General features: G+C 73.1%; 52 protein-coding genes (2 of these 52 cut by a window edge). 22 read left to right on the top strand and 30 right to left on the bottom strand.

The annotated features are described in order from the left end of the window. Positions 1–512: the 3' portion of a CARDB domain-containing protein gene (locus tag ACWDRB_RS44860; protein ID WP_449904756.1), read on the top strand. It extends 2,521 nt beyond the left edge of the window; only the last 512 of its 3,033 coding nucleotides appear in the window; the start codon falls outside the window, past its left edge; it ends in the stop codon at positions 510–512. A 5-nt stretch (positions 513–517) separates the two neighbouring features. Next, a complete protein-coding gene (locus tag ACWDRB_RS44855; RefSeq protein ID WP_449904754.1) occupies positions 518–1,120 on the top strand; it encodes a nitroreductase family protein in 603 nt (200 codons plus the stop codon). Between the two features lie 23 nt (positions 1,121–1,143). On the opposite strand, the gene ACWDRB_RS44850 is transcribed toward ACWDRB_RS44855, so the two are convergent. After that, a complete protein-coding gene (locus tag ACWDRB_RS44850; RefSeq protein WP_449904752.1) occupies positions 1,144–1,860 on the bottom strand; it encodes a hypothetical protein in 717 nt (238 codons plus the stop codon). A 146-nt stretch (positions 1,861–2,006) separates the two neighbouring features. Next, positions 2,007–2,462: a MarR family winged helix-turn-helix transcriptional regulator gene (locus ACWDRB_RS44845; protein WP_449904750.1), complete on the bottom strand. Its 456-nt coding sequence runs from the start codon at positions 2,460–2,462 to the stop codon at positions 2,007–2,009. A gap of 111 nt (positions 2,463–2,573) precedes the next feature. On the opposite strand from ACWDRB_RS44845, the gene ACWDRB_RS44840 reads away from it, so the two are divergent. Further along, positions 2,574–3,428, top strand: coding sequence for an NAD(P)H-binding protein (locus tag ACWDRB_RS44840; RefSeq protein WP_449904748.1), 855 nt, complete (start codon positions 2,574–2,576; stop codon positions 3,426–3,428). Positions 3,429–3,608: 180 nt separating this feature from the next. Here ACWDRB_RS44840 and ACWDRB_RS44835 read toward each other — a convergent pair whose 3' ends face one another. The 4 genes from ACWDRB_RS44835 to ACWDRB_RS44820 form a co-directional block, all read right to left on the bottom strand. Next, positions 3,609–3,995 (bottom strand): VOC family protein, encoded by a 387-nt coding sequence (locus tag ACWDRB_RS44835; protein ID WP_449904746.1) that lies wholly within the window; start codon positions 3,993–3,995, stop codon positions 3,609–3,611. Beyond that, positions 3,992–4,279 carry an ArsR/SmtB family transcription factor gene (locus tag ACWDRB_RS44830; protein WP_397373524.1) on the bottom strand — a complete coding sequence of 96 codons (288 nt, stop codon included), beginning with the start codon at positions 4,277–4,279 and terminating at the stop codon, positions 3,992–3,994. Before ACWDRB_RS44830 ends, ACWDRB_RS44835 begins: the two co-directional genes overlap by 4 nt. A gap of 208 nt (positions 4,280–4,487) precedes the next feature. After that, positions 4,488–5,444: a TIGR04222 domain-containing membrane protein gene (locus ACWDRB_RS44825; RefSeq protein WP_449904743.1), complete on the bottom strand. Its 957-nt coding sequence runs from the start codon at positions 5,442–5,444 to the stop codon at positions 4,488–4,490. A 156-nt stretch (positions 5,445–5,600) separates the two neighbouring features. Continuing rightward, positions 5,601–5,981, bottom strand: coding sequence for a peptidase inhibitor family I36 protein (locus ACWDRB_RS44820; RefSeq protein WP_355202498.1), 381 nt, complete (start codon positions 5,979–5,981; stop codon positions 5,601–5,603). Between the two features lie 311 nt (positions 5,982–6,292). On the opposite strand from ACWDRB_RS44820, the gene ACWDRB_RS44815 reads away from it, so the two are divergent. The 6 genes from ACWDRB_RS44815 to ACWDRB_RS44790 all read left to right on the top strand — a co-directional run bounded on the left by ACWDRB_RS44815 (position 6,293) and on the right by ACWDRB_RS44790 (position 11,779). Further along, positions 6,293–7,213 (top strand): DUF6282 family protein, encoded by a 921-nt coding sequence (locus ACWDRB_RS44815; protein ID WP_449904741.1) that lies wholly within the window; start codon positions 6,293–6,295, stop codon positions 7,211–7,213. Positions 7,214–7,218: 5 nt separating this feature from the next. Next, a complete protein-coding gene (locus ACWDRB_RS44810) occupies positions 7,219–8,028 on the top strand; it encodes an ABC transporter ATP-binding protein (protein WP_449904739.1) in 810 nt (269 codons plus the stop codon). Continuing rightward, the gene (locus ACWDRB_RS44805) at positions 8,025–8,840 is read left to right on the top strand and encodes an ABC transporter permease (RefSeq protein ID WP_449904737.1); all 816 of its coding nucleotides are present in this window, start codon (positions 8,025–8,027) and stop codon (positions 8,838–8,840) included. Before ACWDRB_RS44810 ends, ACWDRB_RS44805 begins: the two co-directional genes overlap by 4 nt. After that, positions 8,837–9,850 (top strand): ABC transporter substrate-binding protein, encoded by a 1,014-nt coding sequence (locus tag ACWDRB_RS44800; protein ID WP_449904735.1) that lies wholly within the window; start codon positions 8,837–8,839, stop codon positions 9,848–9,850. The genes ACWDRB_RS44805 and ACWDRB_RS44800 overlap by 4 nt, the downstream gene beginning before the upstream one ends. A gap of 118 nt (positions 9,851–9,968) precedes the next feature. After that, positions 9,969–11,438 (top strand): hypothetical protein, encoded by a 1,470-nt coding sequence (locus tag ACWDRB_RS44795; RefSeq protein WP_449904733.1) that lies wholly within the window; start codon positions 9,969–9,971, stop codon positions 11,436–11,438. Positions 11,439–11,494: 56 nt separating this feature from the next. Further along, positions 11,495–11,779 (top strand): protealysin inhibitor emfourin, encoded by a 285-nt coding sequence (locus ACWDRB_RS44790; protein WP_319719532.1) that lies wholly within the window; start codon positions 11,495–11,497, stop codon positions 11,777–11,779. On the opposite strand, the gene ACWDRB_RS44785 is transcribed toward ACWDRB_RS44790, so the two are convergent. Then, positions 11,707–14,061, bottom strand: a complete 2,355-nt coding sequence (locus ACWDRB_RS44785) for a LuxR C-terminal-related transcriptional regulator (RefSeq protein ID WP_449904730.1) — start codon at positions 14,059–14,061, stop codon at positions 11,707–11,709. The two genes, ACWDRB_RS44790 and ACWDRB_RS44785, sit on opposite strands and share 73 nt — an antisense overlap. Positions 14,062–14,196: 135 nt before the next feature. Between ACWDRB_RS44785 and ACWDRB_RS44780 the strand changes: the two genes are divergently transcribed. The 3 genes from ACWDRB_RS44780 to ACWDRB_RS44770 are packed head-to-tail and all read left to right on the top strand — an operon-like array spanning position 14,197 to position 17,611. Further along, positions 14,197–15,186 (top strand): NAD(P)-dependent alcohol dehydrogenase, encoded by a 990-nt coding sequence (locus ACWDRB_RS44780; protein ID WP_449904728.1) that lies wholly within the window; start codon positions 14,197–14,199, stop codon positions 15,184–15,186. A gap of 35 nt (positions 15,187–15,221) precedes the next feature. Next, positions 15,222–15,809 (top strand): TetR/AcrR family transcriptional regulator, encoded by a 588-nt coding sequence (locus ACWDRB_RS44775; RefSeq protein ID WP_449904726.1) that lies wholly within the window; start codon positions 15,222–15,224, stop codon positions 15,807–15,809. Further along, entirely contained in the window at positions 15,806–17,611 is a 1,806-nt protein-coding gene (locus ACWDRB_RS44770) for an alpha/beta fold hydrolase (protein ID WP_449904724.1), read from the top strand. Before ACWDRB_RS44775 ends, ACWDRB_RS44770 begins: the two co-directional genes overlap by 4 nt. 56 nt (positions 17,612–17,667) lie before the next feature. Here the strand turns inward: ACWDRB_RS44770 and ACWDRB_RS44765 are convergent, their stop codons facing one another. The 5 genes from ACWDRB_RS44765 to ACWDRB_RS44745 all read right to left on the bottom strand — a co-directional run bounded on the left by ACWDRB_RS44765 (position 17,668) and on the right by ACWDRB_RS44745 (position 30,082). Continuing rightward, entirely contained in the window at positions 17,668–19,644 is a 1,977-nt protein-coding gene (locus ACWDRB_RS44765) for an SWIM zinc finger family protein (protein ID WP_449904722.1), read from the bottom strand. Beyond that, on the bottom strand, positions 19,641–23,195 hold the full coding sequence (locus ACWDRB_RS44760; RefSeq protein WP_449904720.1) for a vWA domain-containing protein: 3,555 nt from the start codon (positions 23,193–23,195) through the stop codon (positions 19,641–19,643). Before ACWDRB_RS44760 ends, ACWDRB_RS44765 begins: the two co-directional genes overlap by 4 nt. Further along, a complete protein-coding gene (locus ACWDRB_RS44755) occupies positions 23,192–24,322 on the bottom strand; it encodes an ATP-binding protein (RefSeq protein WP_350732152.1) in 1,131 nt (376 codons plus the stop codon). The genes ACWDRB_RS44760 and ACWDRB_RS44755 overlap by 4 nt, the downstream gene beginning before the upstream one ends. 73 nt (positions 24,323–24,395) lie before the next feature. Beyond that, positions 24,396–29,219, bottom strand: coding sequence for a DNA-binding protein (locus ACWDRB_RS44750; RefSeq protein WP_449904718.1), 4,824 nt, complete (start codon positions 29,217–29,219; stop codon positions 24,396–24,398). Further along, on the bottom strand, positions 29,216–30,082 hold the full coding sequence (locus ACWDRB_RS44745) for a DUF4132 domain-containing protein (RefSeq protein ID WP_449904716.1): 867 nt from the start codon (positions 30,080–30,082) through the stop codon (positions 29,216–29,218). Before ACWDRB_RS44745 ends, ACWDRB_RS44750 begins: the two co-directional genes overlap by 4 nt. A gap of 209 nt (positions 30,083–30,291) precedes the next feature. Between ACWDRB_RS44745 and ACWDRB_RS44740 the strand changes: the two genes are divergently transcribed. After that, entirely contained in the window at positions 30,292–31,149 is an 858-nt protein-coding gene (locus ACWDRB_RS44740) for a hypothetical protein (protein WP_449904714.1), read from the top strand. Positions 31,150–31,168: 19 nt separating this feature from the next. Further along, entirely contained in the window at positions 31,169–32,005 is an 837-nt protein-coding gene (locus ACWDRB_RS44735; RefSeq protein WP_449904712.1) for an NmrA family NAD(P)-binding protein, read from the top strand. Here ACWDRB_RS44735 and ACWDRB_RS44730 read toward each other — a convergent pair. The 4 genes from ACWDRB_RS44730 to ACWDRB_RS44715 are packed head-to-tail and all read right to left on the bottom strand — an operon-like array spanning position 32,002 to position 36,158. Then, positions 32,002–33,693 carry a thiamine pyrophosphate-binding protein gene (locus ACWDRB_RS44730; RefSeq protein ID WP_449904710.1) on the bottom strand — a complete coding sequence of 564 codons (1,692 nt, stop codon included), beginning with the start codon at positions 33,691–33,693 and terminating at the stop codon, positions 32,002–32,004. The genes ACWDRB_RS44735 and ACWDRB_RS44730 overlap by 4 nt on opposite strands. 16 nt (positions 33,694–33,709) lie before the next feature. Further along, positions 33,710–34,471: an amino acid ABC transporter ATP-binding protein gene (locus tag ACWDRB_RS44725; protein WP_449904708.1), complete on the bottom strand. Its 762-nt coding sequence runs from the start codon at positions 34,469–34,471 to the stop codon at positions 33,710–33,712. Beyond that, the gene (locus ACWDRB_RS44720) at positions 34,468–35,307 is read right to left on the bottom strand and encodes an amino acid ABC transporter permease (RefSeq protein WP_449904706.1); all 840 of its coding nucleotides are present in this window, start codon (positions 35,305–35,307) and stop codon (positions 34,468–34,470) included. Before ACWDRB_RS44720 ends, ACWDRB_RS44725 begins: the two co-directional genes overlap by 4 nt. Continuing rightward, positions 35,304–36,158 (bottom strand): ABC transporter substrate-binding protein, encoded by an 855-nt coding sequence (locus ACWDRB_RS44715; RefSeq protein WP_449904704.1) that lies wholly within the window; start codon positions 36,156–36,158, stop codon positions 35,304–35,306. Before ACWDRB_RS44715 ends, ACWDRB_RS44720 begins: the two co-directional genes overlap by 4 nt. Positions 36,159–36,315: 157 nt before the next feature. Between ACWDRB_RS44715 and ACWDRB_RS44710 the strand changes: the two genes are divergently transcribed. Beyond that, entirely contained in the window at positions 36,316–37,770 is a 1,455-nt protein-coding gene (locus ACWDRB_RS44710) for a PucR family transcriptional regulator (protein ID WP_449904702.1), read from the top strand. A 62-nt stretch (positions 37,771–37,832) separates the two neighbouring features. Here ACWDRB_RS44710 and ACWDRB_RS44705 read toward each other — a convergent pair whose 3' ends face one another. Next, entirely contained in the window at positions 37,833–38,033 is a 201-nt protein-coding gene (locus ACWDRB_RS44705; RefSeq protein WP_449904700.1) for a ferredoxin, read from the bottom strand. Positions 38,034–38,046: 13 nt separating this feature from the next. Continuing rightward, on the bottom strand, positions 38,047–39,261 hold the full coding sequence (locus ACWDRB_RS44700; RefSeq protein WP_449904698.1) for a cytochrome P450: 1,215 nt from the start codon (positions 39,259–39,261) through the stop codon (positions 38,047–38,049). 86 nt (positions 39,262–39,347) lie between these two features. On the opposite strand from ACWDRB_RS44700, the gene ACWDRB_RS44695 reads away from it, so the two are divergent. Beyond that, positions 39,348–39,896 carry a helix-turn-helix domain-containing protein gene (locus tag ACWDRB_RS44695; protein ID WP_350732174.1) on the top strand — a complete coding sequence of 183 codons (549 nt, stop codon included), beginning with the start codon at positions 39,348–39,350 and terminating at the stop codon, positions 39,894–39,896. A gap of 52 nt (positions 39,897–39,948) precedes the next feature. Here ACWDRB_RS44695 and ACWDRB_RS44690 read toward each other — a convergent pair whose 3' ends face one another. The 3 genes from ACWDRB_RS44690 to ACWDRB_RS44680 form a co-directional block, all read right to left on the bottom strand. Continuing rightward, a complete protein-coding gene (locus ACWDRB_RS44690; protein WP_449904696.1) occupies positions 39,949–41,112 on the bottom strand; it encodes an NAD-dependent formate dehydrogenase in 1,164 nt (387 codons plus the stop codon). Between the two features lie 96 nt (positions 41,113–41,208). Next, positions 41,209–42,129, bottom strand: coding sequence for a LysR family transcriptional regulator (locus tag ACWDRB_RS44685; protein ID WP_449904694.1), 921 nt, complete (start codon positions 42,127–42,129; stop codon positions 41,209–41,211). Between the two features lie 48 nt (positions 42,130–42,177). Beyond that, the gene (locus tag ACWDRB_RS44680) at positions 42,178–42,744 is read right to left on the bottom strand and encodes a TetR/AcrR family transcriptional regulator (RefSeq protein WP_449904692.1); all 567 of its coding nucleotides are present in this window, start codon (positions 42,742–42,744) and stop codon (positions 42,178–42,180) included. Positions 42,745–42,848: 104 nt separating this feature from the next. Between ACWDRB_RS44680 and ACWDRB_RS44675 the strand changes: the two genes are divergently transcribed. Beyond that, on the top strand, positions 42,849–43,703 hold the full coding sequence (locus ACWDRB_RS44675; protein WP_449904690.1) for a nuclear transport factor 2 family protein: 855 nt from the start codon (positions 42,849–42,851) through the stop codon (positions 43,701–43,703). A gap of 9 nt (positions 43,704–43,712) precedes the next feature. On the opposite strand, the gene ACWDRB_RS44670 is transcribed toward ACWDRB_RS44675, so the two are convergent. The 3 genes from ACWDRB_RS44670 to ACWDRB_RS44660 all read right to left on the bottom strand — a co-directional run bounded on the left by ACWDRB_RS44670 (position 43,713) and on the right by ACWDRB_RS44660 (position 45,442). Beyond that, entirely contained in the window at positions 43,713–44,528 is an 816-nt protein-coding gene (locus ACWDRB_RS44670) for an alpha/beta fold hydrolase (protein WP_449904688.1), read from the bottom strand. Between the two features lie 108 nt (positions 44,529–44,636). Then, a complete protein-coding gene (locus tag ACWDRB_RS44665; protein ID WP_449904686.1) occupies positions 44,637–45,119 on the bottom strand; it encodes an NUDIX domain-containing protein in 483 nt (160 codons plus the stop codon). Between the two features lie 53 nt (positions 45,120–45,172). Further along, positions 45,173–45,442, bottom strand: a complete 270-nt coding sequence (locus ACWDRB_RS44660; protein ID WP_449904684.1) for a hypothetical protein — start codon at positions 45,440–45,442, stop codon at positions 45,173–45,175. Between the two features lie 62 nt (positions 45,443–45,504). Here ACWDRB_RS44660 and ACWDRB_RS44655 point away from each other — a divergent pair, with 62 nt between their 5' ends. The 4 genes from ACWDRB_RS44655 to ACWDRB_RS44640 all read left to right on the top strand — a co-directional run bounded on the left by ACWDRB_RS44655 (position 45,505) and on the right by ACWDRB_RS44640 (position 49,713). Next, positions 45,505–45,654 carry a hypothetical protein gene (locus tag ACWDRB_RS44655; protein WP_449904682.1) on the top strand — a complete coding sequence of 50 codons (150 nt, stop codon included), beginning with the start codon at positions 45,505–45,507 and terminating at the stop codon, positions 45,652–45,654. A gap of 412 nt (positions 45,655–46,066) precedes the next feature. Further along, positions 46,067–46,570 (top strand): fasciclin domain-containing protein, encoded by a 504-nt coding sequence (locus ACWDRB_RS44650; RefSeq protein WP_449904680.1) that lies wholly within the window; start codon positions 46,067–46,069, stop codon positions 46,568–46,570. Between the two features lie 163 nt (positions 46,571–46,733). Further along, positions 46,734–48,002, top strand: a complete 1,269-nt coding sequence (locus ACWDRB_RS44645) for an FAD-dependent monooxygenase (protein ID WP_449904678.1) — start codon at positions 46,734–46,736, stop codon at positions 48,000–48,002. Further along, complete coding sequence (locus ACWDRB_RS44640) at positions 47,995–49,713, top strand: hypothetical protein (protein ID WP_449904676.1); 1,719 nt, start codon at positions 47,995–47,997, stop codon at positions 49,711–49,713. Before ACWDRB_RS44645 ends, ACWDRB_RS44640 begins: the two co-directional genes overlap by 8 nt. 13 nt (positions 49,714–49,726) lie before the next feature. Here ACWDRB_RS44640 and ACWDRB_RS44635 read toward each other — a convergent pair whose 3' ends face one another. Beyond that, on the bottom strand, positions 49,727–50,095 hold the full coding sequence (locus ACWDRB_RS44635; protein WP_449904674.1) for a barstar family protein: 369 nt from the start codon (positions 50,093–50,095) through the stop codon (positions 49,727–49,729). Positions 50,096–50,107: 12 nt separating this feature from the next. Further along, on the bottom strand, positions 50,108–50,521 hold the full coding sequence (locus tag ACWDRB_RS44630; RefSeq protein WP_355202410.1) for a ribonuclease domain-containing protein: 414 nt from the start codon (positions 50,519–50,521) through the stop codon (positions 50,108–50,110). A 166-nt stretch (positions 50,522–50,687) separates the two neighbouring features. Between ACWDRB_RS44630 and ACWDRB_RS44625 the strand changes: the two genes are divergently transcribed. After that, the gene (locus tag ACWDRB_RS44625; RefSeq protein ID WP_449904672.1) at positions 50,688–51,074 is read left to right on the top strand and encodes a cupin domain-containing protein; all 387 of its coding nucleotides are present in this window, start codon (positions 50,688–50,690) and stop codon (positions 51,072–51,074) included. Positions 51,075–51,079: 5 nt separating this feature from the next. Here the strand turns inward: ACWDRB_RS44625 and ACWDRB_RS44620 are convergent, their stop codons facing one another. The 4 genes from ACWDRB_RS44620 to ACWDRB_RS44605 form a co-directional block, all read right to left on the bottom strand. Further along, positions 51,080–52,084, bottom strand: a complete 1,005-nt coding sequence (locus tag ACWDRB_RS44620; RefSeq protein ID WP_449904671.1) for an ABC transporter permease — start codon at positions 52,082–52,084, stop codon at positions 51,080–51,082. A gap of 152 nt (positions 52,085–52,236) precedes the next feature. Beyond that, the gene (locus ACWDRB_RS44615; RefSeq protein WP_350732201.1) at positions 52,237–53,181 is read right to left on the bottom strand and encodes a hypothetical protein; all 945 of its coding nucleotides are present in this window, start codon (positions 53,179–53,181) and stop codon (positions 52,237–52,239) included. Next, positions 53,178–55,604 (bottom strand): AAA family ATPase, encoded by a 2,427-nt coding sequence (locus ACWDRB_RS44610; protein WP_449904669.1) that lies wholly within the window; start codon positions 55,602–55,604, stop codon positions 53,178–53,180. The genes ACWDRB_RS44615 and ACWDRB_RS44610 overlap by 4 nt, the downstream gene beginning before the upstream one ends. Further along, positions 55,604–56,043, bottom strand: the 3' portion of a protein-coding gene (locus ACWDRB_RS44605) for an exonuclease SbcCD subunit D (RefSeq protein ID WP_449904667.1). It continues 700 nt past the right edge of the window; 440 of the gene's 1,140 nt are visible here — the last part of the coding sequence; its start codon lies beyond the right edge, outside the window — the gene reads right to left on this strand; the stop codon is at positions 55,604–55,606. The genes ACWDRB_RS44610 and ACWDRB_RS44605 overlap by 1 nt, the downstream gene beginning before the upstream one ends.

The raw sequence follows: 56,043 nt of genomic DNA, 5'->3' as shown, positions 1-56,043 counted from the left end.
CCGTCCTGACCGGGCAGTCGCAGGTCTCCTACGGCAACGCCAAGGGCTGCTCCTACACCCCGGCCACGGCGACCTCCACCAGCACCGTGACCGAGACCGCGCCGAGCAGGGACCCGCGCCCGCAGGGCATCTGGCTGGCCTTCCCCTCGATGCGGACATCGGAGCTGCTGGCCAGGGTCCAGGCCACCGACACCCGCTTCGACGGGATCGACGGCTCGACGCCCGACGGCCAGCTGTCCCAGCACGAGGTGGCGGCCGCGTTCACGCTGCCGCTGCTGCCGCCGCGCAACCTCCGCGCCGAGCTGCTGACCACGTACTTCAACGTGGGCAGCAGGCGGATCAACGCGGCGACGGCCGTCCGCACGATCACGATCGAGCGGCTGCACCTGCACACGGTCGGCGAGGCCGCCAAGCACGCGCAGCAGACCCTCGCCGACCCCGACCTCATCGGCGTCACGGACGCGATGGTGGCCCTCGTCGAGATCAACACGGGGATCGCCGAGCGATACTGACTCCTATGGAGTTTCAAGAGGTGGTACGGCGGCGCCGCATGGTCCGGAACTACGACCCGGACCGTGCGGTGCCCGCCGCCGTGGTCGACCGGATCCTCGGCAACGCGCTGCACGCGCCCTCCGCCGGGTTCAGCCAGGGCTGGGCGTTCCTGGTGCTGGAGGATCCGGCCGACCGCGAGCGGTTCTGGGAGGCGTCCACCGACGACTCCGAGTGGGGGATGGGGCTGCGGCGGGCGCCGCTGCTGATCGTCGCCCTGTCGCACAAGCAGGCCTACCTCGACCGGTACGCCGAGGGCGACAAGGGCTGGGAGGACAGGGACGAGGCCCGCTGGCCGGTGCCGTACTGGGACATCGACACCGGGTTCGCCTCGCTGCTGATGCTGCTGACCGCCGTCGACGAGGGGCTGGGCGCCTGCTTCTTCGGGATCCCGCCGGGCGAGCGGACGAAGGCGTTCAAGGAGGTCTTCGGGGTGCCCGAGGCGTACACGCCGATCGGGGTGATCAGCGTGGGATACCGGGCGCAGGACAAGCGCTCGCCCTCGCTGAAGCGCGGCCGGAGGCCGCTGGAGGAGGTCGTGCACCGCGGCTCGTGGAGCGATCGACGCTAGATTCGGGTCGGCACGTCAACGGTTCATGAGTCTGCCCGCCGGGCGGCGAGCTCATCCTTGGCCGCCGCCTCGATGCCGGTCATGCGAGCCTGAACGTCCTCGAACTGTTCGTTCAGGTACTCGCGCAGCTGCACCAGCGTGGTGCTGACGTCGGGGGCCGGGTGGACCTGCACCGTCGGGCGGCGGCGGCCGACGCCGCGGAAGGCGAACACCGACAGCACGCCCCAGTACAGGACGGCGATGCCCGCGGCGAGCAACTGCCCATTGGCCGGGCTGGCGCTGTAGACCATCGCGACCGTGCCGGCGCCGTACAGGACCCAGGCCAGGCGGGCTCCCCAGGACCGCAGCAGCCAGCAGAGCAGCCACAGGACCGGCCCGGTCAGCGCCCAGGCCGACCAGATCGCTTCGGCTCCGGAGGGCAGGCCGGCGGCGTGGGCGGTGATGTAGTCATGGACCGGCTTGGTGACGACCTCGGTGAGGTGCCAGTCGGCCACCCGTTCCAGCGCCCACGTCAGGCTGGTGGCAAGGCCATGGGCCACGCCGTTGACCAGGCCGCCCAGCACCATGACGGCCAGCCACAACAGCGTGACCGAGACGAGGGCCACGACCGAGACGCACACCACGATGACCGCGTACTTCGCGATCTCCGCCTCGCGGGGGTTGTCGGCGAACCGCTCGCTCGCCCACCTCTGGAGGCTTTGATACCGGTCAGCGATCCCATCGGCCACTTTCGCCAGCATGCGAGGCTCCTTCGCCGGGACGGGGGTTCCAGGTACCCCTCGATGTTCTCCCGAATGTGCAGGCGCCGCCACTCAGGGTGACCGCTTTGGCCTTTACGGCCGAGGCGTAAGCAGTTCGGCCGGTGCGTCGCCTCGCTGGCCCAGGGTCAGGTGGTGGTCGGGTCGTGGTGCTCGATGGGGGCCTCCAGCAGGGCGTTCGCCGATCGGTGGATCTTCCTGAGTGCGCTGAGGAGATGTTCGCGTTCGGTCTCGGTGAGGTCGGCGGTGACCTTCTCCTCGAGCAACCGCCGTTCCTTCTCGATGGGTGCCTGCAGGGTGCGCCCGGCGTCGGTGAGCCACAGCCGGACCAGGCGGTTGTCCCGGTCGTCGCGGCGTCGGGTGAGCAGGCCCGCCGCGGCCATCCGGTTGGCCGCCTTGACCACGTTGGGGGTGGTGACGTTCAGCGCGGCGGCGACCTCGCCTGGGGTGCGGCCGTCCTGTTGCCACAGCACCGCGAGGAGGTGATCTTGCCCCAGGTGCAGCCCGTGGCGTCGCACGGCCGCCTCGGCCGCCGCCCGCAGCGCCTTCGACGTCTTGCTGTGCACGTCCAGGAATTCAGGCACGTCGAGGACCTCCGGTGATGCCGCGAGTGCGGCATGGGGCGATTGACAGCAGATCGTGTACCGGTTAACGTTCTCCTCGATCATTAACCGGTACACGATTTAGGGGTTCTCATGATACTGGTCACCGGTGCCACCGGAAACGTCGGCCGCGAGCTCGTCCGCGAGCTGGACGAGACCGGCGTGCCGTTCCGCGTCCTGGTCCGCGACCCGGCCCGCGCCGCCGCCTTGCCCGAGCAGGTCGAACGGGTCGTGGCGGACCTGAACGACCCGGCGACGCTGCCGCCCGCCTTCGCCGGAGCGGACCGGCTGTTCCTGCTCACCCCGGGCATCGGCCTCGACCACACCCGGCACGCCGTCGCCGCCGCCCGGTCCGCCGGGGTGCGCCACATCGTGCACCTGTCCTCGTTCAACGTGCTCGGCGACCCCATGCCCGCCATGGGCCGCTGGCACCACGAACGCGAGCAGGCCATCCGGGCGTCCGGCATCCCGGCCACCTTCCTGCGGCCCGGCGGCTTCATGACCAACGCCTTCGACTGGCTGCCCACCGTCCGTGAGGCGGGGTACGTCCTCGATCCGGTCGGCCCCGGCCGGTACGCGCCGATCGACCCCGCCGACATCGCCGCCGTCGCGGCCCTGGCCCTGACCGGTGACGGCCACCAGGGCCAGGAGTACGTCCTCACCGGTGAGGAGCTGTTCACCATCACCGAGCAGGTCAAGATCCTCGCTGCGGCGGCCGGCCGGGAGATCGCGATCCGGGCGGTGACCACGGCGGAGGAGGCCGTCGCCTCCCGATTCCCCGACGGGGCCCCTCCGGCGCTGGCCGAGGCCGTCATCGAGGGGTTCCACCTCATGCGCGCCGACACCGCCGGCTTCCGCACCGACACCGTGGAACGCCTGCTTCTGCGCAAGCCCCGCACCTTCGCCGCCTGGTGCGCACGCAACGCCGGCGCGTTCAGAACCCCCTGATCCGCGTCTCGCCCCCTGCCGGCTCGGCGGACACGTCCACTTCGGTGGTCGTCATGCCGTCATCGTGACCTATCTCAAGCCCTTGGCCCAGTTCGGCGGTCGCCGCACGAGATCCGTGCCTGGCGATCATCCTCGGCCACCGCCCCTCGCACCGGCAGCCCCGATCATGGCAAAGCACCGCTAGGCCGGGGCCACGATCTGGATCAGGTTCCCGCAGGTGTCGTCGAAGACCGCCATGGTCACCGGTCCTGCCGCCAACGGCTCCTGCGTGAACGTCACCCCCAGCCCGCGCAGCCGCTCGTACTCCGCCTGCACGTCCGTGACCTGGAACGAGGCGGCCGGAATGCCGTCGGCGACCAGCGCCTTCTTGTACGGCCCGACTGCGGGGTGCCCGTCCGGCTCCAGCAGCAGCTCCGTGCCCTCGGGGTCCTCCGGCGAGACGACCGTCAGCCACTGGGCCCCGCCCAGCGGGATGTCATGCTTCTTGATGAAGCCGAGCACGTCGGTGTAGAAGGCGAGGGCCTTCTGCTGGTCGTCCACGAACACGCTGGTGATGTAGATCTTCATGGTGCCTGTCCCTTCCTGGTGATCGGCCACCGTTCGAAGATGGCGGCCAGGGGAGTGGTGTCGAGGTGGTGGAATTTGTACCGCCCCTGCTTGCGCGTGGTGATCAGCCCGGCCTCCTCCAGCACCGCCAGATGCTGGGACACGGCCTGCCTGGTCAGGCTCAGCTGATGTCGGCTCGTCAGGCGGACACAGATCTCGAACAGGGTCTGGCCGTCGTGTTCGGTCAGTTCGTCGAGGATGGTCCGCCGGGTGGGGTCGGCCAGGGCCTTGAAGACGTCGCCCATGCGGCGATGATAGGCAAGCCGTCACTTGCCTGTCAATGCGGAGATGTCGCGCTCCGTGCAGCCCGGCAGCGCGCCGCATGGCTGGCCGTTGCGCAGGTCAACCTCGTGATCGGGCCCGGATGCGTGGCGTCGCGGTGGGGCGGGCAGGTGAACGATCAAGCCTCTGCTCAGGACGACGCCCACCATCGCCTTGAGTAGGTCGGGCAGGTCAGCTGCCGCCGCCCCCGCAACCGCCGCCCCCGCAGCCGGACCCGCCGCCGCAGCCTGAGGAGCCGCTGCCGCAGCCCGAGGACGAGGACCCGGTGCCGCAGCTCGACCCGCTGTGGGTCGATCCGCCGCAACCACCGGAATAGGTGCCGCTGCTGCTTCCGGACGTCGACCGCGGCCTGCGCCGAGGTGCGGTCCGGGGGATGTAGGTGTCCAGCGCCCTGCTCAGGTCCGTGTCGCGCAGTGCCCAGTGACCGTACAGCGCGACGTACACCGGTCCGTTTCCCGAGCCCGCGGGGTGCGCCTTGCGTACCCGGCCCAGCTCCGCCGCGCCGTCGGCCGTGAGCCTGCCCCGCCTGGACTTCCTGTCGCCGGCGAGCACGACCACCGCGCCGATCCCGGTGGCCAGCAGGACGAGTACGGTGACCAGCGGTAACGGCGTCGGGCCTGCGGCGAGCACGACCGCCCCCGCGACGACCCCGGCGACCGCCAGGACGGAGATCACCCGCAGCCCGCGGGCCAGCCGCGTGAGCCGTGCGAGACGGGCATCGGCCAGGATCAGGCCCAGCTCGGCGACGCGGTGCTCCAGCTCCCTCATGGCCGGGCCACCGCCCACGGCCCGGCTCACCAGGAACCTTGACGGGCCGTCGTTCGCCGCGACGGCGGCCAGAGTCTCCCGCTCGACAGGCTCGTCCGTGGCGGATCTCTTGGAGACGGTGAAGAAGCGCGGCCCCCGTGACACGCGCAGCTCTCCGCTTTCGGCCAGGAGTGTGATGGCCGTGTCGACCACTTTCCCGGAACCGCCCGCCAGATAGGCGAGTTCGTAATGATCGAGGTCGCGCGCGCGGGATCCGGCGGCGGCCGCCCGGGTGGCGGCGTGCTCGCGTTTGATCGCGAAGGCGATGGTGACGGCGATCGCCGCCAGGGCCACCGAGAGAATCAGCAGGACAAGGTCCATTACGGCCTCCCTCCGTGCAGCCGATGAGGCTGGTTATCTGAGAGACGCGTAAGGACCTGGAAGAGGTTTCGTTTTGCTCATTTAGTTTCCCGGCGCGCGCGGGCCCCTTCGCGCCGCGTGCGCCGGGGGCCCGCGTGTCCAGGTCGGCTCAGGTGCTCAGCAGCGGGGCGCCACGGCGTCGATCTTGCCGCCGAAGTCGTCCTTGTAAACCCTGCGGTAGTCGCCGTCCCGGACGACGCGTGTCTCCTTGCGGTCGGGGACGTGGATCCAGTTGATGAAACATCCGTCGGCGTGCGCCATGAAGGAGCCCACGTTGTCGTGCAGGGCCGGGGGAACGTCCACGTAGCCGTTCCCCGGGTTCCAGCACCACGACGAGCCGGTGTAGTCCCGCCCGCTGTACAGGCAGATGTCTCCGGCCCGGGCGGAGCCGGAGACGGGTGGGGCCGCCGCCGTGGCGGGGGCGGCGCAAGCCAGGATGGCGAGGGCGACGGTGCCGGTAATCGATGCGATGCGCATGCCGCGTGTGCTCGACTTCATTACGGTTTCTCCTCGTGTCGGTGCAGCCTGGAGGGCTTCCAGGGCAGCTCCATCACAGGGTGTAACAGATCCGATACGCAGCGCGTCTACCTGGCGGATACAAGATCCGGGCCTGCGGTCGGCAAGAAGTGGCGGCCGCGTCATAGCGGGACGTCGAGCGCGGTGTAGTCGCGCGATTCTCGCCACAAAATTGTTGACAATCCAAGCGGCGTTATATGATCAAGGTGTTGCGAGGCAACCCCTTGACGGTTGTCGCCGATATTGTAAACAATCTGTTTCCCAAGATGACCAACGACATTGGGGGACCACGTATGGCGGACCATCCCAAGCCTTCCGCCCGAGCCCGTGAGCTCGTCGCGGGCGCCTACGACATCCACATCCACGTGGCACCCGATGTGATGCGCAGGCGGATAGACGACCTCACCCTGGCGGGGCGCTTCGCGGAGGTGGGGCTGGCCGGGTTCGTGCTCAAGTCGCACTACGTCCCCACGACGGAGCGGGCCGCGGTGGTGCGGGCGGCGGTGCCCGGGTTCGGCGCGGTCGGCGCGATCACCCTGAACGCGTCCGTGGGCGGCATGAACCCCGTCGCCGTCGAGATCGCCGCCCGCGGCGGCGCGCAGGTCGTGTGGCTGCCCACCGTCGACAGCGCCAACCAGCGGGCCTGCACGGCCGGCGACCCCGAGGGGGCCACGCCGCCCATGTGGGCCCGGTTGCAGGACGAGCTGCGGGAGGCGGGGATGGCGGCCGATCCGGTGGAAGTCGTGGGGCCCGGCGGAGCCGTGCTGGAGCGGACCCGGCAGGTGCTGCGGGTGATCGCAGGACACGACATGACGCTCGCCACCGGCCACCTCAGCGCGGACGAGATCGACGCGGTGGTGGACGCGGCCGGGGAGGAGGGCGTCCGCCGCATCGTGATCACCCATCCGGAGTTCACCTCCCAGCGGGTCGCGATCGACCGGCAGCGGGCGCTCGCGGCCAAGGGCGCGCTGCTCGAACGCTGCTTCACCACGCCGCACTCCGGCAAGGTCACCTGGGAGACGTGGTACGAGCACATCGACGCCGTGGGGCCGGAGCACTCGGTGCTCTCCAGCGACCTCGGCCAGCCGTTCAACCCGCCCGTGGAGGACGGTCTCGCCCTGCTGGCCGACCGGCTGCTCGCCGAGGGCTTCACCGAGGAGGACGTCCGGACCATGGCCGTCGGCAACTCCCGTCGGCTGGCGGGTGCGGAATGAGCGGCGTGGGCGCTGAGCGTGCAACGAGCCCGGACGGCGGGCGCGGGACGGGCGGCCCGGTGATCAAGGTGAGCGGGCTGGCCAAGCAGTTCGTCAAGGGCGACGTCGGCATCGTGGCGCTGCGCGACTTCGACCTGGAGATCGCGGAGGGCGGCTTCGTCAGCGTGCTCGGCCGCAGCGGCTGCGGCAAGTCGACGATGCTCAACCTGATGGCCGGTCTCACCACGCCGACCGCGGGCTCGGTCGCGTACCGGGGCGAGCCGGTCTCCGGCCCGCGTACGCAACTGGGCTACCTCACCCAGTCCGACACGCTCATGCCGTGGCGGGACGTCCGCCGCAACGTCGAGCTCCCCCTGGAAATCGGCGGCGTGCCCGCGCGGCTGCGCAGGGAACGCGCGGCCGAGCTCATCAAGAAGGTCGGCCTGGAGGGGTTCGAGCGGCACTACCCGCGCGAGCTGTCCGGCGGGATGCGCCGCCGGGTCAGCCTGGCCAGGATGCTGGCCGGCGACCCCGAGACGCTGCTCATGGACGAGCCGTTCGGCGCGCTGGACGCCCAGCTGCGCGGCGACCTGCAGGCGGAGCTGCTGCGGCTGTGGGAGGAGAGCGGGCAGACGGTGGTGTTCGTGACCCATGACATCGAGGAGGCGCTGTTGCTCGGTGACAGGGTCGTCGTGCTCGGCCGGGCCGGCCGCATCGTGCTCGACCGGCCGATCGACCTGCCCAGACCCAGGGACGCCGACGAGCTGCGCGTTGACCCGGACTTCGTCGCCCTGCACCGCGAGCTGACCGGCGCCCTGCGGGAGGGAGCGCGATGACCGCCGTCCACACCGTGAACCTCGACCGGAGCTGGTGGAGCAGGCACGGCGGCACCGTGACCGTCTGGTCGCTGCGGACGCTGCTGGTGGCGGCGCTGCTGGTCGTGTGGGAGCTGACCGCCGAGCGGTGGTTCGACATCACCTTCACCAGCAGGCCGAGCGACATCTGGACCCGCCTCGTCCAATGGCACCAGGACGGGACGCTGTGGTCCAACACCTGGATCACCGTCCAGGAGATCGTGTACGGCTTCGTGGTCGGCGCGGCCGCCGGCGCGTTGACCGGCTTCCTGCTCGCCTCGGCGCCCGCCGTCTACCGGGTGCTCGATCCGTTCGTCATGGCCCTGTACGCGATCCCCAAGGTCGCGCTGGCCCCGCTGTTCATCGTCTGGTTCGGCATCGGCATGCACATGAAGGTGCTGCTGGCCGCGGCGACGGTGTTCTTCCTCGTCTTCCTCAACACGGCCGCGGGCGTGCGCGAGGTGGACCGCGGCCTGATCGACGCCGTGCGCCTGATGGGCGGCGGCCGGAGAGAGATCATGATCAAGGTGGTCGTGCCGTCGTCCATGACCGGGCTGCTCACCGGGCTCAAGGTGGCCATCCCGTACGCCCTCATCGGCGCCGTGATCGGTGAGCTGGTGGCCTCCAACCGCGGGCTCGGCTATCTGATCAACGACGCGGCCGCGCAGTTCGACACCGCAGGGGTGTTCGCCACGCTGGCGGTCCTGAGCGTGATCGCGGCCCTGCTCAACCTCCTGGTCGGGCTGCTCGACCGCCGGGCCGGCCGCTGGAAGCCGATGGGGGCCGACCGGTGAGGCGGGCCGTCCTGCCGATCCTGGCGGCCCTCGTCCTGGCCGTGACCGGCTGCGCGCAACGCAGCTCGACGACGCCGCCCGGCGTGCTGAACGTCGGCCAGATCAGCAACTCGATCGCGTTCTTCCCGCTCTTCGTGGCCGAACAGAAGGGATATTTCACCCAGGCCGGGGTCACGCTCGGCGAGCGGCCCAGGCTCGGCACCGGTGCCAAGGTCGCGGCAGCGCTCAAATCCGGCAGCATCGACCTGGGCGCGGGCGTGCTGACCGACGCACTCAACCTCGCCAGGATCGACGACAAAGGCAGGCTGGTGGCCAACCTGGTCGACCGCTATTACGTCGACGTCGTGGTCGGCTCCTCCTTCGCCGGCGCCGCCGCCACCGACCCGCTCGACCGGCGCATCCGCGCCCTGCGCGGCAAGAAGATCGGCATCACCGGGCCGGGCAGCGGGACCGAGGCGCTGGTCACCTACCTGTTCGCCAAGGTCGGCATGGACTCCGCCACCGACTGCGAGCTGGTCAACCTCGGCAGCACCGCCGCCGCGGCGCTCGGCGCGCTCAAGGCCGGACGGGTGGACGCGCTCGCCTTCTTCCAGCCGATCGCCCAGCAGGCGGCCGCCGCCGGCATCGGCACCCGCTTCATCTCGCCCGCCGCCGGAGACGTGCCCGGCCTGGAACGGACCGCGCACGGCGTCGTGTTCACCACCCAGCGGATCATCGACAAGAAGCCCAAGGAGGTGGCCGCCTTCCAGGGCGCGCTGGAGCGCGCCCAGCGCTTCATCCACGAGGCCGACCCCGCCGAGATCACGCGGCTGCTGACCGTCTACCTCAAGGGCATCGACCCGAAGGCGCTGACCGAGCTGCCGGGTCTCATGCGTACGGAGATGCCGGAGAGCATCGGCTTCACGCGGGCCTCCTTCGACACGGCCATCGCCTTCCACCGCGCGACCGGCCTGGTCAAGCACCTCCCCACGTACGAGAAGATCGTGCCACCCCCACTGCGGACGCCCTAGCAGAATGTCCGATCGAACCTTTTATTTCCCATGTGCACCTGATTATCCAAGTCCGGGCACGACTCGATAGGCGCGTCCAAATTGTCGCTGCGCCCGAGTTACGGGGAGTGGAGATCAGATGATCATTCAGGAAGTGCGGGAGAAGAGCGTCCCTGAGGGCCGCGCGGTCACCGGGACGGCCGTGGCCGACACGACGAAGCTGCTGCTGCAGCCGCCGTTCACCATCGAACCGGCGCCCGTTCAGCGTGCGGCCCCGGCTCCGGTCCCCATCCCGGTCCCGCCGATCGTCGGGCCCCGGATCCTCATCTACAAGCAGGACCCCACCGTAGCCGAACTGGGCGTCAGGCCGATCTTCATCCCCAACCCGGTGCTCAACGGGCCCACCGACGCCCGGGTCATCACCCAGCTGCCCGGCACCACGCCCGTGGCGCGCAGCGTCAACGGCGACTTCATCTTCGTCCCCAACTCGCCGGAGTTCGACTGCTCGCACACGTACGCGGTCGTCCGGGAGACGCTGACGATGTACGAGCGCCACAACGGCGGCACGCCCATCCCGTTCGCCTGGAACACCGGCGGGAACCTCGACCGGCTCACCGTCTTCCCGCGCGCCGCGGTCGGGGCCAACGCCTTCTACAGCAGGACGGCCAAGGCGCTGAAGTTCCTCTTCTTCACCCCGACCGGCACCACGCAGCAGGTCTTCACCTGCCGCTCGCTGGACATCGTCGCGCACGAGACCGGCCACGCGATCCTCGACGGGCTCAAGCCGGGCTGGCTCGCCGCGGACAACCCGCCGCAGACCGGCGGCCTGCACGAGTCGTTCGGCGACCTCACCGCGGTCTTCCTGACGCTGGCGCAGCCGGACCAGGCCGAGGCGCTCGTCGCGCTCACCAAGGCCAACCTGCACGCCAAGTCGTTCCTGTCGGCCCTGGCCGAGCAGTTCGGGCAGGCGCTCGGCCGGCCGTTCGGCCTGCGCAACGCCGACAACGACCTCAAGCTGAGCGAGGTCAGCAACGAGGTGCACGCGATCTCGCAGGTGTTCACCGGCGGCATCTACGACGTGCTGGCCGACATCTACGCGTTCGAACGCACCCGGCAGGGCGCGCTCAAGAGCCCCACCGTGATCCTCATGGAGGTCGCGAACCAGCTGTGCGAGCTGCTGTTCAAGGCGATCGTGAAGGCGCCCGCGACCAAGGCCACCTACACGGACGTCGTCAACCAGATGCTGCAGATCTCGGCCGCCCAGGGCGATCCCAACATCTACCGGACCTTCATCCGCAACCGGTTCGCCTTCCGCGAGGTGGTGACGTCGCCCACGCCGTTCTCCGAGATGCTCTCCGGCGAGATGGACTTCAGGAACGCCGACTACACCGGCGACGGCAAGACCGCGAAGGACATCACCAACGTCAAGCCCGCCGACGCGTCGTCGGCCAGCCTGCGCGCGGTTCAGGACCGTTCGAGCTGCTGCGGCACCATGCAGCTGCCGGAGTTCCAGGTGATCGGCGCCGACAAGCTGACGACCAAGGGCCAGCTGCACGACGACGACATCCTCGCGTCGGAACTGAGCGCGCTGAAGAAGGCGTTCAAGTAACCACGAGCCCGGCGAACACCTCGCCGTATCGTGCGGTGCGGCAGGGGGAGTCAGACATGCGTGTGAAGATCGAGAGAACCGGCGGCTTCGCCGGCATCGAGGAGGCCGTCGGTGAGTACGACACCGACGACCTCCCCGAGCCTCAGGCCGCCAGGGTGTACGAGGCGCTGTCCGCCATCGACGCCGCCACGGCCGAGGGCGGGTCCGGGGAGGTGGGCGCCGACCTGATGACCTACCGGATCACCGTCGGCAACGGCGCGGGACGGGTCTACACGGTCTCCGACGACCCTTCGTCGAAGGCGGCCGACCCGCTGGCCGTGCTGCTGCGCCCGTCCGCCTGACCGGACGCCGCCATCCAGGCCGCGATCTGCGCCCGCGAGTTGACGCCGAGCTTGTTCAGGATGTTGCGGACGTGGCTGTCGACAGTGTGCTCGGAGATGAACAGGCGGGCCGCGATCCGCTTGTTGCTCAGCCCGTCGGCGACCAGCCGGGCGACCTCCGCCTCCCGCTTCCCGAGCGGCCCCGCGTCGGCGGGGGCGCTCCGGGCGGCGGGAGCCGGCTCGCCGAGCGCCAGCCTGATCGCGGCGTCGCGGCTCAGGCGTGCGCCGGCCTCGTACTCGGCCCTGAACCCGGGCTCGCCGAGCGCCGCCGTCGCCGACTCCTCGGCCCGGGCGACCAGCCGGGTCAGGTACGGCTGGAGGCTCGCGCCGGCGCCCGTGCGCACCGTCTCCGCCGCTCCGAGCAGCCGCGCCGCGACCTTCGCCTGTCCGGAGGCCGCGGCGTGGCAGCCCAGGGCGTCGAGCAGGCAGTACTGCGCCACCCGGTCGTCGATCCGGTGGGCGATCGGCAGGGCCTCCGCGAGCAGCGGCTTCGACTCGTCGAGCGCGCCGGCCATCAGCATGGCCGAGCCGAGGTTCAGCAGCATCATGCCGAGGCTGTAGAGGTCGCCGATCTCCCGGCTGATCCGCACGCCCTGCGACGCCGCGGCCCTGACGTCGTCGAGGTCGCCGTCGGCCAGGCCGTTCAGCGCTCGCGACTGCAGCGCCATGAGCGTGGCCGGGAGGTCGTCGAGGGCCGCCGCGACAGAGTGGGCCTCCTCGGACAGGCGCCTGGTGGACAGGCGATCGCCGGCCATGTTCGCGGCGATCGCGGCGAGGGAGAGCGACTGTGACAGCAGGCTGCGCAGGTCCGCCTCCCGAGCCGCCGTCACCGCCCGTTCGAGCGCCGGGCGGGCGGCGGCCGGATCCGACTGCAGCACGGCCAGGAAGCCGCGCATGAAGTACCCATGAGCCCGCGTCGGCGGGTCGCCGAGGCCGGAGGCGAGCAGTTCGTCCAGCCAACGGACGCCCTCGCTCGTGGCCCGCGTCATCCAGTACCAGCCGAGGAAGTAGACGAGGGCGACCCCTTCCTGGGCCGGGCAGCGCCTGAGGACCGACCGGATGTTGTCGATCTCCAGGTCCATCCACGCGAGCCACTCGACGAGCCGGACCCGGGCCTCGGCCGCGGACCGGCGGCACCTCGACCGGTAGTAGCCGGAGCAGCGCCGTTCGACGGCCTCCTCCTCGCCGGCCGCGCGCAGCTTGAGCCCGGCGTACTCGCGCATCGTCTCGTGCAGCCGGTAGCAGGCCAGGCTGCCGGCGTCCTCCTTCATCACCAGGGACTTGTCGACGAGCGACGACAGCAGGTCCAGCGCCCGCTCCGCCGGCACGTCGTCCCACGCGCAGACCGACTCGACGTCTTCCAGGGTGAACCTGCCGGAGAACACGGACAGCCGTCTCAGCAGCGCCTGCTCGCCCGCCGCCAGCAGGTCGTGGCTCCAGTCGATGGCGGTACGCAGGGTCTGATGGCGGGGCAGCGCGCCCCGTACCCCGCCGGTGAGCAGGCCGAACCGGTCGGACAGCCGGTCGAGGATCTGCTCGGCGGTGAGGACCCGTGTCCTGACGGCCGCCAGTTCGATCGCCAGCGGCAGGCCGTCGAGCCGGCGGCACAGCTCGGCCACGGCCGCCTGGTTCGCGGCGGTCAGCTCGAAGGCGCCCGAACCGGCCGCGGCCCGTTCCACGAAGAGCGTGACCGCCTCGTTCTGCCGGACCCGCGCGAGGGGCCCGGCCACGGGCAGCTGGAGCGGCGGCACCGGCACCACGTGCTCACCCGGCGCCGACAACGGCTCCCGGCTGGTGGCCAGCACGCTCACGCCCGGCGCGGCTTTCATGATCTCCGTCACGAGCCGGGAGGCCGCTTCGAGCAGATGCTCGCAGTTGTCCAGCACGATCAGCAGCCGCTTGTCGCGCAGGTGGGCCGGCAGCCGGGCCAGGGGATCGGCCGCCGCCTGGTCCCGCAGGTCCAGGGTCGCCAGCACGGTGTCGCCGACCCGCGCCGGATCCCGCACCTCGGCCAGCTCGACCAGCCACGCGCCGCCGGGGAACCCGCGTCCGAGGTCGGACGCCATCCGCAGCGCGAGGCGGGTCTTGCCCACGCCGCCCGGCCCGACGAGGCTGACCAGCCGGGCCTCGGTGAGCTTCTTCCTGACTTCTGCCAGCTCGTGGCGGCGGCCGATGAAGCTGGTCGCTTCGGCCGGCAGGTTGCCCGAGCGGCGCGGCGGTCTGGCCATCGTTGCCCTGGACACTACTCCCGGCGGCGGATCGATTGGCCCCCAAAATCACGAATTTCCGTGATATCGGCGCTCGGAGGCGGCTGCCTACGCTGACCAGCGACGCGGCCGCGCGGCGCGTCCTGCCGGCAACTCGTCCAAGGGGGCACCATGAAGGCAATCCGCTATGACCGGTACGGCTCGCCCGACGTCCTCGAGCTCCACGACGTCGACCCACCCGCCGTGGGCGACGACGACGTCCTGGTCAGCGTGAAGGCGGCCGCCGTCAACCCGCTCGACTACCACTTCATGAGGGGCACGCCGTACGTGGTCCGCTCGATGAGCGGCCTGTCACGGCCCAAGGCCATCGGCATGGGCGCCGACCTGGCGGGGTGCGTCGAAGCGGTGGGCAGGAACGTCACCAGGCTCCGGCCGGGGGACGAGGTGTTCGGCGGCCGGGCGAAGCCGGAGGCGCGCAGCGCGGCGTTCGCCGAGTACGCCTGCTTCCACCAGGACGCGATGCTCCTGAAGAAGCCGGTCAACCTGACCTTCGAGGAGGCCGCCGCCATACCGGTGGCCGCGCTCAGCGCCCTGCAGGCGCTGCGGGACAAGGCACGCGTCCGGGCCGGGCAGCGGGTCCTCGTCAACGGCGCCGGGGGAGGCGTGGGCACGTTCGCGGTCCAGCTCGCCAAGGCGTACGGGGCCGAGGTCACCGGCGTGTGCAGCACCGGGAACGTGGAGATGGTCCGCTCGATCGGCGCCGACCACGTCGTGGACTACACCCGGGACGACGTCACCCGGGCCGGGCGGCACTACGACGCGATGATCGACATGGTCGGAAACCACTCGCTGTCCGCGATCAGGCGCGTGCTGGCCCCGAAGGGGGTGCTGGTGGCCGTCGGAGGGCCGGTCAAAGGGCTGTGGCTGGGGCCCTTCACCGGTCCGCTCAAGCTGATGGCGCTCTCCGTGGTCATGAGCCGGCGGCTGGCGCCCATGCTGTCGCGGACGAGCAGCGAGGATCTCGAACTCCTGCGGGACTTCGCCGAAGCCGGGAAGATCACGCCGGTCATCGACCGGACGTATCCGCTCAAGGAGCTGCCCGAAGCCGTCCGCTACCTCGAGAAGGGCCACGCCCGGGGGAAGGTCATCATCATCATATAGTTGGAAAAATAGGTAGACCGGTCTATATTTTTCGCATGATAGGAACCAAAGGCGCGCAAACCAGCGCCCGGCTGGTGGAATCGATGCTCGAACTGATCCAGGCCCGCGGCTACAGCGGCACGGGCCTCAACACCGTGGTCGAGCACGCCCGCGCTCCCAAGGGATCGCTGTACTTCCACTTCCCCGAGGGGAAGGAGGCGCTCGGCGAGAAGGCCGTCGCGCTCGCGGCCGAGCGCTTCCGCGCCCTCGTGGTCGAGTCGGCGCTGGAGCCGGGGAGCCCGGGCGACGTGGTCCGGCGCGTGATCGACGTGCTGGCCGGGATGCTCACCGACAGCGACTTCCAGCTCGGCTGCCCGGTCTCGGTGGTCACGCTGGAGATGGGCGCGCAGAGCGAGCGGCTGCGGGAGGCCTGCGCGGACGCGTTCGGCTCCTGGATCGACCCCATGGCCGAGTACCTCGTAGCCCAGGGCCGCCCGGCCGCCGCGGCGCGGACGCTGGCGACGGCCGTGGTCAGCACGGTCGAGGGGGCGATGATCATGTCACGCGCCCGGCGGTCGGTGGAGCCGCTGCGTTGCGCCGCCGACGTCATCGCCGCGCTCCTGGCCGGGGAGACGCTGTCATGAGCCGGCACGCCCTGGTGTTCGGGGCGACGGGGCTCATCGGACGCCACCTGATCCTCGCTCTTGGCCAGGCCGGCGTCCGGGTGAGCGCGGCCACCCGGAGCCCCGAGTCGTACCGGCGGCTCGTCCGCTGGCTGGAGGAGCACGGGCACGGCGAGGCCCCGGCCGATCTCCGGGTCGACTTCGGGACGCCGTCGCTGATCCGCGGCGACGCGGCGGACGTCACCGAGATCTACAACTGCGCCGGCGCCTACCGGTTCGGGATGCCGGCGGAGGAGGCCCGCCGCGCCAACGTCGACAGCGTCCGCGCCGTCGTCGCCTTCGCGGCGGGGCTGCCCCGGCTGCGCCGCCTCGTGCACGTCTCCGGCTACCGGGTGGGCGGGCAGGACCCCGAGCCCTGGAGCGACGAGCGACGGCGGGAGACGTACGAGGCGCTGGGAGCGTACGAGGCGTCCAAGGTCGAGTCGGATGCCGTGCTCCAGGCCACCGCGGACCGGCTCGGCGTCCCCTGGTCCGTCGTCAACCCCTCCAGCGTGATCGGCGACAGCGTCACCGGCGAGTCGGACCAGCAACTGGGCCTCGCATCGAGCGTGAAGGAGATCTGGCAGGGCAGCATGGCGGCGCTGCCGGGAGACGCCACGACGTTCGTGCCGGTGGTCACGGTCGACCATCTGGCCCGGTTCATGACCCTGCTCCCGCTGGACAAGGCCGCCGGGCGGAGCGCGTACTGGGTGCTCGACGACGACACGCCCGCGTTGCCCGATCTGCTCGCCCGCGTCGCGGAGCACTACCAGGTCAGGGCCCCGCGTACGCGGATCCCGGTGTCCCTCCTGAAGCGCCTGCCCCGAGCGCTCACCAAGGCCGACCCGGAGACGCTGACGTTCCTCTCGGACGACCGCTACCCCACAGGCCCGGCGGACGCCTTCGCCAACCGGCACGGCCTCGCCATGCCGGACGTCACCACGTCCGTCCTGCGCTGGGCCGACCACCTGGCGGCGCACCGGTTCGGAGCCGTCCCCGCAGGTCGGCGGCGGTTCACCGTGATCGGCGGGGTCCGCACCTTCGAACTCGGCGAACCGGACGCGCCCACCGTGGTCCTGCCGGGCCTGCCGGTGAACGCCGACACCTGGGCCCCGGTCGCCGCCGCGCTGGACCACGCCCGCGTCGTGGACCTGCCCGGGCTGGGGCTGAGCGCGGGACGGCTCGGGGACTGGCCGCGCTGGCTGACCGCGCTCGTGGGCGAGACCGGGGCCCGTCACCTGGTGGGTCACTCCGTGGGGGCGGCGGCCGCCCTGGAGGCGGCACTCGCGCGTCCCGATCTGGTGGACCGGCTCACGTTCGTGTCGCCGTTCTTCCTCCAGGCGCGCGCCGGTCTCGCCGCGCGGTCGGCGTTCCTGAGCCGCCGGTATCTGGGCCGGGTACGCCCTGAGGCGCTGGCGCAGCGGCTCACCGGGGACGTGGCGTACGCGAAGGCGCTGGAGTCCAGCGTCGCCGACCTGCGCCGGGGCCGCGTGGCCGCCGACGTCGCCCGGCTCCTGGCCGGCGTCGGCCGGGAGGACCGGCGCGCGGACCTCCGGGCCAAGCTACGGCGGTACGCCGGGAGCGTGCACGTCATCGTGGGAGCCGGCGACCCGCTCACCGCCGAGGGACGCATGCTGCTGGACACGCTCCCCCGGGCCACGGTGACGGTCGTCCCCGGCGCCGGCCATCACCCCCAGCTGACACACCCGGACGAGCTCGCCCACGCCATCCGGATCCCCTCGGCGGAGGTGCGGGAGCCCAGCTCTCCCGCCGTGCCGTCGTAGGGGGCCGCGACGACGCGCCCCCCCCGCGACGTTCGACCGGGTGACGGCCGGGTTGGTCAGAGGGCCTCCTCGGGCTGCCAGGAGGCGTGGATCATGGCCCGTTCCGTGGCGGCGAGGTGGGTGGCGGCGGCCACCCACGCCCACGCGTACCGGTCCGGCCCCGTGTCCGTCAACCGCCCGAACACGTCACGGCTGCGGCGGTCCGCCTCGGCGGTCAGCCCCGTGACCAGGTCGGCGGCGGCCTGGAACCCGGCGTTGCGCAGCTGGGCGTACGACTCGCCGTTGCGGGCCGACTCGGCCACCGCCCGCCTCCCGCCGGACACGGCCAGCTCGACCAGCCTGCGCACCCGCCAGAGCGGCGCGCCGGCCACCGGGTCCACCTCGTCGCCGTCCGGGGGCGGCGGGCAGGCGTCCTGGGGCGGGAGGTGGGCTCCCTGGAGCCGGTCGTACCCGAGGTCGGCGTGCCCCTGCCATTCGGGGGGCAGGCGCAGCGTCGCCTCGGTGCCGGGAACCGGACCGACCGCCAGCGGGAGCAGCGTCGCCACCCGGTCCGGCTCCACCCGGCCCACCACCCGTACGAGCAGGCCCGGACGGGAGGCGAGGCGCCGCAGGTTGTCGACGTGGGCCAGCTCGGGATGGTGGGCGGCGGGGACGAGCCGGATCAGCGGACCGTGGCCCCGCACGTCACCCCCGGAATCGGGCGGCACCGCGCGGGCCAGTACGTGGTCGCCTGCCGCGCCGACGATGACCAGGTCGCAGCCGACCGGTTCGCGGGCCTGTTCCGCCGTGTCCGACTCGCTCCAGGCGTGGCCGGAGAGCCGGGCGCCCGCCGCCTCCGCCAGCGGCCGGGCGAACAGGGCCGCCATCGGCCCCTCCGTCCACGGCATGCCGGAGACGGGGGTGGCCCGTACGCCCTTGCCCGCCCCGAGGCGCCCGTCCGGGGAGACGGTGGCGCCGACGATCAGCAGCCCGGCACGGGAGAGCTGGGAGTGGTTCAGCATGGCGGGGCCGATGGCGACGGGCGCGGTGGCGGCCCCACGGGCACGGGCCGATCCGCCCGGCTTGACGTCGGCCACCGAATACCAGCGGCCGTCCTCCGCGACCACGTGCGTCACCACGCCGCCGTACCCGGTGGCGCTGATCACCGGCTCCCTGAAGACCCCGTACACCTTCAGGCTCCCGCCCGGCTGGTAGTTGCGCCGTACGGTGCCTGCCAGCGCCGGGTCGGGGTCCGCCCCGGCCAGCCGGCCTGCGGTGAGCAGCAGCTCGCGCAGGGCGGAGACCAGGTCGGCGAGGCGGTGGCCGGCGTGGCGGGCGCGGGCGGCGCGCAGCCCCCGCACCACCCGCAGCGCGGCGGCCTCCGCTCCCGGCAACCCCGCGAGGCGGGCGGTGTGCGCGGCCCTCAGCAACTCGGCCTGGGGCACCGCGCCGGCGGCGGGCACCCCGGCGGACAGCACGGCGGCGGCAGCGGCCCACAGCCCGGTCGCGGCGGCCACCTGGTCCGCCGTGGGCCCCGTCGCCTCGGGCGCTTCGACGGATTCAGCCCTGTCGGATTCAGCCCTGTCGGATTCAGCCCTGTCGGCCCCCTCGGCCGTCTGCGCGCCGTCGGATCCGGCGAGCGCGGGTTCGGCGTCGGAGGAGTCGCGGGAGGCGGCCCCCTCTCCGCCGGTGAGCGCGTCCCCGATCGGGCAGGCACTCAGTACGGCCGCACGATGCAGACAGCGCGGCGCCAGCAGGCAACTGCACGACGCCTGGTCACCGTCGGCGATCACCCCGGACGGCCCCGGCGAGAGCGTGACGACCGCGTCCTCGCCGCAGGCGATCCGCACGCCCTCGCCACCGGCCGTGACGGGCAGGGCCGCGTACTGTTCGATCGCCGCGTCCAGCTTCTTGCGCAGCCGCGAGGTCAGGCTCTCGACGGCGGCGGCCACCACCTCCGGGGTCACCGGCGGCAGCGGCCCGCCGCCACGGGGAGAGCCGGACGGGACCGTCTCCGGAGCGGTTTCGGGAGTGGTTGATGTGGAGGGGTTCACCGGTGTTCTCCGCGGAGGCGGTCGCCCACCCATCGGGCGAGGGCGAGCGGGCTGAGCGCGGCCACGGGCATCCCGGCCGCGACGAGTTGCTGGGCGACGGGGATCGAGTAGCGGGGTACGCCGTCGTCGTCCAGGGCGGCGCATCCCATCAGGTGCACGCCGGAGCCGGCCAGCGCGCGCACCTCGGCGAGCAGGCCGCCGATCGGGTAGCCCTCCTCGAAGTCGCTGACCACCACGACGAGCGTGCGGCTCGGGACCGTGACCAGCGTACGGGCCTGGGCGAGCCCGGCGGCGATGTGCGTGCCGCCGCCGACCCGTACCTCCAGCAGGAGGGACAGCGGGTCGCTGACCCGGTCGGTCAGGTCGATCACCTGCGTGGAGAACGACAGGAAGTGCGTGGACAGCGTCGGCACCCCCGCCAGCACGGCGGCCGTCAGCGCCGACCAGATCACCGACGCCTCCATGGAGCCGGACACGTCCACCACCAGGATCAGCCGCCAGTCGGCCTCCCGGCGCGAACGCGTGCTGAACACCGGCCGCTCCGGCACCACCACGAGCCGGCCGTCGTCCAGGCGGCGCGTGTGCGCCAGATTGGCGCGCAGGGTGCGCGGCAGGTCCAGTTTGCCGCCGGGTCGGCGGGTGGGGCGCGGCGTGGCGACCCCGGTCATGGCGGGCCGCAGGCGGGTGGCGAGCTCGCGGGTCAGCTCGTCCACCAGGCGGCGTACGAGCGGGCGCAGCTTGGCCACCTGCTGCTCCGGCAGGCCGCCGGCCAGGGACAGCACGGAGGTCAGCAGGTCCACGGACGGCCGGACGGAGGCGGGGTCGAGTTCGGTCAGCACGTCGTGGCGGCCGGCGTCGGCGGCGCGGGCCAGGACCTCCTCGCGTACCTCGGTGCCGAACAGCGCCTCCAGCTCCTCCGACCACTCGCGTGCCGTGGGGAACGGCGCCTCCTTGCCGCCCCCGTCCCCTGGGGCGGGCCCGAAGTCGTTGGCGCCTTCGCCGCGACCCGACCCGTACAGCTCGTCCAGGGCGCGGGCGTACGAGCGGGCGTTCGGGGGCAGGTTTTCCGACTCCCGGCCGAGCAGCAACCGCCACCGGTCCGCGGGCCTCAGCCTGCGGTGGATGTCGGTCACGGGAACGGCGACCGCCTCCGGCTCCTCCGAGGTCCCGGCCTGCGGTTCATCCGCCGGTGCCGGGGTGCTCTCGATGGGGATGGGGAGCCGGAGCGCGCGCAGGGCCTCCAGTCCGGCCGCGTCGGCGGCGGTCCAGAGGGCCAGCAGCGCCGGAGGAGCGTGCAGGGCCACGTCGAGCCGGTCGCCGAGCCGTTCGGACACGACCCCCAGCAGCCGGGCGCGCCCGGCCGGGCTGAGCGTGTCGAACCCGCCGCGCAACGCCGGCAGCCGGTCCAGGAACTCCTTGTCCGTGAGCCCGTCCACCCGGTTCATGAGCGGGTCGAGCGCGGCGGGGGCCGACTGGAGCAGCGGCCCGGCGGCCGTGAGCACGCCGGTCAGCAGCCGGGCCAGCCGCAGGCGGACGTCGGGGCCGGTGGCGGTGTCGATCCAGCCGGCCGCCCGGTCTCCGAGCGAGGCCGGGCCGTCCAGGTCCAGCAGCACGCGGGCGGCCAGCGCCGCCCCCTGCATGAGGGGCGAGGCCGTACGCGCGAGCACCGCCAGAGCGTCGTCCATCCGCAGGCCCAGGCGCTCCTCGCCGGCCCGGGAGGCGAGGGCGACCAGGGCGACCGCGTCCTCCGGTTGATCGCTGCCCGCCAGCCCCGGCAGGGCGCGTACCGCCGCCTCCAGGAGGGTGCCGGACAGCTCTCCGGCCTGCTCGCGGCCCTCCGGCGTGGTGCCGGGCAGGTGCCGGCGGCGCAGGGCCTCCAGCAGGTCGAGGGCCTGGAGCAGCTCGGCGAGGCTCGCGGTGGCGGGCAGCGTGACGGCCGCGTCGGCGAGGCGGTCGGCCACCAGGTCGGGCAGGTCACAGCCGGCCGCCGCGCGCAGGCCGCCGAGGATGAGGGCGCAGGTCGGGCCGCCGTCCGCCGACTCGCGGCGGTACGTCTCCCGCAGCGTCCCGGCCGCGGCCTGGGCGAGGGTCACACCGCGCACCCCCGCCAGGTCCAGCAGGGCCGGGACCGCTGGGGTCCAGGCCAGCCGCCACCTGGTGGTGAGCGCGGCTCCGTCGCCGGTGCCCATCACCTCGATCGGCTCGCCGTAGGTGACGCCGCAGACGAGGAGGCGCTGGAGAGCGACCTCGCGGCGGGCGTCGAGGTCGGAGCGGAGCGGATCGAGACGTACCTCCCGGGGCTCCGGGTTGTCGGGACACGGGAGGCGCAGGGCGGCGAGATCGGCCTCCACGGCGGGCCCGAGCCCGGAGCGCGGCGTGCCTGGCGCGGTCCTGCCCCGCTGGGTGCCGACGAACACGGTGTCCAGCGCCCGCGCCAGAGCACGTCCCCGGCCGAGCGGCTCGCCCTGGCCGAGCACGGTCGTCACCGCCTCCAGCAGCTCGCCACGCCCAGGGGCGGGCAGGCCGCGCAGGCCGGCCAGGTCGCAGGCGAGCCGCAGCGTCTCGACGGCCTCGCCGGTGCCCGCGGTGTGCCCGGCCGAGCGCAGCTCCCGGCACAGGTCCGTGATGGCGCGCGCGGCGCCGTCCCGGACCTTCCCGGGATCGCCTCCGGCCGCGAACACGGCCTGCTGCCAGCGCGGGTCCCGGATGCCGGCCGGGTAGCCGGACCGGGAGTCGAGCAGGTCGAACGCGTACGGCACGAGCGAGGTCACGGGCACCGGCCCGGCCCCGTCAGCCGGCCCCACGGCGGGGCCGGTGGCCTCGTCGGAGGGCAGGCGGAGCGCGGGCGCGTGGAAGGCGCCGATCACCGCCGCGACCCGGCGGCCACCGGCCGCGGCGACCGCGAGAACGCGGCGCATGTGGTCCTCGCGGGCCAGGTCCATCGCGGGCACGCCGCCCGCGGTCTCCGCGTCGCGGCGCAGGGCCCAGCCGACGCCGAGGGCGGCGCGGCGGACGGCCTCGGGTTCGCAGCCGGGGGCGAGGACCTCGACGGCGCGGTCCCACATGTCGTCGCCGTCACGCCCGCTGCCGGCCCTGGCCAGCCCCTCGGCGAAGGAGACACCACGCGGGCCCGCCTCCTCGGCGAGGGGAGCCGGCGCGGTGGCGTCCCAGCCGCGGTCGGACAGCGGGAGGTCGCAGCAGACCACCTCCGCCCCGCGCTTCCAGGCCCACCGGATGGCCACCAGCTCGGGCGAGAAGTCGGCGAACGGGTAGAACCCGAGCCCGCCGTCGACCCGGGCCCCCGCGAGCGCCACCGGGGCCTGCGTCCCCGGGTCGGCCAGGTGTGCGAGCCAGGGCTGGAAGTCCGCCGGCAGCTCGACGCAGACCACCTCGGGGTCGGCGGCGTCCAGCAGCGCGGGCAGCACCACGGCCAGGGCGGGGCTGTGGTGCCGCACCCCCAGCAGGTACGGCCGCGACGAGGCCGCCAGCTCGGCGACCGCCTCCCGGGGATCCAGATCCGGGGCGGGCGGATTGAGGCTCTGAGCGGTCAACGGAGGTTCTCCCGCAGGTCCCACAGGCGGCGCCACATCGCCGACCCGTCCTCCGCGCGCCTGCGCACCGGCCCGTCCCAGTAGCCCAGCAGCCGCCCGTGATCCGCGGGGTCGTCCTTGCGCACGACCCCCAGCAGGTGACCGGGCACCAGGTCCAGCACGTCGCCGGTGGGCAGGTACGCCGCCGCCACCCCCAGCGAGGCCGCCACCTGCACGGCCTCGGCCGTGGACATGACGGTGCCGGGGCGTTCGACGTCCCAGCCCTCGGTGGAGCGGCCGGAGCGCAGGTCGCGGAAGACGGTGACCAGCGCGTCGAGCACGGCGTCGTCCACCCCGAAGGTCGCGCCGGCGCGCTCGACGACGGCCGTCGCCTGGCGGCGTACCAGGGAGACCTCGGCGTCGGCGTCGGAGATGGGGCCGACGGTCTCGAAGTTGAAGCGCCGCTTGAGGGCGGCCGACATCTCCGAGACGCCGCGGTCGCGCAGGTTGGCCGTGGCGATGACGGTGAACCCGGACGCCGCCGCGACCTGCGCGTCCTCGGTCCCGGCCAGCTCGGGCACGCTGACCCGCCGGTCGGACAGGATCGACACGAGCGCGTCCTGGACCTCGGGCAGGCAGCGGGTGATCTCCTCCACCCGGGCGACGCGGCCGGAGCGCATGGCGGTCAGCACGGGCGAGTCGACGAGCGCCGTCCGGCTGGGGCCCTGGGCGAGGAGCAGGGCGTAGTTCCAGCCGTAGCGGAAGGCGTCCTCGGTCGTGCCGGCGGTGCCCTGGACGGTGAGCGCGCTGGTGCCGCACACGGCGGCGGCCAGCAGCTCCGAGAGCATCGACTTGGCGGTGCCGGGCTCGCCGACCAGGAGCAGGCCGCGCTCGCCGGCGAGGGTGACGACGCAGCGTTCGACGAGGGCCCGTTCGCCGACGAACTTGGGCGCGATCTTCATCCGGCCGTCCAGCGTCTCGTCGCCGCTGCCGCAGATGAAGGTGACGACCGCGCGCGGGGTCAGCGCCCAGCCGGGCGGGCGGGGGCCGGAGTCGTGGGCGGCGAGGAAGGCGAGTTCGGCGGCGTGGCGCTCCTCGGCGGGGAGCACCTGCCGGGCCGAGGGGGCGCGATCTTCGGTCAAGGTCATGAGAAGAGAAGTCCTCTGAGTCATCGGTGGATGGAATGGGCGCGCCCCGGAGAAGGGCGCGCCCCGAGCAGGGTCAGCGGCGGCGTCCGCGCTTCACCTTCAGCTCCTCGAAGCGCGGCGCGTCGCCGTCCCGCACCCGTCCCCAGGCCCTGGCGTATAGGTCGGCGGCGGGTTCGGCGGGTACGAGCGGCACCCCGGTCGACTCCGTCACGTTGAACAGCGCCAGCTTCCACTGCTCCAGCGGCAGCCGCGGCGCGCTCTGCGCCGTCCACCCGCCGGGCAGGAACAGCGACCGCCCCGCCCGCTCGCGGGTGGCCCGCACGACCAGGTCGGTGTCGGCCAGCTCGGCGTGGGCCGACTTGAGCCGGGCGGGCTTCCAGCCGGTCCACCGCACCGCGTTCCGGTCGGCCGGGTCGGGCATGGCCAGCAGCATCAGGTACGCGGTCGCGGCGTCCTCGCCCAGCCCGAACTCCTTGGCCACCTCGACGACCAGGTGGGGCACGGACCGGCTGGGATCCTGCGGCCACCACGTGCCGTCGGCCCCGCGTTCCCCGGCGAGCGGGTCCCCGGGGTCGGCCAGCAGGGCCTCGAAGCGCGGGCCGCGGACGGTCCGCAGCGCGTCCATGGCCGGGAACGACCCCTCCGACCCGATAAGGGCCCGCAGGTAGGGGTCGTCGCTGGCCTCGTCCAGGAGCGACACGCGGACGGCGGGCGCGGGCCGGTCGTCATGGGTGGCCATGAGGACGGCGCCGTACCTTTCGTACCCCTCGCCGGTCTCGGTGGGCGTGCCGGCCGCCTTGCGGAAGGCGGGCAGGTCGACGTACCGGCCGAGGTCGAGCAGCAGGCCGGGGGCGGCCAGCCGGTCGCGGACGGCGGCCAGCGCGCCCGGCAGCGCGGCCCTGATCGGGTCGCCCGCGGGCAGCCGGTGCGCGAGCCAGCGCGACATCACGATGGCCGTGTGCAGGGTGTCGGCCGTGAAGCCGGTGGCGTTCTGGTCGGCGGGGTGGGCGCGGTCACCCCGGATGGCCCAGGCCAGGTCGCGGCCGAGCTCGGGCTCGCCGGCCGGGTCGATGAGGGCGCGCAGCGCGCGGCCGGTGTCCCAGCCGGTCCTGACCGTGCGGGACGCCTCGCCGAGCAGCCATTCGGGCACGGCCGTCTGGTGGCCGATCCTGTCGTTCCAGACGGCCGCCGCGGCGGCCACGTCGGGACCGTCGCTCCAGAGCCGGGCGGGCTCCTGAGGCAGCAGCGCGGCGACGACCGCCCGCCGGATCCCCGCGCCGATCTTGCGCAGCTCGCCGCGGGCGATGGCGGCGTCGGCCACCTTCACGCCGATCGTGGTGCGGGTCTCCTTGGCGAGGAAGGAGTGCTCGTACGAGTCGACCGACGGCAGGCCCGCGACGACCAGCCGGGCCATCGTCAGGGAGACGCCGGTGAGCCGGGAGAACTCCTCGGCCGCCTCCGGCCGCCAGGGCGCGGGCCCGCGTTCGGCCAGCTCGGCGCGGAACGCCTCCAGCCAGCCCTGCGGCCGATCCACACCGACCGGGCCGGAAGAGCTCAGCGAGTACGGCTGGGGCACGTCGAACCGCCCGGACGGGTCGTGGAACAGCGCCGTCCACCGGGTCGTGGAGTCGTCGGGCGAGTCGTGGCCGAAGAGCACCAGGAACGCGCCGCCCTCCAGCGGCAGGACCCCGAGCTGCCAGGTGCCCTCGCGCCACTCGCCGTCGGGCTTCTTCAGATACCGGTTGGGCAGGTGGACGGCGACGCGGCGCCACCGCGACGGGTCGGCCGCCGTGGGCAGCCCGGCCTCGGCCAGCCCCTGCAGCAGCCGCTCCTGCGGGACGCGGTGCTCCTCGGCGATGGTCGCCGATCCGCTGCGGTAGGCCACCGCGGCCAGGTGGTCGAGCATCGGCTCCCAGCCCAGGCTGGAGGACGGCAGCCCCGGCCGGTCGAGGTGGATGTGGCCCACCCCGGCCGGAGCATCGTCCGCCAGCGCCTGGATCCTCCGGATCTGCTGGAAGGCCCCGTCGGTCTCGTGGCGCCAGTAGTAGGAGGTGGAGAAGTCCAGCCCGCTGAGCGCCTCCTGGAGCTCGTAGTCCGTGGGGCCCACGGGAGCCTGCTCGCGGTGTCCGCCGGCCAGCGCCTCGGTGAGCCTGGCGGCGACGGCGTCCAGCGAGGCCTGCTGCGCGCCGGCGAACCGCACGATCCCGGCGATGCCCGCCACCAGCCCGTCGTGGCTGACCTGGGGCAGCAGCTCCCGGATCCGCGCCGGCAGGTCCTCCTCAGGGGCCGCGGCCAGCAGCCGCGAAGCGGTGTCCGGGCCGAGCTCGCGCAGGGCGGCCGACCCCTCGGGGTCCCTCGGCCGCAGGTGGTGCCAGTAGCGCAGCGGCGGCAGGATGATCGTGCCCTCGCCGAACGCGCCGGGAGCGGCGTCGGTCTTGGCGGTGGAGACGCGCACGCCGTCGGCATCGACCAGTTCGACCCGGTAGCTCCCCTTGAGGACGGCCACGGGCCGGTCGGTGCCGGGGAAGGTCAGGATGCGCGCCGGTTTGCCGCCGTCGGGCGGGAGGGTGATCGCGCGGCCGGACAGGTCCTCGCCGCGCAGCGAACCGTCGGGCAGCCGCGTCACCCGCCAGCCGAGCAGCCCGCCCACGGGCACGCTCCCCGGGGTCGCCTCCTCAGACGGGGCGGGCAGCAGCCAGCCCCCGTGCAACGTCGTGCCCGCGGGGATGTCGGTGAGGAAGGCGGGCATGCTCTTCCTGCCGTGCTCCCCGCTGACCGGGTCGTACTCGTGCCAGCCGAGGGTGTCGTGGTCGGACCCGTCCCAGGTCCACACCCAGTAGGAGGTGCCGTCGGTGATCACGGACCGTTCTAGGGGGACGGTGGTGTCGCCGGGGTGCACCACGCCGAGCCCGGTGGTGCGCCCGCCGCCGGGCAGCGCCAGGGTGACCGCGTCGTCGCCGCGGTACCAGTCCATGCGCGTGCCCCGGGTGCTGCCGCTCTGGCTCTCGACGGCGTGGACGCGGTCGGCCGAGGTGTGCCAGTAGCCGCGGTAGGCGTAGTCGGCGGTGCGGGACTGCCAGTAGACGAACAGGTCGCCGTCGACGTAGTGGTAGCCGATGTCGTTATACGTGTCGTTGGGCGGGATGCGCAGGTCGTGGGTGAGCACGGCGCCCTCGTGATCGAGCACGCGGACCTGCCGGGAGCCCGCCGCGATCAGGTACGGCCAGGCGTCGGCGACCACGATGTCGTCGACGTCCTTCCTCGGTACGAGGGTCGCGGCGGCCTCCTCCCAGGCCGGCCAGCCCAGCTCGTCGAAGATCCCGGTCCGCAGCGTACGGGCGAGCACGGGGGAGACGTCGGCCGCGGCGGCCTGGCGTACCTCGTCCTCGGCCAGGACCAGGGCCTCGCCCGGCAGCCAGGACAGCCGCCGCAGCGCCTCGGGCAGCTCGGGCAGCCCGGCGGACGTCGACCGGGCGCAGACCTTGCGCACCCACTCGGCCAGCATCGGCCGGCTGCCGTCGGAGGCGGCCAGCAGGCGGACGGCGCGCAGCCCGTCGGAGTCGCCGGTGAACGTGTCGGCCGAGCGCTGGAAGGCCGCCGTGAACCGGCCGTCGGCGGCCAGCGCGGCCAGGTCGCGCTGCCCCTCGCCCTTCGCCCAGTGCTCCAGCCGCAGGTAGTCGCCCTCACCGGGGTCGGCCACGGGCAGGCCGAGCGCGAGGAAAAGGTCGAGCAGATCGACGTCGTACGAGTCCGTCAGCCGGGTCGTGGTGCCGGCGAGCTCGGCGCGCAGCCGGTCGGCGGCCCGCTCGACGAGCGTGTAGAGGACCGGCAGCCGCGGCGGCAGGCCATAGGTGGCGTTGCGGGTGGTGAGGAAGCGCCGGAGCCAGCCCGACGCGCCGTCCTCCGGCACCTGGCCCGAGACGAGCTCGTCGACGGCGCCCGCCGCCTCGAGGACGTCCAGCCACACACCCGGCACGTCGTTGTCGTGGCTCTGCGGCATGACGGCGAGCAGCGTCGCGCGCACCTCGGGCTCGCGCGCGCCCAGCGCCCCGATCGCCGCGCGATGGGCCTTCCACCAGCCGGTGGCGGCCCGCAGGGTGGCGGGCAGGGCGAGCAGCTCGCGCAGGTACGACTGCTCGGTCGCGTCGGCGTCCACGCCGGCCGCCCTGGCCAGGCGGCGCAGGTCGGTGGCCATCTGGGCAGAGGGGGGCATCCCGCCCGCAGTGCGCCGCACGCACAGCTGGGAGAAGCGGCGCAGCGCCTCGTCGGCGGACACCCGGGCGGCCAGCTCCTTGGCGTAACCGGACAGCACCTTGACCGGCAGCGCCCCCGCCAGCGCGAACTCCAGGAACACCGAGTCGAGCCGGTCCTCGTCGACCTCCAGCCCGTGCTCGGCCTCCGCCTTGCGGGCACTGGAGAACATCTGGGAGGCGTAGGTGGCGTTCTCCACGCCGATGAACACCCGCCCGGCCTGCTCGTAGAACGTGGGCAGGAAGTGCGGAACGGACGCGCCGAGCCGGCGGGCCAGCTCGTGGTAGCCGTCGAGCGCGTTCTTGGGCTTGGACTTGGCCTGGCGGGAGATCCGCTCCAGCTCCGGGACGACGGCGAGCGCGTGCTGCCCGTCGCCGGGGTAGTGCACCAGCACCCACTCGGGGAAGCCGAGCGAACGCCTTAACCCGAGCCCGACCACTGCCGGCTCCCCGTCGGGCGCCAGGCCCAGGAACCCGGCGGCCAGGTCCTCGGCCGCGCCCAGCTCGCCCGCGACCAGGCGCACGACCACGCGGTCGTCGAGCACGGGGTGACGGTAGCGGCGGGCGGTCATCGGCACGGCGCCCTCGACCGCGCTCTCGGTGTCCGGCGGCAGGATCGCCCCCGCCTTCAACAGCTGCTCACTCATGCGTCCTTGCCCTCCTCGACCTTGCGCCCCGCGTACAGCGCCGCGGCCATCCGCATCCCCTCCGACCAGGCCACCGGGCCGACCTCACGCAGCGGCAGCGCCCTGCCGTCGAGGTCCTGCCAGGTCAGGCCGCCCGTGCTCACCTCGTCCTCCCAGTACGGCTCGCCGATCCAGACGCTCGCCTCGGTGATGGCCCCGGCGTCGCGGACCCGGCAGGTGGCGTAGCCGCCGGTGACCCGGTAGCCGAGCGTGGTGGCCCGCGCGGCCAGGCCGAAGCGGGAGTCGTACGTGCCGCCGGAGAACTCCGTCACGGTCGTCGCCCTGACGTCCAGGTCGGCGGGCTTGCGCCAGGTGGCGCGGTGGATCTGCTCGACCTTCTGGACCACGCCCAGCTCGGCGGCGAACTCCCGCAGGTCGTCGAGGTCGGGCAGCAGCACCGGGTGGGGCAGCGTCACCGTGCGCGGCGACAGCCGTACGGTCTCGCCGTCGAGGTTGACCACGCGCAGCTCGCCCGTCTCGGTGGCGTCGCGCAGGAAGCCCACCTCGTCGGGGTCGTCGCCGACCACGGCCAGGTCGCGCAGCGCCGACTGCCACGCCTCGTCCGGCCACACCCGGGCCAGCAGCCCGGTCGGCACGGGCAGGGACGACACCATCCACAGGTCCGCCTGCGCCACGCACGCGGCGGCGTGGCGGTCGAGCCACTCGGCGAACCGGCGCAGCCGGTCCACCTCGGGGTGATCACGCAACGCCTTCGGCAGCGATTTCAGCTGCCGTCCCGCCGATCGGCCGGAGGTGGCTCGCGCCGCCACCCGGCCTTCTATCAGGGCAACCTCGTACCCGTCGCCCGCTGCCAGCCAACCCAACGGTCCCCGCCTTCCAGACGCCCGAGTCCGGGCATGAAACCTCGAATGAGCAGGGGTTTCCGTGCCCCTGCCGCTGTTGTTGCGCCGAACCTAGCGGCCCTGACCGACAAATGCGTGGATCTCGCGAATTATCGGGCAAGCGGTCTTGTCACGGTGCGGGCTGTGCCCGACGATCGTCGCGACGGGCGAGCGCGCGGAGGTGACGGTTCGTGGGCGGCAGGTCTTCGATCGTGATCGGCGGGCTGGCGGCGGTCCTGTCCCTGACGTCGTGCAGCGGCGACGGGCCTGCGGAAACGACCCCCTCCACGGCGAGCTCCCCGTCCGCCGGCACGCCGTCCCCCAGTGCACCGGTCGCCTGGGCGCAGGGCCTCTGCCTCGACGTCCGGGTGCCCAAACCGGACACCCAGGTCCCGGCGCCGGTCGACTGCGCCCTGGCGACGGCCGGTGTGCGGATCATCCGGCTGGTGGCCCAGGGCGAGGGCGCCGCGAAGTGCCCGCGCGACTCCGACGGCTGGCTGGACGCCCCGGCGGGCTCCCAGACGGCCTGCCTGCGCAACCGCGTCGGCCCGCACCCCGGAGACCCCGGCAAGGGCGGCGGCGCCCTGAAAGCCGGCGACTGCACGCTCATCCAGGACGGCGACGTCCAGGAACGGGCCTGCTTCGACACCCACGGCCCCGGCAGGATCCGCTCCTTCACCAGGACGAAGAAGGCGTGTGAGCGCAGGATCTGGTCGTACGCCTACAAATGGAACGGCTCGTACGTCTGCGTCGGCCCCGGCGAGGACGCCACGGACGTCGGCCCCAGGTACGAGCCCGGCAGCTGCCTGACCGCGCCGAAGACCAAGAAGCGCACGACCGTGTTCGGGACCGAGACGGCCATCGTCGGCGGCCTGAAGAAAACGCCGTGCAAGGGCGGGAAGGCGTGGGGGAAGGTGGTCGGGCACGTCAGCATCGAGTTCGAGTGCAAGCGCCCGGCCGACTACTCGGTGACGACCGACACCAGGAAGTACGGACTGCTGCCCGGCCCCGACCCTTACCCGTCCGTCACCTGCATCCGGCGATTGTGACCCCCGATAGGCTGGCGGCATGATCTTAGTCACCGGTGCCACCGGCAACGTCGGCTCCGAACTCGTCGCCGCGCTGGCCTCGGCCGGCCGGCCGGTCCGGGCGCTCGTCCGGGACCCGCGCCGCGCCGCCCTCCCGGCCGGCGCCGAGCCCGTGACCGGCGACCTCAACCGGCCGGAGAGCCTGGCCGGAGCGCTCGACGGCGCCCAGGGGCTGTTCCTCATGCCGGGCTACGCGGACATGCCCGGGCTGCTGGCCCTGGCCCGCGACGCCGGCGTGCGGCACGTCGTGCTCCTGTCCGGCGGCTCGGCCGCGCTGGAGGACCTCGGGAACGCCGTCTCCCGCTACATGACGCTCTCGGAGCGGGACGTGCGCGAGTCGGGTCTGGCCTGGACCTTCCTGCGGCCCAGGTCGTTCATGTCCAACGCGCTGCGCTGGCTCCCGCAGCTCGAGGCCGGCGACGTGGTGCGGGTGCCGTTCGCCGACGTGCCGGTCGCGGCCGTCGACCCGTACGACATCGCGGCCGTCGCGGCCCGCGCGCTGCTGAGCGGCGAGCACGAGGGCCGGATCCACGAGCTGACCGGCTCCCGCGCGCTGCTGCCCGCCGACCAGGTCGCCGTTCTCGCCCAGGTGCTGGGCCGGGACCTGCGGTGCGAAGGGCTGACGAACAGCCAGGCGCGCGCCGAGATGGAGGCGGGCATGCCGGTCGAGTACGTCGACGCCTTCTTCCAGTTCTTCGTGGACGGCACGCTCGACGAGACGACGGTCCACCCGACCGTGGAGGACGTGCTCGGACGGCCGCCGCGCACGTTCGAGCAGTGGGCGCGGGACCACGCGGACGCCTTCCGCAAGAGCTAACCCGCCAGGTGGGTGGGGGCGAACATGCGCAGGGTCGCGGGCAGCACGACGACGCTCGGCCCCGGGGTCCGCAGCGCCCGCGCGAGGTCGCTCTCCAGGTCCTCCGGAGTGGTGCGCCGGGCCGGGACGCCGAAGGCCGCCGCGAGGGCGGCGAAGTCCGGCCTGGCCAGCTCGGTCCCCGTGGCGGCGCCGAACGCGTCCGTCATGTACTCGCGCAGGATGCCGTAGCCGCCGTCGTCCACGATCAGCCAGGTCACGTCGAGCCGGTGCTGGTGCAGCGTGGCCAGCTCGGCCAGGCCGTACATGGCCCCTCCGTCGCCGCTGACCGCGAGCACCGGCCCGCCGGTGGCGGCGGCCGCGCCGAGCGCGGCGGGCAGCGCGTAGCCGAGCCCGCCCGCGCCCTGCGCCGACTCCATCGGCCGCGGCCAGGCGGACCAGGCCCAGTACGCCAGGATCGTCATGTCCCAGAAGCTCAGAGCCTGTTCCGGTAGCGCGCGGTCGATGGCCGCGAGCAGCGACCGTTCGAGCGCGAGGTCCTGCGCGTCCAGCCGCGCGGCGACGCGCCCGAGCACGTCGCGCACCGCCGACCGCACCGCCGACCGCACCGCCGACTGGGCCGCCGACTGGGCCGCCGGTTGGGCCCCCGGCCGGCCCGCTGCCCCGTCCCGGCCGGTACGCGCGCCCTTCACGGCCCGCGCCAGCTCCTCCAGCGCCGCCCGGGCGTCCGCGTGGACGGCCAGCGCCGGATGGTTGGACTCGAGCTTGCCGAGATCGGCCTCGATCTGCACGACCCGGCCCCGCGGCCGCATCGTGTGGTAGTTGCTGGACAGTTCCCCCAGCCCCGAGCCCACGACCAGCAGCACGTCGGCCTCCTCCAGGAACGCCGTCAGGTGCCGGTCCTCCAGCCACGACTGGAGCGACAGCGGGTGCTCCCAGGGGAAGGCGCCCTTCGCGCCGAACGTGGTGGCGACCGGCGCGTCCAGCTCCTGGGCCAGCTCCAGCAGGGCCGCCTGGGCGCCGGCGCGCACCACCCCGCCGCCGGCCAGGATCACCGGATTGGCCGCCCGTACCAGCAGGTCCGCCGCCGCGGCGACGAGCTCGGCCCGCGGGGCGAGCGGTCTCGGCGCCACCCGGAGCTCGGTCACCGCCGGGATCCCGGTCTCGGCGAGCAGCACGTCCTGCGGGATCTCCACCAGGACCGGGCCCGCGGGCGCGGTCAGCGCGAGCTCCCACGCCTCGGCCAGCGCCGGCGCGATCTGCCCGGCCGTCCGCGCCACGTGGGCCGACTTCACGACGTCCCTGAAGGCCGCGGCCTGGTCCGGCAGCTCGTGCAGGTAGCCCTTGCGCCGCCCGCCCAGCCCGTCCGCGGGGATCTGGCTGCTGACGACCAGCACGGGGACGGCGGCGGCACGGGACTCCATGAGCGCGGGGAGGGTGCCCAGCGCGCCCGGGCCGGTGGAGACCAGGAAAGGCGTGACCGAGCCGGTCGCGCGGGCGTGGGCGTCGGCCGCGAAGGCGACGCTCAGCTCGGTACGGCACCCCACGTAGCGCAGGTCAGAGCGGCGCAGCGCGTCGAACAGGCCGAGCGCGTGCTGCCCCGGCTCGCCGAAGACCGTGGTGGCTCCGAGCGCGGCCAGCGACTCGACGACCAGGTCGCCGCCCGTCCGCACGGCTTGTCCCCGTGACATGGTCGGATCCTTTCCTCTACAGGACCTTGGCCAGGAAGGCCCTGGTCCGCTCGTGCCTGGGCCGGGCGATCAGCTCGGCGGCCGGTCCCGCCTCGACGACCAGCCCGTCGTCCATGAAGACGACGTGGTCGGCGACCTCGCGGGCGAACCCGATCTCGTGCGTCACCACGACCATCGTCATCCCCGCTCCGGCCAGGTCCTTCATCACGTCGAGGACCTCGCCGACGAGCTCGGGGTCGAGCGCGCTGGTCGGCTCGTCGAACAGCATCAGCTTGGGCTTCATGGCCAGGGCCCGGGCGATGGCCACGCGCTGCTGCTGGCCCCCGGACAGCTGAGCGGGGAGGTGGCCGGCCCGCTCCTCCAGGCCGACCCGCCGCAGCAGGTCGAGCGCCTCCTGCCGGACGGCCTCGCGGGGGCGGCCGAGCACGTACACGGGCGCCTCCATGACGTTCTCCAGCGCGGTGCGGTGCGGGAAAAGGTTGAAGCGCTGGAACACCATGCCGATGTCCCGCCGCTGGTCGGCCACCTCGCGCGGGCGCATCTCGTACTTCTTGCCGCCGGAGCGGCGGTAGCCGACCAGGTGGCCGTCGACCCAGATCTCCCCGGCGTCGAGCCGTTCGAGGTGGTTGACGCAGCGCAGGAAGGTCGACTTGCCCGAGCCCGACGGGCCGAGCAGGCACACCACCTGGCCGGCGTGGACCGTCAGGTCGATGCCCTTGAGCACCTCGACCTTCCCGAAGCTCTTGCGCACGCCCCGCGCGCTGAGCAGTTCGTTCACGATCGGCCTCCGAACCGTCGTTCGAGCCGTGACTGGGCCAAGGTCAGCAGCGTGGTCAGGACGAGGTACCAGAGGCTGGCGACGATCAGCAGCGGGATCTGCTGGAAGTTGCGGCCGTAGATCAGCTGGGCGCTGGTCAGCAGGTCCGGGAGGCCGATGACCAGCACGAGGGAGGTGAGCTTGAGCATCGAGATCGTCTCGTTGGCGGTCGGCGGCACGATCACCCGGGCCGCCTGGGGCAGGATGACGCGCCGGTAGACCATCGCCGGCCGCATGCCCAGCGCCTCGGCGGCCTCCCGCTGCCCGTGGTCGACCGAGCCGATGCCCGCTCTGACGATCTCGGCCATGTACGCCGCCTCGTTCAGCCCGAGGCCGAGGATGGCCGCGGTGAACGGCGTGATCAGCGCGTTGACCGGCGCGGAGAAGAACTCGGGGCCGAAGGGGACGCCGAGGCTGATCCGCGGCATCACGGCGCCCAGGAAGAACCAGAACAGCAGCTGGACCAGGATGGGCGTGCCGCGGAAGAGCCAGACGTAGGCGGCGGCGACCCAGCGCAGCAGCGGATTGTCCGACAGCCGCATGATCGCCAGCGCGGTGCCGAGCACGGCGCCCGCCAGCATGGCCAGCGCCGTCAGCTCGACCGTGAGCAGCAGCCCGCGCATGATCGACCGCTCGAAGAGGTAGCCGGCCACCAGGTCGGGCCGGAGCGCCGGGGTGGTCACCACGAAGTTGACCGCCATCGCGGCCAGCACGGCGAGCACCGCGGCGGCCACCCACCGGCCGGGCCGCCGCAGCGGCACGATCGGCTCGGCCATGCGCTCCCGGGCGCTGGTCATGCGCCCGCGTTGATCGCGGCGTCCTTGAACGCCTGCGCCTGCAGGTTCCACTTGGCCAGGAGCTGGTCGTAGGTCCCGTTCGCGATGAGCTTCTTCAGCGCGGCCTGAACGGCGTCACGCAACTGCGGCTTGCTCTTCGGGACCGGGATGCCGACGGGAAGCGGGTCGATCGCGCTCACCGCGACCTCGAACTGCTGCGGAGCCTGCTTCACGCTGTAGGCCAGGGTCAGGTCGAGCGCGGCGACCATGTCGGCCCGCCCGGACTGCAGGGCCTGTACGGCGCTCGCCTGGTCGGGGAAGGGGACCTTCTCCACGGCCGGTTTTCCGGCCTCGGCGCACTTCTTCGTGACGTCGTCCACGAGCAGGTCGCCGGTCGCGGCCTTCTCGACCGCGACCTTCCTGCCGCACATGTCGAGGGTCTCCTTGACGCCCTGCGGGTTGCCCTTGGCCACCATGAGCGCCGATCCGGACTTGAGGTAGTCGACGAAGTCCACCTGCTCCTGGCGTTCCTTCTTGTCGAGCATGCTGGTCAGGCCGAGGTCGTAGCGGCCCGCGTTGAGGCCGCCGATGATGCCGTCGAAGCTGACGTTCTCGAAGGCGAACTCCACGCCCAGCACCTCGCCGAGCGCCTTGCCGAGGTCGGCGTCGAACCCGAGCACGGTCTTGTTGTCGGTGTCGAAGAACTCCATGGGCGGGAAGGAGACGCCGGAGGCCACCCGTATCTTGCCGGCCTGCCGGATGTCGGCCGGGAGCAGCTGGGCGGCCGCCTCGTCCTTCGCGCCCGCCGCGATCTCGGTCCTGGGCGCCGTCGTGGTGGTCTCCTCGGGCGCGGCGCAGCTGGCGAGGGTCAATCCGGTGAAGAGGGTAAGGACAAGTGCTCTTCTCATGTGGTGCCGTGCCTTCCCGAACGGGGCCTTCCGGAACAGGGGCGAATGACTACCGAGTGTGAAGGCCGTACCTCCAACCTTCAATCGGGGCAGCACTCAAGACCCGCCATATCCTTTGTGGGTGACCACAAAGGTGTCCGTGGAGGACCTGCTGCGCTCTCCCGCACTCCAGCTACGGCTCCTGGCCGGTGAGGCAGGGCTGGGGCGGTCGGTGTCCTGGGCGCACGTCAGCGAGCTCGACGACCCCACGCCGTGGCTGCTCGGCGCGGAGGTCATCATGACGACGGGGATCGCGATCCCGCGCCAGGCCGCCAGACAGCGCGCCTACCTGGAGCGGCTCGACGACGCGGGCGTGTCGGCGCTCGCCCTGTCGGCGCAGCTGCACGTGCCGCCACTGCACGACGCGTTCATCCAGGCCGCCGAGGAGCGGGGGATGCCCGTGCTCGAGGTGCCGCTGGCCGTGCCGTTCATCGCGATCGCCCAGGAGGTGGCCGCGGCCGTGCAGGAGGACGCCAGGCAGCGCCTCGGCGCGCAGCTGCAGGTGTTCGGGGCGCTGCGCTGGCTGGCGGCCGAGGACCTCGACAGCGCGACGCTGTTCAAGCGGCTGGAGCGGCTGTCCGGATACGAGGTCTATCTGTGCACCCCGCAGGGGCGGCCACTGCTGCCGGGGGTGCCGGTGCCCGACGTCGCGGTGCTGCCTTCCGAGCCGGAGGCGCCGCCCACCATCCCCGGCGGTTTCGTCCTGCCCGTGCCCGCGCCGGGAGGTCCGGCGGGCTTCCTCGTCGCCTTCGAGCGCCAAGGGGCCAGGCCCGCCGGGCTGGCCGTGGTGCAGCACATCGCCACGGTGGCCGCTCTGCAGGTGGCCATGGCCCGCAACGAGCGCGAGACGCTACGCCGCCAGGGCGCCGAGACCCTGTCCGAGCTGCTCCAGGACGTCCTCGACCCGGCCGCGGCGCGGCGGCGCCTGGTCAGGATGGGCATCCCCGTGGAGGCCGAGCTGGCCCTCCTCGTGATCAGGAACGTGCCCGACGAGGCCATCCACCGGGCGCTCGACGACGCGCCGCACCTGATGCTGCGCCGCGGCGACGACCGCTACGTGCTCGGCTCACCCGCCCTCGGCCCGGCGATCGCCGCGCTGCCGGGCGTCGCGGCGGGCATGAGCAGGCCGTTCCCGCCGGGGGAGTCCATGCAGATCCCCAAGCGGGAGGCGGTGTGGGCGGCCTCCTCGGCGTCCGAGTCGGGACGCGCGCTGATCCACTACGGCGACGACACCACCGGCCGGTGGCTGCCCGACGACCCGTGGGCGCTCACCGCGCTGGTCGAGAACGTGCTCGGCAAGGCGCTCGCCTACGACTCCGCGCACGGGTCCCAGCTCCTGACGTCCGTGCGGACCTGGATGGAGCGTGACCGGCGCACCGAGGACGCCGCGACCGCGCTGCACATCCATCCCAACACCCTGGCCTACCGCCTGCGCAGGTTCGCCGAGCTGACGGGCCGCGACCTGACGTCCACCGCCGCGTTCGCGGAGGTCTGGCTGGCCCTGCGGGCGGGTCGCCAGCTCGGTCTCATGGACTGACGCCGCGACACCTGGGGATGCCCGGCCCCGGGTGGCCGGGGCCGGGCGGGCGCGGTCAGGGCTCAGGCGTCCTCGTCCACCTGGATGGCGGCCCCCGGGCAGACGGCGGCGGCCTCACGCACGGCGGCATGCCGGTCCGCGGCGGGCTCGGCCTCCAGCAGGATGACGATGCCGTCGTCCTCGTTCTGGTCGAACACCTCCGGCGCGATCAGCACGCACTGGCCCGCGCCGCAGCACTTGGCCTCGTCCACGATGATCTTCATCTGGGTCTCCTCCTCACCAGCGGACCGGGACCTGGCGCAGGCCGCCGACCACGAGGCCCTCCACCCGGTGCAGCTCCTCCACCGGCACGGCCAGCTCCAGGCTGGGCAGCTTGCGCAGCAGCACCTCCAGGACGACCTGCAGCTCGGTACGGGCCAGGGACTGGCCGAGGCAGGAGTGGGAGCCGGAGCCGAAGGCCAGGTGCGGGTTCGGGGTGCGGGTCAGGTCCATCTCGGCGGCCGCGTCGAAGACGCTCTCGTCGCGGTTGGCGGCGGCCATGCTGCAGATCACGGTGGTGCCGCGGGGCAGCACCGTGCCGCTGACCTCGGTCTCCTCCTTCAGGTAGCGGGGCAGGCCGAAGCCGGAGTTGGCGTCGAAGCGCAGCACCTCCTCCACCGCCGTACGCACCAGCGACGGGTCGGCCAGCAGCCGCTCCCAGCGGGTGCGGTCGGACAGCAGCATCCCCACCATCTTGCCGATCATGTTGGCGGTGGTCTCGTGCCCGGCCACGAGCAGCCCCATCCCGGTGGCCAGCAGCTCGACGTCCGTCAGGCCCTCACCCTCGGCGGCGCTTGCCTCGATCAGCTCGCTGAGCAGGTCGTCGCCCGGCGTCACCCGCTTGGCGGCCACGTGCTCGGACATGTACTGGATGAACTCGGCCTGCGAGGCGTCGGTCTCCGCCTGGGTGAACTTGGTCAGGTTGAGCAGGCTGTCCGACCAGTGGGCGAAGCGGTCCCGGTCGGAGGCGGGCACGCCGAGCAGGTCGCAGATCACGTACACGGGCAGGGGGAAGCCCAGGGACGCCTTGAGGTCGCCGGGAGCGCCGTGCTCGACCATGTCGTCGATGAGCTGCTCGGCGATCTGCGCCATGGCGGGCCGCAGGGCGGCCATGCGCTTGGCGGTGAAGTACTTGCCGACCAGGCGCCGCCACCGCTGGTGCGGCTCCCCGCTGTCCGGGATGATCGCCGCCATCTCGCTGCTGAACAGCCCGCCGTCGTCGTTGGCCGACAGCCGGGCCGCGTCGGGCGCGTTCAGCAGGCGGGTGAAGCGGGGGTCGGCCAGCACCTGCTTGACGTCCTCGTACCGGGTGAGCAGCGTGGCCTCGTCGCCGCTGGGCAGCGTGACCCGCGCGACCGGGCACTTCCCCCGCAGGTCCGCCCACTCGGCGGGCGGCTCCAGCGCCGCCTCGCTCGGGATCGGATAGCTCAGGACCTGCTCGCTCTGCGTCATGCGGTATCTCCTCAAAAGGGTACGGAACTGGCGATGTTGCGCTCCAGGAATACCGGACGATGTCGTCCGGTTGCTACCGTACTCCTATGCCCAACACGCGTCGACCCAACAGAGGCCCCAGCGCCGCCGCCGAGAACCGCGCGGCGCTGATCGAGGCGGCCCGCGAGCTGTTCGCCACGGACGGCTTCGACGCGCCGCTCACCTCGATCGCGCGGGCGGCCGGGGTCGGCCAGGGCAGCCTCTACCGGCACTTCCCCGACCGCGTCAGCCTCGCGCTGGCCGTGTTCGACGACGGCATCAAGGCGCTGGAGGCGCTGGCCACCGATCCCGCGGCCACGCTCGACGACGTGCTGGCGCTGACGACCGATCAGGCGATCGCCTCGACGGCGTTCATCGCGATGGTCAGCGCCACGGATCCGCGCATCATGAGCCTGCGTTACCAGGTGGAGGCGCTGCTGGAGGGGCCGCTGGCCAGGGCGCGGGAGGCCGGCCGCGTACGCGAGCACGTCACCGCCGAGGATCTGGTGACGGCGTTGGGCATGATCGCGGGGCTGCTCGCCAAGATACCGGCGGACCTGCGGCGCGAGACCGCCGACAGGGCGTGGCTGCTGCTCCGCAAGGGCCTGGAGCCCTGATCCCCGGGGCGGCGGGCGCGGGAGGCGCCCGCCGCCTTCCGACCCGGTCGCGTCAACGCGTCCGGGTCGTGTAGGAGTGGGCGCCGGCCCCGGCCAGGGCGCCGCCCTCCACGATCAGGTACTCCTCGCGGATCGGCGTGCCCTCCAGCCACGATTCGAGGATCTCGCGGGTGCCGGCGGCGTAGCGGGCCTGGGCCGACAGGGAGGAGCCCGAGATGTGCGGGGTCATGCCGTGGTGCGGCATGGTCCGCCAGGGGTGGTCGGCGGGCGCGGGCTGGGGATACCAGACGTCGCCCGCGTAGCCGGCGAGCTGCCCGCTCTCCAGCGCGCGCACGATCGCGTCGCGGTCGGCGATCCTGGCGCGGGCGGTGTTGATCAGGTACGCGCCCCGCTTCATCGAGCCGATCAGCTCGTCGCCGAACAGTCCTTCGGTCTGCGGGTGGAGCGGCGCGTTGACGGTCACCACGTCGCAGTGCGGGACCATGGCGGCGGCGTCGGGGTGGAAGGTGAGCCCGAGCTCCTCCTCGACCTCGCGCGGCAGGCGGTGTTTGTCGGTGTAGTGCAGGTGCACGTCGAACGGCTTGAGCCGGCGCAGCACCGCCGTGCCGATGCGGCCGGCGGCGACGGTGCCGATGTGCATGCCTTCGACGTCGTAGGAGCGGGCGACGCAGTCGGCGATGTTCCAGCCGCCGTCCAGCACCGTCCGGTGGGAGGGCAGATAGTTGCGCACCAGGGACAGGATCATCATCACGACGTGTTCGGCGACGCTGATGCTGTTGCAGTAGGTGACCTCGGCGACGGTGATGCCGCGGGCGATGGCGGCGTCGAGGTCGACGTGGTCGGAGCCGATGCCGGCGGTGACGGCCAGCTTCAGCTTGGGTGCGCGGGCGATGCGCTCGGCGGTCAGGTACGCGGGCCAGAACGGCTGGGAGATCACCACGTCGGCGTCGGCCAGCTCACGGTCGAATTCGGAGTCGTCGCCGTCCTTGTCGGAGGTGACCACCAGGGTGTGGCCGCGTTCTTCGAGGAAGCGGCGCAGGCCCAGCTCGCCGGAGACGCTGCCGAGCAGGTGGCCGGGGATGAAGTCGATCGCCTTGGGGCTGGGCAGCGTCTGGCCGCCCGGGTAGCCGGTCAGCGCGGGCAGGTCGTCCCGCGCGTATGAGGTGGGGTATCCGTCGATCGGGTCGTCGTACAGCACGCACAGCACCTTGGCCATGGCCTCTGCTCCTCGTCGGTCGGGGGATGATCTCACTGTCCGCCGCCGTATATCCGCAGGTCAAAGCGTTTGTGCCTATCGGGTGATAGAGGGCTTCTATGCCAGGTGGTCGTGGGTGAGCCGGTCGAAGACCTCGCGCAGATCGAGGTCGCGGGCCAGGTCCAGCAGCGCCCGGGCCATCACCGATTCCGGGCCCGTGCCGGCCAGGACGAGCCCCACGCGCGGCTCCCGGGCGGGCCGCTCCAGCCGGACGACGCGCATGCCTTCGGGCACCCCGAACATGTGCAGCCAGGCGTGCGCGATGACGCTGGACCAGCGGTGGGTCGCGACGTGCGCGAACAGGGCCGAGACGGTGTCGGTCTCGATCGCGGGCACGGCCACCGCCCCGGCCTGCCGGAAGTTGGCGTCCAGGATGCGGCGGTTGCGCATCTCGGGGGCCAGCAGGCACAGCGGCAGCGCGGCCACCTCCGCCCAGCGCGCCACCCGGCGCTCGGCCAGCTCGCCGTCGGACGGGGTCAGCAGCAGGTAGCGCTCCTCGTAGAGGGGATGCACCTCGCCGAACTCCTCCTCGTCGTCGAGGTACGTCATCGCCATGTCGATCTCGAACTCGGCCAGCCGCCGCGTGATCTCCCGCGACGACAGCGAGGTCAGCAGGACCCGTACGTGCGGGTAGCGTTCGCAGAACGGCGTGGTCAGCAGCGAGGCGGCGGTCAGCGCGGTCGGGATCGCGCCCATCCGCAGCGTGCCCGTCAGCCCTTCGCGCATCTTCGACAGGTCCTGGCGCAGAGCGTCGGCGTCGGCGAGGATCCGGTGGGCCCACAGCAGCACCCGCTCGCCCTCCGGGGTCAGCCCGGCGAAGCGCTGGCCGCGCCGGACGAGGGGCACGTCCAGCTCGCGTTCGAGCTTGCGGATGGCCGCCGACAGCGACGGCTGGGAGACGTGACAGGCCGCGGCGGCACGGGCGAAATGCCGCTCCCGGGCCAGGGCCACCAGATACTCCAACTGGCGCAACAGCACGCCACAGGATGCCCCGCGGGCCCCTGCCGCGTCCATCTTTTCGCGGGGTCAGGGGCGGGGGCGCAGGGCGTCCAGCAGGAGCTCGGTCAGCCGGCCGGCGGGACGGTCGCTGTCGCGGGCGTGGCGTTCCATGGCGAGCGCCCCCGACAGCAGGGCCCGCAGGTCGGAGACGTCGACGTCGGCGCGGACGGCGCCGGCGCGCTGGGCGGCGCCGAGCAGGGCGCCGAAGGCCTCCCACACGTCGCGCTGGACGCCGTCGGAGGGCTTGACCGGCGATCCGGCGGCCTCCAGGGCGTCGCACAGCGCCTTGTTGAGCATCGCCTGATCGATCATCCGGCCCAGGAACGCGAGGAACTCCTCGCCGGGCCGCTCCGCCGCCGAGAGCGTGCGGGCCTCGTCGGCGAACTGCCCGATCCGGTCGTGGATCACGGCCTCGAACAGCGCCTCCTTGGAGGGGAAGTGCCGGTAGACCGTGCCGGCGCCGACGCCCGCCCGCCGGGCGATCTCGTCCAGTGGCACCGCCATGCCCTCGGCCGAGAACGCGGCCTCGGCGGCTTGCAGCACGCGGTCGCGGTTACGGCGGGCGTCGGCGCGCAGCGGCTTGTCCGGCGTCATCGATGGCTCCCTTCTAGACAAACGGGGCGCGCGTTCCGTATCGTCCAATCCTGAAACGGGGCGTGCGTTCCGATTCTATTCCGTTCTCTCCGAGGGGATTCACCATGTCCGAGAACCTTCAGGCGGTCGTCGAGCACCTGCGCCAGGCCCTGGCGAGCAGGGACGCCGACGCCTTCACCGCCGTGTTCGCCGACGACGCCGTCTATGAGCTGCGGTTCGGCATGCCCGGGCAGCCGCGCCGATTCGAAGGCGCGCAAACCATCCGTGAGCACATGAAACAGGGCGCCTCCGGCGGGATCGCTCGGCTGCTGAGCTTCGACGACGTCCACGCCACCGTCTACGAGGCCGCCGACCCGGAGGTGGTCGTCGTCGAGTTCGAGCCGGAGGGCAGCGCCGGTGGCACGCCGTTCCGGTTCGCCTCGTCGCTCGGAGTGATCCGCGTCCGCGACGGCGCCGTGGTCTCCTACCTCGACTATCCCAACGCCGTGGGCGCCGCCGAAGCCGTCGGCATGCTGCCCGAGCTGGCGGCCGTGCTCGCGCCCGTGCGGCCCGGGAGCGCCAGGGAGGTCGCCGCGCGGCTGATCGAGGTCTCGGCGACCGGCGACTACGAGGCGATGCTCGCCCTGTACGCGCCGGACGTGGTCATCGAGATCCCGTTCGCCCCGCCGGGCGTGCCCACGCGTTCGGTCGGCAGCGACCTCCTGCGTGCCCGGGTCGAGGCGGTGAAGGGGCTGTGGCGGTTCGAACGCGCGGACGCGGTCAACCTGCTGGAGACCGCGGACCCGGACGTGGTGGTGGCCGAGTTCACCCTGCACGGGTCCGTCACGGCCACGGGCAGGCCGTTCGCCTCCACGTACGTCATGATCGTGACGGTGCGGGACGGGCTCATCGTGCACTCGCGCGACTACGGCAACCCGATGGCCTCGGCCGAGCTGATGCGCGAGGTGGCCGGCGCGTGAGAGCCCCGGTCAGGGGGCGGTGAGCACCTCGATCAGCTGCTTGGCGAACTCCTCGGGGGCGTCGGTGAAGCTGTGCCCGCCGGGGAACTCGACCAGCCCGAGCCCGAGCCGCTCCGCCAGCAGCGCGGCCGGCCGGTAGGGCAGGTGCCCCCTGGTCTCGCGCCCGGCGGCCAGGACCAGCCGGTCGGAGACGCGGCCGAGCGCGGCCAGGTCGGGGACGTAGGACGTGAACTGCCGCAACTCATGCTCCATCATGATCGGAGCGTTGTTCATCAGCCGGGTCATCATCTCGGCGGCCCGGGGCGGCAGCGAGGCCGGGTCCGGCAGCGGCCGGAGGGTCCCGCCGATGCCCTCCATGAACCGGGCTGACGCGGCCGCGAGCCCCTGCTCGCGGAAGAGCCGGTGAACCTCCTCGACGAAGGCCCGCTGCGCGGCGGCGTCGGGGAGGACGGCGAAGCACGGCGGCTCGTGGGCGACCAGGCGGCGCACCCGCTCGGGGTGCCGGGCGAGCAGGTCGAGGCCGACGATGGCGCCGCTGCTGCCGCCGAAGACGTAGGCGGGCCGGTCGGGGGTGACGGCGTCGAGCAGCCGGCGGGCGTCCTCGCTCTGCACCTCGACCCGCTGGTCCACGGCCGGGCCGTCGAGGCGGCTGCGTGAGTAGCCGCGCGGGTCGAGGGTGATGAGCGTGAAGTGCTCGGCGAGCGGGCCGGCCAGTGCGTCGAAGATCGCCGCGTCACCGCCGCCGCCGGGCAGCAGCAAGAGTGCGGGTCCGTCGCCGCTGACCTCGTGGTAAAGCCTGGCGCCTGGTACGTCCAGCGTGGCCATGATGGTCCCCTTTCGGTCGCTCCTAGGAATGCTAGCCTATTTCCTAGAGTTCCTAGGTTTTGTGGCCGCGCGGAACGCATCACAGGTCCCTGGACGTACCGAGAGGGGCTACTGGGGGGTGAAGGGGAGGTAGACGGTGCGGGCGTCCTTGCGTGCCCGCCGTGCCGCCGGGATGCGGGCGGTGGTCGCGGCGGGGAGCAGCCCGGCCGCCTCGTCCCAGGGGAAGAAGCCGAAGTCGTCGAGCTCCGAGGCCTGCAGGACGATCTGGCTCGGATCCGTGACCGTGCCGCCGTCGAACAGGAAGTTGGCCATGCTCTGCGGCCGGTCGCCCACCGGCAGCACCCAATCCACCACCAGGAGCCGGCTCGCCGTCACGCGCAGTCCGAGCTCCTCCTCGACCTCGCGGACCGCGCACTCGTGGGGGTGCTCGTCGGCCTCCATGATGCCGCCGGGGATCGCCCAGTGGGGCCGGTAGTTGGGCTTGACCATGAGGACCCGGTCCTCGGTATCGGTGAGCAGCACGCACGCCGAGGCGTAGAACGCCGGAAGGGTCGCGTACCACTCGGCCGGCTCCAGGAACGACTTGCTCATCCGTCCACGCTACCCGTTCCGCCCCCGGGATCCCGGTAGCGCCGGGCCGTCTCTCAGCGCGCCGGCCCGGCCGCCACGCCGGCCGCGCGCTCGGGGGGCACCCCCGCCCCGGTCAGGATCGCGGTGGCCGCCCCCGGTCCGGAGTCCTCCCACAGGCCGGCGTTGACGCTCTCCAGCGGCGACAGCATCAGGGCGCCGAGGGCGGGCGCGAGCACCTCGGCGGGCAGGTGGTCGTGGAAGACGCCGTCGGCCTGCCCGCGCCGGACGATGGCGACGGCGTCGCGCCGCGCCGGGTCCGTCAGGCTCGCAGTCGCAGGACGCACTCGACCACCTCTCCCACGTCTTCCCCGAGGTCAGCGGCGCGTCGGCGCGGATGGTGGTGGTGATGCCGGAGCACGCCCGCGCCGACGTGCCCGCCGTCAGGAGCGCGGTGGAGGCGGCCGTACGGGACATCGAACGGCCCGACCAGGTCGCGGCGGCCGAGCCGCCGCTGCCCACGCACGGCGCGATCATCGCCCTGCGGCCGGTGCTCTGAACGCTTCTTAAAGGGACCCGACGCCCGCGGGCCCCGGCGGGCCGGGCCCGTCGGGTTCCAAACCTGCGCCGAGATATGGCGGGCAAAAGTTGTGGTGTACGGCTTTTGTGGCTTTTTGGGTGAAATGTAACTCCCGTGTTCTCAATGGCTGCCCACACTGGAGAGGCAGCCGGGGTGCGAGCCCGGGGCTGCGTTCGAGCCGTGGCAGGTTCGCCCGCCGCGGCACTCCGAACTCGGGGGGATCACAGTGAAACAAGTGCTTCTCGCGGCGGCGCTGGCGCTGGCCGCCGGTGCCACTGGTACCGCCGGCGCAGCTGTCCACACGCGTACGCCGGTGCCATCGCCGGAGGAAACGACCGCCGCCCCGGAGATGTCGCCGACTTCGCCAGAGATGTCGCCCACCTCTCCGGAAATGTCACCCACTTCTCCGGAAATGTCGCCCTCGCCGACCGCCGCCAGCCCGTCCGGACCCGGCTGCTCCGCGATCGAGGGCAACCTGGCCGAGGTCGCGGACCAGCCCGTTGGCACCGCACTCTCCAAGATCTCCGAGCTGTCCAAGCTGTCGGAGGCGGTGAAGAAGGCCGGGCTCGAGGAGAAACTGGACTCCGCCACGGACATCACGGTCTTCGCGCCGGACAACAAGGCGTTCGACGCGATCCCGAAGGAAGCCCAGGACAAGCTCATGGCCAACAAGGAAGCGCTGACCAAGCTGCTGTCCTACCACGTCGTGATGGGCAAGAAGGCGCCGTCCGACCTGGTCGAGGGCGCCACGCTCAAGACCATGCAGGGCGGGTCCCTGACCGTGAAGGGCTCCGGTGAGAACCTCACCATCAACGACGCCAAGATCGTCTGCGGCGGCGTGAAGACGAGCAACGCCACCGTCTACATCGTCGACAAGATCCTGCTGCCCCACTGACGGGATCTGCCCTATCGGGGAGCGCGGTCACCATCGGCCGCGCTCCCCGCCGGCTCCCGTCCTTCCCTGCGGGTGTGCCGCCATCGAGGCGGTTGAGCGATCGCTTAAATCAGTCTATGGTCTGATTAAGCAGTCGCTCAAAAGGATGTCGGGGGTGCGGGTCGTGCCTGCTGCGGTCGTGGTCGGCGGGGGGATCGGAGGGTTGGCGGCGGCGATCGCGCTGCACCGGATCGGGTGGCGGGTGACCGTGCTGGAGCGGGCCGTCGAGTTCGGCGAGATCGGGGCGGGGCTGGCGCTCTGGCCGAACGCCACGCGCGCCCTCGCCGCGTTGGGCCTGGCCGACCGGGTACGGGCGATCGCCGGCGTGGAGACCGTGGGCGGGGTGCGGGACCGGGCCGGGCGATGGTTGTCCAGGACCGACAACGCCGACGTGGCGAGGCGTCACGGGTGGCCGCTGCTCATGGTGCACCGGGCCGAGCTGGTGCGGGTCCTCGTGGCGGCACTGCCGGCGGACCTCCTGCGACCCGGCGTCGAGGTGCAAGCCGTGCGGCCGGACGGCGACGGGGTGGTGGTCGAGTATCGAGGCGGGCAGGTGCGGGCGGACCTGGCAGTAGGGGCCGATGGGATCCGTAGCCGGGTGCGGCGGCAGGGGTGGCCGGAGGCGCGGGCGCCTCGGTATGCCGGGTGTACGGCGTGGCGGGCGGTGACCGAGCCGCTGGGCGGGCGAGGCGCCGAAGGGGCGATTTTCTGGGGGCGCGGAGAGCGCTTCGGGTTCGCCGCGCTGCCGGGCGGGCGGTTCTACTGCTTCGCTGCGGCCCGGGCGCCCGAAGGCGGCGAGGAGGACGCGTACGCGGGGCTCGTGAGCAGGTTCGGCGGCTGGCCCGATCCGGTGCCCGAGTTGCTGGCGGCCGTGCCCGAGGACGCCGCGCTGCGGCACGACGTGTACGCGATGCCGCCGCTGGCCACGTACGTGCGGGGGAGGGTGGCGCTGCTGGGGGACGCGGCGCACGCGATGGACCCGGCGCTGGGGCAGGGGGCGGGCACGGCGCTGGAGGACGCGGTCACGCTGGCCGCCTGCCTGCGTTCGGACCGCGACGTGGACGTGGCGCTCGCACGGTACGACCGGGTGCGGCGGCCCCGTACCCAGGCGATCCTGCGCCGATCGGCCCGGATGGGGGCGGCGTCCCTGATGGCGTGGGGACCGGGGGCGTGGTCACGGAACCTCGCCGCCCGCATGGTGCCGCCCGGGCTGCTGCTGCGGTCGATGGATCCACTCGTCGGATGGACGCCACCCGAGTCGGCGGAACAGGGCACCGACCCGCCGCCCGAGCTCGATGGAATGCCGGACGGACAGCCGGGTGGAATGCCGGACGGACTGCCGGGTGGAGGGCCGGACGGAGGACGGGGTGGAGGGCCGGGGAGCGATGCCTGACTGGACGTACCAGCCGCTGCGGGGGATCGCGGGGGCGCTGCTGGGCGTACGGCGGTCGCGGCGGATGGCGCTGCGGACGCTGGCCTGGACGGGATCGCTGCCCGGCGGCGGGCGGGCGGTCGCGCGGCTGCTCGGGCATCGGCACCCGCCCGCGCACCTTTCGGGCACCGTGGGCGGGGTGGCGGTGCGCAGCCGGCTGGGCGCGGCGGTGCCGCCGGAGGTGGCCCGGGACGCGGTACGCGCGCTGCCGCCGCTCGGGGCGGGACTCATCCTGGTGGAGCCGGTCGGGCTCGCTGACGTGCCGCTGGTACGGGAGGCGGCGGCGGGCAGGCGGGTGCCGCTGCTGGTCCGCACGGGGGACCCGGCCGTGACCGCCGCCCTGGCAGCACACGTGGACGCGATCCTGCCGACGGACGACGAGGAGCAGCCTCGGGCGGAGCGCGGCGAGGAGGAGCTTCGGCCGGGGCGCGACGTGGAGTGGCCTCGGTTGGACCAGGGCGTGGAGGAGCCCCAGGCAGAGCGCGGCGTGCCCCGGGGGGAGCGCGGAGTGGAGGCGGGTGGGGTCGAGCGCGGCGTGGGGGTGGGCGGGGCCGAGTGTGGTGTGGGGGTGTGTGAAGGGGGCATCGTGTTGCCTGCTTCCCCGGCCGTTGGAGCGGCGGCCCGCATCCTGGCCGATCCCGCCAAGATCGTGCTCGCCACACCGGCCCTGCTGATCGAGGCAGGCCCCGGGTGGTTCGGGCGGGTGATGGAGGCGGCGACCCCCACCGCGCCCGCCCCCTCGCTGCGGGCTGTCGGCCGTGACCCCCGACGGTGGCCCGGCTGGTGGTGGGGGCTGGTGACCGGTGTCGTCATCGCGGTTGCCGGGCTCGTCGCCGCGGCGATCGCGCTCGGGCCGGTGCTGCTCTGGTACGACCGCGCCTTCCTCGACATGGACCAGGAGGCGTTACACGCCGTCAACCACCACCTGGTCCACTTCCTGCGGCACGACCGGATCACGCTGGCGGGCACGATGGTGGCCGTCGGCGTCCTCTACCTCGGACTCACCGCCGGGGGCATGCGCCGCGGGTGGCCGTGGGCGCGCGAGGCGTACCTGGTCTCGGGGGCGATCGGGTTCGCCGCCGTGCCCTACCTCTTCACCCACGGGTACGTGGAGCCGCTGCACACGGCGCTGGCCGTCGTGCTCCTCCCCATGTTCCTGGCCGCGGCCCGGCGGCCCCGGGAGCGCCCTCGATGGACCTCCCGCCCGGACGGACCCGAACGCGAACGCCGCCGGGCGCTCACCGGTCAGCTCCTCATGGTGGTCACCGGGGCCGGGCTGTTCGTCGGTGGCATGGCCGTGTCGGCCGTCGGTCTCGGCGGCGTCTTCGTCCCGAGCGACCTGGAGTACCTGGGAACCGGGCCGGACGCGCTGCGGGCGGCGGCCGGGACGCGGCTGCTGCCGTTCGTCGCGCACGACAGGGCCGGGTTCGGCGGGGCGCTGCTGGCCGCCGCGGCGGCGATCACCCTGCTGAGCGCCTGGGGATGGCGGCGGGGTGAGTCGTGGGTGTGGTGGACGCTGTCGCTCGCGGCCGTCGCCGGGTTCGTGCCCGCCGTCCTCACCCACCTGGCCATCGGGTACGTCGACCTCTGGCACCTCGCGCCGGTCCTGTTCGGGATGGCGCTCACGGCGACCGCCCTGACGCTCTCCCGCCCGTACCTGTGCTCCGCATAGTGCTCGCCCTGGCTCAGCTCAGTGCGGCGGCGGTCCGCTCCCGGAGCAGGGCCTCATGGGCGGGCTCGGTGTTCAGGGTGACGGTCAGCCCGGCTTCGGCGGCGTCGGAGAGGACCGCCAGCAGCGTGGCGAACTGCTCGGGAGGCTCGTCGCCGAGCAGTTCCTCGGCGTGCGCCACGAACAGGGCGACGGCGCCGGTGTCGCGCAGCGAGTCGGTGAGCGCGTCCCAGTTGCGGCCGAAGTAGGCGGGCAGGCGCAACACCCGCGCCACCTCCTCGAAGAAGGTGGCGCGGGTCCGGCAGGCCCGCCCGTCGACCACCGCCGGCGCCGGGCCGGTGGACACCGTGAGCCAGGACGGCAGCGGACGTTCGGCGGAGGTCATGGGCGTGCGTCCCTACAGGCGGTAGAAGTCGGTGTAGTGGTTGGGCGAGAACCACACCACGCCGGTGCTGCGGTTCACGACGATCCGGTACGCGTCACGCGCGGCCCCGCGCGCCCGGGAGTACACGTCGTACTCATAGTAGGTGGCGCCGCTGGGCAGCTGGCCCTCGCGGTTGTAGAAGCGCCCGCCGGTGTAGTTGTAGCGGCCGTCCGGCCAGGAGTACCAGCCGCTGGAGGTGGGGTAGCCCTTGGAGGCCCAGGTCGAGCTGGCCGAGCGCGCGTCGGAGCACCGCGAGATGGTGCAGGAGTTGTAGACCGACGCGTTGGCGGGGGTGATGCCGACCAGGCCGATGAGGGACACGAAGGCGGTGAGGACGACGGTGAGCCTCACCGGCCAGGAACGTCCGGAGCGTTGCGGGGTGTGCACGAAGCCTCCTCGTGGGGGGTGCGACGGACACCGCAATGATCCCCGCAGAATGGGGCAAATAACGACAAAGATCACTAAAGGAAAGATGAACACTCGGAATTGGTCCAATCGGTCGGACCGCAAATGGCCCATCTCATAGGGCCGAATGGCCCATAGCCTCCTGGACATGCAATCCAACACCGTCCTGACCCTCCTTCAGGAGCAGCACCCCACGGTCCCCGAAGGGGCCTGCTCGATGACCGCCCTGATCGAGCTGCCACCGGGGGACCCAGGCACCCCGCCGCACCGCCACGCCGGCCCGGTCTTCGGCTACATGCTCGAAGGAGAAATGATCTTCGAGCTGGAGGGCGAGCCCGAGCGGGTCATCCGCGCCGGCGAGGCCTTCTGGGAGCCGGGCGGTGACGTCATCCACTACCAGGCTGCCAACAACCTCCCCGACACGTGGAGCCGTTTCGTCGTCGTGATGCTGTGCGCCTCGGGCGAGCCGATGCTCACCCTGGTCGGCGAGGAAGAGCTCGAACGCCGCCGAGACCGCCGCGCCCCACGCGGCTGACCGGCTCATGAGGGGGCGTCGGTGCGGCCCCCGGGATGGCGTTTGCGCCAGATCAGGAAGACGACGCAGGACACCAGCGACCACGCCCCCAGCACCAGGAACGGCATCAGGCTCTGGTGGCCGCGGAAGTAGACGGCGGTGTGCTGGGCGTTGACCGACGCCCCCGGCGGCAGCCAGCGGCCGATGACGCCCAGCGGTGACGGCAGCAGCGGCCACGACACCGCCCCGCCGGAGGAGGGGTTGCCCAGCAGCACCATCAGCCCCCAGGTGGGAAGCATCGCCCAGCGTCCGAGGAAGGTGTGGAACATGGTGAACACCATCCCCGTCGCGAACATGGTCAGCGCCAGGATCAACCACGACTCCAGGACCGGCAGCTTCAACGCGCCCAGCAGCCAGTCCACGATCGCCACGATGGCGAACGCCCCGAGCCCGGCGTAGGCGGCGGTGAAGGCGATCCGCTCGCCGGGATTGAGCTGGGCGGCGTTGGCGCTGAGCTGGGCCGCCCCGGTGAAGCCGATGATCACGGCGGCGAGCGTGATGTAGAAGATCGCCAGGCCGCGCGGGTCGGCTCGCTGGAGCGGCTTGATGTCCCTCATCGTGAGGCGCACCCCCACCCGGGCGGCGACGCGTGGAGCCTGCTCGACGAGCAGCAGCGCCACCGACGCGCCCGAGGCGCTCGAGACGTCCATCTCGACGTCGTTCCCGCGCACCGCGAATATGGCGAAGGCCCGCTGCTCCTCGATGGCCCTGACGGCGTCGGCGTACGTCCGCTGGAAGCGCAGGACGAGCGAGGACTCCAAAGACTGCTCCAGACCGGCGACGAAGGCCTTCCCGCGTACGGTCTGGGCGCTGACGCCGACGACCGCCACGGGCATGTGGTGCGGTGTCGGGGAGGCCATGGCGTACGTGTACGACCCGGCGAACAGCCCCGCCCCCGCCGAGAGGATCAGCGCCAGGACGGACGCGGGAAAGTACGACGATCGCTTGAAGGCCGCCCACCAGTCACCCATGCGCCCACGCTAGGCAGGCGCCCGCCGGTCAGGGCCGCTGACATTCCCTCCCTGACGGCTAGCGAAGCCTTTCGTGACGGGCCCGTTCCCAGAACGCGCCGGCCCGCGATGGAGCACGTGGCCGACCGGCCGTCGCCGTGCGGAGCGGGCGGTTATCCGGCCGCCGCCGTGCGCAGCGCGCGGTAGAGCAGGCGGCTGTCGCCCAGGTGGTGGCGCAGGAGCTTCTCCAGGCCGCCGATGGGGACCAGGTTCTGCGGCGCGCGCGGGTCCTTGTAGTCCACGCCGGCCAGCGGCGGCAGGGCGAGGGTGACCGCGTCGGCCAGCCGTACGACCTGGGCCGGGTCCAGCTCGGCGCTGGCCTCGCAGCGCGCCACGCCCGCCCACGGCGCGGACGACTGGACGGGAAGCCGCAGGTACCAGGCGTGCCGCCGCCAGCTCGTGCCCATCAGGAACACGGGCGTGCGCTGGCCCGGCGCGAGCGCGGCGACCACCGCGGACTGCGGCGGCGGCAGGTAGGCGGTGTGATGGGTCTTGATGTAGCCGATCGTGCGCGGCAGGTGCGTACGCCCCCGCAGCGGCCCGTCCACCAGCAGCAGGTCGTCGCCGCGGTCGCGGTGCCGCACCGCCAGGTCCACCTCCAGCTGGGTGACCAGCCGCTGCAACGCCAGGGACAGCTCCTCGAAGCTCGCGTCGGCGGCCTTGCTGGGCTCGTACGTGGCGTGCGTGGTCTTGACCTCGGGCGTGTGCGGCGAGGCGGAGATCAGCGACCGGTTGACCTGGATCGCCGCCAGGTCGGCGCCGTCCGGGCCGCAGCGGACGATGCCGGCCGCGTACGACGCCGCGATCCCCGGGACGGGCATGGGCGCGTCGGGATCGTCGACCCACACGCGGGCGTCGATCCTGCGGACCCCGTCGGCCACCAGCAGCGTTTCGGGAGGGGAGGCGTCGGGCCCGGGTGTGACGGGCTTCCAGTCGGCGGCCGGCCGCTCGATGTCGATGACCAGCTCGGCGCTGGTGGCGCCCATCTCGGAGAGGTTCTCGACGGCGAGGGCGGCGGCGTAGCCGGGGTCCCACGGGTCGACGGTGAATCCCGTCATGGAGCGATGGCCGCCTTCCGCACGTGGGAGCCCTTGCCGTCGCGCCTGACCTCGAAGCGCACCGGCACGCGATCGGCCAGCGCGGGCACGTGCGTGACGACGCCGATCAGGCGGTCCTGGCCGGCGGCCAGGCGTTCGAGGGTGCCGGCCACGGTGTCGAGCGTGGCCGGGTCGAGCGTGCCGAACCCCTCGTCCAGGAAGATCGAGTCCAGGCCCCGGGCGACGGCGCCGGACAGCGCCAGGGCCAGCGCGAGGGCGGCCTGGAAGGTCTCGCCGCCGGACAGGGTGCGGGCGCTGCGCCGCAATCCGGCCTCGCCGTAGTCGATGACCTCGATGTCGCCGGTCTTGTCGCCGAGGGCCAGCTCGTACTGGCCGTCGGACAGCTCGCGCAGCGTGTCGGAGGCCGAGGCGACCAGCACGGCCAGGGCCTCGGCGCACAGCCAGCGCTCGAAGGCGTTGGCCCGCAGGCGCAGGGCGAGCTCGTGGGCGACCTTGGCCTCGTGCTCCTTCCCCGAGACCTGGAGCTCGAGGTCGGCGGCGCGCTTACGCTCCTCCCTGAGGCGCTCGAGGGCGCTGTCGGCGCGGGCGACGGTCCCGGCGACGGCGGCGCCGAGCTGGTCGGGCGAGGCGTCGCGCGGGGCGACCACGCCGTGCTCGGCCAGCCGCTCGGTCAGCCGGCGGCGGTCGGCCGTGAGCCGGGCGCGGGCCTGCGCGAGCTGCTCCTCGCGCTCGGCCAGCTCGGCGCGGGCGGCCTGCGCGGCCCGGTCCCGCCAGCCGAGCAGCTCGGTCCACGCCTGGTGCAGGTCGCGCCGGTCGAGGAGCGGCGGCGGGTCCTCCTGCCGGCCGGAGACGAGCAGCCGGTCGCGGGCCGCCTCCAGCTCCCGCCAGGCGCTCTCGGCCTGCCGCTCGGTGCGCTCGGCGCCGGCCCGCGCCTCGTCCAGCTTCCCGCGGGCGGCGCGCAGCGCCCTGCGTGCCTGGGTGGCCAGCTCGTCGGCCTTGGCGATCGCGGCCAGCCGGCCTTCGAGCTCGGCCCGGTCCCCGGGGGCGGGCAGCGCGGCCAGCTCGGACTCCGCCCGCTCGGCCTGCGCGGTGAGCATCGACGCCGAGGTCTCGGCCCGCGCGTGGGCGGCCCTGGCGCGCTCGGCACGTTCGCGGGTGCCCGCGAGGACGCGGTCGGCGGCGCGGATGTCGGCGGGCGGCTCGTGCCGGGGCAGCTCGGAGACGGGGTGCCGGCAGACCGGGCACGGCTCGCCCACGGCCAGCCGCGGGACCAGGTGGGCGGCCGCGTGGGCGTCGCGCAGCCGTTCCCGCTGGGTCTCGGCGGCGGCCAGCGCCTCCTCGGCGGCTTCCCGCGCGCCGGCCAGGTCCCGCAGCGACGCGGCGGCCGTCGCGGCCTCGGCGCGGGCGCGGGCGGCGTCGGCGGCCAGGCGCTCGCGGGCGTCCAGCGCGGTCAGCGCCGCCCGAGGCGCGCCCCGGTCGCCCAGCGCGGCCAGCGCCTCGTACGCCTCGTGGTCGTCGGCCTCCAGCGTGGCCACCTCGCCGGTCAGCGCCTCGACCGCCTCGGCGGCGGCGCGGCGGGCCGAGGCCAGCGTGGGCACGGCGGCGGGCATGCGCAGCGCCGACAGCATCGACCGGCGCTCGGCCATGACGGCCAGCTCCTGCTCGGCGCGGCGGATGTCGCCCTCGCGGGCCCGCAGCAGGTCCAGGTCGGCGCCGATGGTCTCGGCCAGCCGCCGCAGCGCCGCCAGCCGCTCCGCCAGCTCCCGCTCGGCCTCCGCGGTCGCGCCGGACAGCTTGGTGAGCTGGTCGCGGGCGAAGGAGGCGGCCTGCTTGGCGGCCTCCTCCTCGCGGGCGGCGCTCTGCCTGATCCGCTCGTAGACGTCGGCGTCGAGCAGCTGCACCAGCAGGTCCTGCCGCTCGCGCGGCGCCGCGTGCAGGAACTCCGCGAAGCGCCCCTGCGGCAGCACCACGCACTGGGTGAAGAACCGGTATTCCAGTCCGGTCACCCGCTGCGCCTCCGGGGTGACGTTCTCGCCCTCGGCGAGCGGCTTGACCACCGCGTCGAACGCCTGCTCGAGCGGCGAGGCCGGGTCGAGCTCGTCGAGCCTGGCCTCCTTGGTGCGCACCGCGCCCTTGGCGTCGCGCACCATCGACCGGGCCACGCCGAAGCGCCGCCCGTTGCTGTCGAACACCATCGCCACCTTGCCGGCCGCGACGGACGGGGCAAGGGCGTGGGCGATGGAGTTCTCCCTGCCCCAGCGCGGCACCGTGCCGTAGAGGGCGAAGCAGATCGCGTCGATGATCGTGCTCTTGCCGGCGCCGGTCGGGCCCACGAGCGCGAAGTATTCGGTGTCGGAGAAGTCGACGGTCACCGGCTCGCGGAAGCTGCCGAAGTGGTCCAGGTGCAGCAGGAGGGGTCGCATCAGCCGGTCACCTCGTCGTAGAGCCGGTCGAACAGCGTGGCCACCTGCTCGTCGTGGCGGCCGGTGGCGGTCAGGTATTCGCGGAACAGCTCGCGCGGGCTGCGCTCGGCCGAGCCGGTCCTGCGCGTGGCGGGCACCGGCCGGAACCGCTCGTCCAGGACCACGTCCACGGCGCCGTTCAGCAGGCCGCGCACGTCGTCGGCGAGGCCCACCCGGGGTTTCTCCTCCACGATCACCTTGAGCCAGTCGTCGCCCGGCTCGATGGCCTCCAGCTGCTCCAGCGTGCCGCGTACGGTGCGCAGCCGCCGCGCCGAGGCGAAGGCCAGCTCCCGCACCACGGCGGGCTTGCCCGGGGTGACCTCGACCAGCAGCGCGCCCGGGGTGTTGCCCTCCTCGCCGAAGTCGACGGCCAGCGGCGAGCCGCTGTACCAGATCGGGC

This window comes from Nonomuraea sp. NPDC003707 (assembly GCF_053587055.1).
Note: the sequence above shows the minus strand (reverse complement) of the source record. Positions and strands in the feature narration are given on the sequence as shown.

Bases quoted from the DNA above. Each gene is read 5' to 3' on its own strand.
- ACWDRB_RS44690 (WP_449904696.1), bottom strand. From the start codon at position 41,112: ATGGCCAAGGTGCTGTGCGTGCTGTACGACGACCCGATCGACGGATAC.
- ACWDRB_RS44790 (WP_319719532.1), top strand. From the start codon at position 11,495: ATGCGTGTGAAGATCGAGAGAACCGGCGGCTTCGCCGGCATCGAGGAG.
- ACWDRB_RS44735 (WP_449904712.1), top strand. From the start codon at position 31,169: ATGATCTTAGTCACCGGTGCCACCGGCAACGTCGGCTCCGAACTCGTC.
- ACWDRB_RS44835 (WP_449904746.1), bottom strand. From the start codon at position 3,995: ATGAAGATCTACATCACCAGCGTGTTCGTGGACGACCAGCAGAAGGCC.
- ACWDRB_RS44775 (WP_449904726.1), top strand. From the start codon at position 15,222: ATGATAGGAACCAAAGGCGCGCAAACCAGCGCCCGGCTGGTGGAATCG.
- ACWDRB_RS44615 (WP_350732201.1), bottom strand. From the start codon at position 53,181: ATGACGGGATTCACCGTCGACCCGTGGGACCCCGGCTACGCCGCCGCC.
- ACWDRB_RS44730 (WP_449904710.1), bottom strand. From the start codon at position 33,693: ATGTCACGGGGACAAGCCGTGCGGACGGGCGGCGACCTGGTCGTCGAG.
- ACWDRB_RS44795 (WP_449904733.1), top strand. From the start codon at position 9,969: ATGATCATTCAGGAAGTGCGGGAGAAGAGCGTCCCTGAGGGCCGCGCG.
- ACWDRB_RS44850 (WP_449904752.1), bottom strand. From the start codon at position 1,860: ATGCTGGCGAAAGTGGCCGATGGGATCGCTGACCGGTATCAAAGCCTC.
- ACWDRB_RS44625 (WP_449904672.1), top strand. From the start codon at position 50,688: ATGCAATCCAACACCGTCCTGACCCTCCTTCAGGAGCAGCACCCCACG.
- ACWDRB_RS44825 (WP_449904743.1), bottom strand. From the start codon at position 5,444: ATGGACCTTGTCCTGCTGATTCTCTCGGTGGCCCTGGCGGCGATCGCC.
- ACWDRB_RS44805 (WP_449904737.1), top strand. From the start codon at position 8,025: ATGACCGCCGTCCACACCGTGAACCTCGACCGGAGCTGGTGGAGCAGG.
- ACWDRB_RS44780 (WP_449904728.1), top strand. From the start codon at position 14,197: ATGAAGGCAATCCGCTATGACCGGTACGGCTCGCCCGACGTCCTCGAG.
- ACWDRB_RS44750 (WP_449904718.1), bottom strand. From the start codon at position 29,219: ATGAGTGAGCAGCTGTTGAAGGCGGGGGCGATCCTGCCGCCGGACACC.
- ACWDRB_RS44705 (WP_449904700.1), bottom strand. From the start codon at position 38,033: ATGAAGATCATCGTGGACGAGGCCAAGTGCTGCGGCGCGGGCCAGTGC.
- ACWDRB_RS44840 (WP_449904748.1), top strand. From the start codon at position 2,574: ATGATACTGGTCACCGGTGCCACCGGAAACGTCGGCCGCGAGCTCGTC.
- ACWDRB_RS44815 (WP_449904741.1), top strand. From the start codon at position 6,293: ATGGCGGACCATCCCAAGCCTTCCGCCCGAGCCCGTGAGCTCGTCGCG.
- ACWDRB_RS44640 (WP_449904676.1), top strand. From the start codon at position 47,995: ATGCCTGACTGGACGTACCAGCCGCTGCGGGGGATCGCGGGGGCGCTG.
- ACWDRB_RS44655 (WP_449904682.1), top strand. From the start codon at position 45,505: ATGCCGGAGCACGCCCGCGCCGACGTGCCCGCCGTCAGGAGCGCGGTG.
- ACWDRB_RS44770 (WP_449904724.1), top strand. From the start codon at position 15,806: ATGAGCCGGCACGCCCTGGTGTTCGGGGCGACGGGGCTCATCGGACGC.
- ACWDRB_RS44695 (WP_350732174.1), top strand. From the start codon at position 39,348: ATGCCCAACACGCGTCGACCCAACAGAGGCCCCAGCGCCGCCGCCGAG.
- ACWDRB_RS44650 (WP_449904680.1), top strand. From the start codon at position 46,067: ATGTCACCCACTTCTCCGGAAATGTCGCCCTCGCCGACCGCCGCCAGC.
- ACWDRB_RS44680 (WP_449904692.1), bottom strand. From the start codon at position 42,744: ATGACGCCGGACAAGCCGCTGCGCGCCGACGCCCGCCGTAACCGCGAC.
- ACWDRB_RS44665 (WP_449904686.1), bottom strand. From the start codon at position 45,119: ATGAGCAAGTCGTTCCTGGAGCCGGCCGAGTGGTACGCGACCCTTCCG.
- ACWDRB_RS44855 (WP_449904754.1), top strand. From the start codon at position 518: ATGGAGTTTCAAGAGGTGGTACGGCGGCGCCGCATGGTCCGGAACTAC.
- ACWDRB_RS44720 (WP_449904706.1), bottom strand. From the start codon at position 35,307: ATGACCAGCGCCCGGGAGCGCATGGCCGAGCCGATCGTGCCGCTGCGG.
- ACWDRB_RS44755 (WP_350732152.1), bottom strand. From the start codon at position 24,322: ATGACCTTGACCGAAGATCGCGCCCCCTCGGCCCGGCAGGTGCTCCCC.
- ACWDRB_RS44620 (WP_449904671.1), bottom strand. From the start codon at position 52,084: ATGGGTGACTGGTGGGCGGCCTTCAAGCGATCGTCGTACTTTCCCGCG.
- ACWDRB_RS44635 (WP_449904674.1), bottom strand. From the start codon at position 50,095: ATGACCTCCGCCGAACGTCCGCTGCCGTCCTGGCTCACGGTGTCCACC.
- ACWDRB_RS44670 (WP_449904688.1), bottom strand. From the start codon at position 44,528: ATGGCCACGCTGGACGTACCAGGCGCCAGGCTTTACCACGAGGTCAGC.
- ACWDRB_RS44610 (WP_449904669.1), bottom strand. From the start codon at position 55,604: ATGCGACCCCTCCTGCTGCACCTGGACCACTTCGGCAGCTTCCGCGAG.
- ACWDRB_RS44675 (WP_449904690.1), top strand. From the start codon at position 42,849: ATGTCCGAGAACCTTCAGGCGGTCGTCGAGCACCTGCGCCAGGCCCTG.
- ACWDRB_RS44830 (WP_397373524.1), bottom strand. From the start codon at position 4,279: ATGGGCGACGTCTTCAAGGCCCTGGCCGACCCCACCCGGCGGACCATC.
- ACWDRB_RS44700 (WP_449904698.1), bottom strand. From the start codon at position 39,261: ATGACGCAGAGCGAGCAGGTCCTGAGCTATCCGATCCCGAGCGAGGCG.
- ACWDRB_RS44820 (WP_355202498.1), bottom strand. From the start codon at position 5,981: ATGAAGTCGAGCACACGCGGCATGCGCATCGCATCGATTACCGGCACC.